Genomic DNA, 57,671 nt, shown 5'->3' on the forward strand with positions numbered 1-57,671 from the left:
GCATCGACGTTCTCGTCAACGCTGACACGCTTGCCGCCACCGAGTTCGATCTCGATCAGGCCCCGGCGCCTCCGGGGCGAAATCACCGCTGGGGCCTCAATCGATGGAACGCTTTCGGTCGCACCCGGGGTGAGCTGAACAGGGACAAGCTTCGGTCCCGCCGAAACGACACTCGCCAGGCGCGCCCGCCGCCGCCACGTGAACACCAAACTCGTCGAAATGCCGTGCCGCCGCGCGATCTCCGTCACAACCGCGCCGGGCGCCAGCGTCTCTTCGATGATCCGCATCTTATCGTCGCGAGACCAGCGACGACGACGCTCAACCCCGCCCAGGACCTCTACCCGCATCTACCGACCTTAAGGCTAGCCTTAAAGCTAGATCCTCGTCGGATACCTGCAACTCAACAAGGCGGCCCACCCCGGAGGAATACCCATAGACGTCGGAAGCCTTGGCAAGCGTCAGCCCAGCGCCGCGATGTGCATGGCGGCCTCATCGGAAACAAGAACGGAAAAACAGGCCTGGGGAGTGTCTCGAAGGACTCCGTGCACTGCTGTTCGACCCATCAAGATCGCCATGGCGTCAGGCTGTCCGGTAGCCCAAGCCTGGGGAACTGCTGCCGCTCCTCTCAACGCATCCGCACGCGCACGAGGCTCGCCAGCCTCACACGCAGCGCCCCGGCGCGTCACCACGCGGCACCATTCAAAGGCCCACTGGAGACCCTTTTTTGCTGCCTGAAATCCCCGACTCGTCTCGCGCTTCTCGGCGCCACGGCAGCGTGCGTCCGTTGCAACGCAGGAAAAATGTCGGCTCAATTGAGCGCTTGTGCCAAGATAGTGCGAGATATCCCAGGTAGAGGCGATTCTCCCGGGAGAGCGCGGCAAGCGCGGCCACGGCATTCACTTTTTCCATATTTCGACGATTATTGAATTTGCCGCCGATGCCACCCGGCACGATCATGTGGATGTGGGGATGGTGGGTCATCGCCGAACCTGACGTATGCTGCACTGCAGTGACGCGGATACGTGTGCCGAGACGTCCGGGATTTGCGGCAATGATCGTCATCGCCTCGGAAGCCGCGTGGAACAGCAGGCCATAAGTACCGATCACGGCAACACTAGCGCGGTAACCGCGCCGCAGGCAAGCGGACGACGATCTGGCTGTCCCTGATGTCGACGACTTCCTTGCGCTTCCTCCCGTCATCGCACCGCAATTCGAACGTCACTCCCGATGCAGACGGAGCAAAGGGTTCAGGCGTAAGGCTGATCCATCCCTCCCCCAAATTCAGAATGATCGGTCCATCCGCCCGGAATCGGGCGTCAAGCAGCACCAGGTCCAATCGGAGAGACTGGAGCCGCACGTTGAGCCGTCGCCGCACGCCATCACGTGGCCAGATACGCAGGGTGTGAGCGAACGTCTCCACGATGCCACCGTGACAAACCTGCCCAAAGATGGGATCGTCGGCAACGATCGTCGCAGCAGCGCGGACGGCCCCACAAAATCCCAGGTCGATCTCGCACGAGTAATACCACGTTCCACGGTGATGGGGCTGACCGAGCCACGTGGTCCCGCTCGGCGCCGGCTCGAAGCCGCCACCAGCCGCGCCGTCATTCTCCTCGCCCGGATACCAATAACCATGACCGGCCGACGCAGGGCCGCTGTTGAGCAAGGCCCACGCGCTGAGTTGTGACGCATAGCCCAGACGAAGGAGCGGATGCGGGTCGTCTGCATCGTTCAGCGCATAATCAAGCAGCGCCCAGCCGCCCATCTGCGCCATGTAGGTCAGCGTATAGGCGTCGCCCGCAGTGCAGCGATAATCGCTGCCCAGGTAGTAATAAGCAGGTTCCAGCCAGCCACGGCAGAACAGGTTTGCAGCGATCTGACGCTCCGCGAAGGCAAGGGCTGCCGCTTTCGAAATCCCCATGGTGACAGGGTCGTCAAGGGCCGAGCGCGCCAGTGCCTGCGTTGATTCGAAGCCTGTGGAATCGAACGGATATTCCGACCCGAACAGGTCCGCCTTCGGATTGACGAAGGCTCGCACCTTACGCGCCCAGTGCGCCTCCAGCGTCGCCGCCTCGCGCATCAAGCCCGCCGTCGTGAGCGCCGAAAGAAGTTCGGGGATCACACATTCGTTGTAGAAGCCGGTGCGGTAGGCAGACCACATCACCACGCGCATCGGCACCGTGAACATGGCTAGCGCGGTACCGTAGGCGCGTACCAAATAATCTCGTGCGCTCTGGCGGGTGGGGATCGCGGGATGGTCACGCGCGATGCGGTGCATGGCCAAATACATCGCGAAGATGTGCGGATAGTCATAAGGCCGCCAGATGTGCAGGCGGCCCTTTGGGCCGGGATCGCTGCTTTCCCGGTTCTGCTTCCAATCGGGTATGCCGTAGAGGCCGTAGGCGTATGCCTCCTGTGTGGTACGTTGCAGCCCGCCCCAGACGAACGCATCGATATACCGGTCCAGCGCCGCCACTTCCGCCGCATCAGGATGCTCGGCATTCTTGGTCGCAAGGTAAGCGGGCTTGCTCAGCCCGGGATCGTCGCACGTCACCTCGTAGATGCGCCCGCCCTTGATCCGGTCGTAATTGTCCGGGCCAAGCAGAACCTGCGTCTCCATGTTCCACTCGCCGAACAAACCGTCGTACCATTTGGACGAGTCACGATGCTGCCGCTTCACGATGAAGGCTGCGCGCTTCTTCATCATCGTCTCGACAGGTTCGGTAGCGAAGAATTCAAGAAAGGTCTGGCGCGCACCCGGCTGGTGCAGGGTCAGTCGGTTCTCGCCCAATCGCGAAAACCGGACCCGCCATAGTCGCCTGCCGGCCCGATCCGGCAATCGTTGCGCCACCGTGTCGCGGGTAAATTCCGCTTCGATTCGCTCCACCGGAATGGAGGACGCGAGCGCGATGTCGACATGCAGGTCGTTGGGAACCGTCATGCCCGGCATTACCTCCACATCCACCAGACCGGCGTCCGCGATAGCCCTGCGCGCCGCCTCATAATCAGCAACCCACTGGAAGCGGAGACGGTAACGCCGTTCCTCGGCCGGCGACAGAGACAGGGAATGGGTCGGCTGTCGCCAGCGAGTCCCGCCCGCCACTGCCTCGCCGGCGGCCGCCCCGCCCAAGATGTAGGCGCACCACGTCCCTCTGGCTTCGGCCGAATCCTTGTGGACATTCCAATATTCCAGTGACGTGTCCGCTTCCGGTAAGAGCATGAGGAAGGGACCGGTGCTGTTGCCGCGAATCCAGAAGATGTGCGATCCATGCCCCGAGACGAAGCTGTGCTTCAAAACAGCCACCGACACCGGTTGCCCTGCCGGAAATTCGGTGTTCATCGGCATGGGCAAATAGAGGTCGCCAACCTCCACGCTCGCCATGCCGTCGTTCCGCAGCATGATCTCCCAGGTCAATCCGGCCTCGTCGACTGCGAGCCGGGTCGTGAGAAGGACGCCGGCATCGCGGGCTGCTAGTTCAAGAGCCGCGCTATGCATCGGCTTCGTTGCATCAACGCCAGTTCGAAGCGTATGCCACTCGGATCCGGCACGCCGAACTCTAGCGTGAGCCGTCCCCAGCACGGCTCCAGGCAGGACATAATCCGTGTCATACGTATCGTTACGATAACGCAACGAGGTAATGCCATCTTGTGTGCACCCAACGACGAAGGATGAGTCGGCCGCCTTCAACACCATGGTAACCTTGCGCTGCGGCCGATTGGGTGTAGGCAGCGTAACGCCCCCGAACAACGTGCTACCCAAGAAGCTACTGCCCAACAGCATCGTACGACGCGTATACATCCAGGCTTTAGACATGCCTTTGCTCTTCGTCATCAACCGTATCCGGTATTGCCACATGCGGATGATCAAGGCGTGCCGTTTCCCGCCGTAAACGTCAACACGACAAAAGCGACATACGTTCTCAAAGTACCGAGTGTTCGGTCGGCAGCGCTTCGTCACCATCGGTCCTCACGGCGCCCCCTGGACACCAGAGCTTGCACGCAAGGAAGCCAAGCGGCTTTTGGGCCTGGTTGCCAATGGCAAAGACTCGGTCGACGAGAAAGCCAAGGCGCGCCTACAGGCGGCCGACCCACTCCGGCAATCGCGGATCAATATCTCCGGAGCTCCAAAAAACGGCTGAAGCCCCGACCAATTCGGAAATAGAACGCTACTTGTTGGCCAGTCGGAGACCCTGCATCCGTGTCAGTTTTCCAGATCACTCGCCGCCATCTCTCGGCTCGTATCGCTGATCTCGCATCAGCTAATGGAGCGATCTCAGCAGCCCGCTGCCCGTACAGCCCCATCCTCAATGCTCAAGTGGGCAATGCGGGAGAGCCTCGACATTGCTGCGAATCTGGTTCTCAGCGCTAATTAGCATGTGACAGGTGAGGAAGCGATCCTGACCGTTCCAGATATAACATAGAGCCCATATCGCAAGCCGAATAACACTGTATTTGTAGCGCAACACCTCCCCGGCTATGTAGGCCCTTTTGCTCTGAGCTCCGATGATGTCTCTTGTCAGGTCAACCCGCGATCTCGATCGCTCTTGAAATAGGATGCTGGAGCGCTCGTCTGAGCTCAGCGAATTGGTGGAACATGACAAACAGCGCGATCATTCCGGCGCTCAGCTCAGCGATTGCTTGACTGGCCAACAGTCCGTTGAAACCCGATATGATGGGGAATAACAGTACGGCTGGTATGAAGAGATAGCCCTGCCTTGCCAAGGACACAACCGCACTGAGGCGTGCTCTCCCGAACGACTGAAGCATCGTCGCCACAAAACTCCTAACACCAAACAGTCCAAAAAACAGATGGAAGACGATGCAGGTCGAGACGGCAATTTCCGTGACTTTATCGCTATTGCTGAACAGCCTGACCAAAGGTCGCGCAAAAATCACAACGGCCACAGAATACGCGACGGCAAGAGCGACAGTCATGGCGAGCATGAACTTCGCAGCCTTCAATACACGAGCAAAGTCGCGTGCGCCCCAACTGAAACCCAGAACAGCTTGAGAGCCTATGCAGAAGCCGGTGATAGGTAGTGCACCCATCGTCAAGATTCGCACAGCTATTCCCACGGCGGCGATCGAATCGTCGCCGAACGGCGCAGCAGCTCCGTACAAGAGCATAACGGCAACAGCAGATAAGATACTGGTGATCGTCGACGGCGCCCCTATGAACGCTAGCTGGCTGATGCGATCTACTCGCAATGATATGTGAGATATCCTGACGACAACTGTTCCGCCAAGCTTCGTAAAATACGCGATATAGAGGCTAATAGCAGCGATCTGAGATACCAGCGTCGCGAGGGCTGCGCCTCGCACACCCAAGTCCAGCAAGAATATGAAGACGGGATCAAGCACCGCGTTCAGTATGAAGGCGGTCATCATCGTCCACATGCTGAATCGTGTGTTGCCTTCGGCTCTGACGATGAAGCCGTTGACAATGTTTAGAAGCATCAGGGTGTACCCGAACAAAAGCGTCGCCGCGTAGTCGAGCGCCACGGGCATGATGGTTGGACTTGCCCCGAGCGTTACGAAGATCCCTCGCAGGTTTAGAAGCAGAGCGACGGTCACTATGATACCGATCGGGGCGGCGAGCGCGAGTGCAGTACTTGCGCCTCGACTCGCCTCCAGGTACTCACCGGCGCCAAGATGACGAGATATGAACGACGCTGCTCCAACACCGATCCCCTGTCCGACTGCCGCGAGCAGGACCACGATCGGCAAGGTCATGCTGACAGCTGCGAGCGCCTGCGCGCCAAGTGCGCCAACAAAGATCGCGTTGACGACCTGCTGTAACGCGTGGATAGATAAGCCAACAACAGACGGAATGGCGAGCCGCAGGATAAGGCTCGAGAGATTGGGATCCGATAGATCGATGTGCTGCTTTTTCTTTGGCATCACATTGCGATCGCTCTCGATGGCGAAATTGCATCCGGCTCATTCATGGATGAAGGTGCCCCCAGCTCTTCCGAATTCGCTGATCGTCTGCAACAGCTCCTGTTGCAACACCATGCAAAGATTACGGGTCACCTCATAACCGACTTGGGTTGGATCATACCTCGTTTCGATCTGTAGATGGCCGGCTTGATATCCGACATCGAGCCAGAAGAGGTGAATCACGGCCCCTTCATCCATGTCTTCGCCGATCCAAAGTGGAGAAGGTTCCTTGCCTAGGAAACGGCGTGGAAAATGGCGCTGCAAACCCGCCCGATAATTCACTCCAATTCTGGGCAAAGGCAGGCGATCGATCCGGCTCCGCACGGCTGGATCTCGGTTTACGAATTTCATGGCCCGAAAGCCTATTCCGCTGCGCGGCAGGGCATTGCGCTGGCGGTATATTGAACGAGCACGATCGGGACGGGGCTCCGTTCCGGTGAGACTCAAGGGAAGCGGAACGAGCTCGCTGATATGACCGATGATCTGAGATGGATCGAGATCGTCGAACAGCCGACCTCGGGTTGAGGTAAGGCTATCGATCCAGAGCGAATAATTGCCGAAAACGCGGCCAAAGGCGCCAGAAATGGCGGCAAGAAACACATCAAAGTCCTGACAGTGCGCCAATCTGGCTGAAATGTTGAGGAGATCAGCTGTCGCTTCTTCATCAATCTCAAGATGGTACTTGCCCTGATCTTCCCAAAGGGAGCGGCAATTCGCTTCATCCATGCGACCTTCAAGGCGTGCATAATGAAGCTCTCTCGCGGTCACTTTCGAAAAGCTCGCGCCGCCCAATGAGGTGGCGCTGACGTGCAAATTGAACTGATGGTAGTCAATCCTCTCCCAGTAGCTGAGTTCGGCTGGCGCTTCGCTGTTCGCGTAGTGTTCAAGGCGCTTCAACCATGCAGAGAGCAGTTGTATGTTCTCGGGGCCGCTCCGGGCGTGGCCCGAGGCCAGGGCGTACGCCGCATCCAATGCTTCCAGGAACAGTCGATAGCCTATCCCGTCCGCTACAAAATGGTGCATCAGGACCAGCAGATAGTAATCGCCGCTTTCCGATGTGCGGAACACCGTGGCGTTAACAAGAGGCGTCTGGCCGTCAAACCGAAACATGTTTTGACGTCTTGCTGAGATGCTCTCGATTGCCTTACGCTGCTCTGGGTCGGTCATTCCGACAAGATCGATCTCCTCCGCGAGGCGTTCGACCCCGGAAGGTCCAATTGTCAGACGTAGACCGTCGTCGGTTCGGGCAATACGGAGTCTGAGGCCTTCATGCCTATCCATGACATGGGCAAGGGCGCGCTCCAGCATTCGTATATTCAGGACGCCGCCGGGCAAGAAAAACAGATCGCCGATGTTGAAATGCTCATCGAAGCCGACAAGACGGTTCCAAGATGAGATTGCGGGGGTGACTGGCAATGAACCGTCGCCGGAAAGGAAGGTATCGAGTGTAATTGCCGCTCCGTCTGCTGCCAATTCCCTGATGGTCGGTGTTCGATAGAGTTGGTCGACAGTGAGATTCAGCCCCGCTTTGCGCGCCAGCGTGACGCAGCGCACGCTGAGAAGAGAGTCGCCGCCGATATCAAAGAAGCTTTGATCGAGTCCGACCCACTTGGCGCCTAATAGATCCTGCCAGATCCCAACAAGAATGCTCTCCTTCCTCGTACAGAGCTCAGCAGATGGAACAGGCCCGACCTCGCGGTAAGGACCGGACGACAGGCGAGCACGATCTATCTTTCCGTTCGCCGTAAGTGGAATACTGGCGACCAAACGGAAGGAGGCGGGAATCATGTAGGACGGCAATGTTTGGCGCAAGTGGGTGACAATATCTGCAGAGCTTAGACCGTCCCGAGCCGGAACCATGCTAGCCGTCAACCGACGATGGTCATCCATGTCTTCTGCGACGACCGCGGCCTTTGCGATTGCCGGATGAGACTCAAGGGCTGATTCGACCTCCTCCAGTTCGATGCGAAAGCCCCGTACTTTGATCTGGTTGTCCGATCGGCCGCAAATCTCGAGAAGGCCGCTTGTTGAGATGCGCGCGATATCGCCACTTCGATAAAGAACGCTGTATTGCCCGCCGTCATACGGATTCGGCACGAAACAGCGGTTGGTCCGATCTTGATCCCGCCAGTACCCAGCGCTCACGCAGCGTCCCGCGATGCAGAGTTCGCCGGCGGCTCCGACCGGGACTCTCTTCAACCGGGCATCGAGCACGTAGAGTTTGACGTTATCGATTGGGCGTCCAACGGGGACGCGCGACAAGCCGTCGCAGGCATCCGATGTTTCGTAGACTGCCGCATTGGATGCACATTCCGTAGCACCATAGAAGTTCCACAACGGCACGTCCGGGAAATACTCACGCCAGCGAACAGGGAGCCAGGAAGGCATCGGTTCGGCGCTGCTTGTGACCAAGCGCAAGGCGGTCGGTCGCGAGTGCCGTTCTTGGGAAGCAATGAGGCCGGACAGGAGTGGCGGCGAGGCAAACAAGTGTGTCACGCGATGTCTCGCCAAGGTGCACAGCAACAGATCTGGATCCAGCAACTGCTCTTGGGTTAGGATCAGGGCGGGCACGCCTCTCAGAAGCCCCCCAAAGTACTCCCAAGCGGACGCAACAATTGATGCGGACTTCTGAACAACCATCACGTCTGTGCTATCGAACGGAAAGCGCCGCCACATCCAGTTCAGTCGATTGAGAATTGCCGATTCCGGTATAAGAACTCCCTTCGCCTTCCCGGTTGAGGACGAGGTGTATATAAGGCTCGCAATTCCCTGATCTGGTGGCTTGTCGCTGCACTCAGAATCGCGCGCGGGCGCGCCGCACGCTTCTAGCGTCAATAAACATCTCGAGGGCACTTCAAAAGCAGGTTCAGAGCTATCTGCGTGAACCAAAAGCTTTGCTTGACTATCTCGCAGGATATGTTCGATCCGATCACGCGGATAATCCGGCGATATAGGGACAACAATGGACTGCAAATCTCGTGCGGCAAGAATGACAGCAGCAACGTCAGGCGACCGGTCGACCAGCATGGCGACCATGTCGCCAGCCCTCACGTCAGAAGTCCGCAGTAACGACCTGATGGCTGTTACGCGCTCACGCAACTGGCCGAATGTGATCTGACCGAAATCGCCATAATATGCCACCTGGCTGCGATTAGAGACGCTGATTTGCTCGAACGCTTGGACAAGCGGACATTCGGTATCATATGACTGCGCCGAGCCCTCTAGCGCGTCCAGCATCGCGACGTCTGACTCGCTGAGGCAGCTCAGATCTTCAATCGGCGTAAGCGGCTTCTCAATGCAGGCTGCAATCAGGCGGCGCAGATTGTCGGCCATGCGGATAATCAGATCGCTGGAAAATAGGTCTTCCGCGTACGCTAGCTGGAGGGCAATTTCCTCGCCCTGATCTTGTGCGTACAATGTCAGATCGAATTTTGCGTAGCCGGTCTCGTATTCGCGGAATGTCAGATCCAACTCATGTTCGCCAAGTGGCTCCGCGGCCTCGGAGTACATGTTGAACATAACTTGGAAGATCGGTGAACGTCCCGCTTCGCGATGTAGCCTGGTATCCCTTACCATCCAGCCGAACGGATATGCCGAATTTGCGATGGCATCGCTGACCAGTGCCTGGATGCGCAAGGCATGAACCGCAAAGGACTGGCCCACATCGATCGCGGTGCGGATTGGCAGCATGTTCAGGAAGAAACCAACAAGTTCGGCACTGCCAGGTTGATCCCGTACGACGTGCGGTATGCCGACGATGATATCATCCTGACCGCTATACATCCGCAGCAGAAGCTTGAAACATGCGAGGAGTGCTGTCGACGTGGTGAACCTATGTCGGCGCGCAAACTCCCTTATCTGATGGGATAGCTCGCTGCCAAGTGGGACCGCATGCGATGCGCCGCGATACGAATTTGTCTGCGGCCGCGCTCGTCCCGTTACAAGCGAAAGCACCGGCGGATCATCACCAATCTGGCGACGCCAATAGCTACATTGGTTGGCAAGCGCCTCCGGAGTAGCGTGTTGTGTTTCCCAGACCGCGTAGGTCGAGAGTGACACTCGGTTCTCTGGCAGAAACGCCGCGGCATCCACGTACCTTTGTCGGAGGTCCCTGAGCAGAACAGAGATCGACCAGGCATCGATGATGATTTCGTGAGCGGTGATCAGTATGAGATGGTTGTCAGGGCCAAAACTGATCATGCGCGCGCGAAACAGATGACCCTGGCTGAGATCAAAGCGGCCGTTCAGCTCTGTTCGCCGTAGCTCTGCGATCAGCTTCTCAGCCTCCTGCGACGTGAGTTGAGATGCATCAGTCAATTGGAGACTTGCGCAGTCCGGAGCATCAAAAAGCTGAACCGGACCGTCCTCGTCGATAATGCGTGCCGAAAGTGCCTGATGGGAATGAACTACATCGGTCCAGGCGCGATTGAACGCGGCCAGATCGATGATGCCCCGCATTCGCAGGCCGCCCTGAATGATGTAGTTCTTGGCAGACGGATCGAGCTGCGAAAGAAACCACAGGTGCTCTTGAACTCGCGTCAGAGGCGATCGTGTAAGCAGCTTTCCGCAAGCGGCTGCTGTGTACTGTCTAGATTCGGCTAGCGCCGAGATCGAAGCCGCAAGAGATCGGATCGTTCCATTCAGGACCAGCCTGAAATCCGTTCTCACTCCGAGCTCGGTCTGCAAACGGCCCAATATGAGCATTGCCCGGAGCGAGTCTCCGCCGAGGCTTATGAACTGGTCATTCACACCAATGTTCTCAAGGCGCAGAACACCGGACCAAATCTGGCGCAGCTGGGCTTCGAGGTCGGTTTGCGGTTCCTCGAATGGCGTCGGCAATGGAGGGCGAAGACTGGTCGGGTCGGGCAATGCTCCAAAATCGACCTTTCCATTACTGGTCAGTGGAATACCGTCGACGTGGATGATTCTTTCTGGGAGCATGTAGATGGGCAGAGCTTCAGCAAGGAAGTCCTGAAGCTCGCCTTCCGTTACCTCAGCTGAAGCGGACACATACGAGATGAGTCGTCTCGTCCCGCTTTCCCCCTCGGCCCTGGTTATGTCTCTCGCCATAAGCTTTACGCCTGCGCAGACGGAGGCGACCGCGACGGCGCCACGCACCGAATGATGAGCGGAGAGGCGAGCCTCGATTTCTCCTAGCTCAATTCTGTGCCCGCGGATTTTGACCTGACGGTCCCGTCGACCGAGACATTCCAAAAGACCATCGGAACGAAAGCGCCCGAGATCGCCTGTCCTGTATAGGCGCTGCAAGGACGGAACGTTTGAGAACGGGTTTGGCCCAAAGGCATCCTTAGTGCGGACGTCGTCATTGACGTAACCAGCCGCGACGCCAACGCCGCTAACGCAGATTTCGCCGACCTCTCCCGCCTTGCACAGCCGCTGCCCGTCGGCGATATAAACCTCAAGATTAGAAATCGGTTTGCCGATCGGCACATAAGCGTCAGCCAGCGCAGGCGGCGCGGAAACCAGATGATGCGTGACGCCGTCCGCGCACTCGGTCGGCCCGTAGTGGTTGAGAATGGGGACGCGCGGATATAAGGCAAGCCACGCGCGCGCCAGTGCGGGTGTCAAAGGTTCTCCGACCGTCGAAATAATCCGCAAACCGTCCAGAGCTCGATCAGCCGCCGCAAGCGGCTGCAAATATTCAACAAATACTGCAAGCATCGAGGGAACGAGTTGAACTACCGTCACGCCTTGTCCCTGAATCGCTTTGAGAAGCGATATTGGCGATTTCAGTGTCGCATCATCAATGAGCGCGGTACAGCCTCCGACGCAAAGCCCCGCCAAAAGCTGCCACAACGAGATGTCAAAGCAGTGCGATGCCGTCTGCGCAATGCAATCCGTCCGAGTGAGGGTTAGGGCATCAATCTTTGCCGCCAGATGATTGTTTAGGGCTGCACGGTCGATCATTGCCCCCTTAGGACGGCCCGTTGAACCAGAGGTAAACAGAATGTAAGCAAGTCCATCCTCGCTCCATGATGGCACAACAGACGAAGTCTGGCCCTTGCACAGCGCCGCCTCTATCGTCATGAATTGCGTGGCGCCTTCGCTGCTCGCCCGGATTGGCCTGACCGAATCTAGCTGGGCTGGCCCTATAATCAGAGCACAGCGACTCTGCTCGATCATGAATGATGTACGCGGAGCCGGTAACGATGGATCGAGCGGCAGGTACGTTGATCCAGCCTTCAAAATTGCGACTACTGCCGTCGCCCAGTCGAGGTCCCGCTCACCCCAATAGCCAATCACTGTGCCGCGAGCGCACCGCTCTCGTAACGTCCTCGCGAGGCATTCCGATCTTACTCGCAGCGCCTTGTACGTAAGTTCGTCTGCGCCGTACCTCAGCGCAACCCTCTCCGGATCCGATCTTGCAAGGCGATCGACCGCCGTGATCGCATCGACCGGCTGACGTTCCACAAGCTGATTTTTTCCTGATCGATTTTCGGTAGGCATACGTGTCTCGCCATTCATCGCCTTCTGCGGCCCTCAAATCAGAACACCGAGGATCCTGATTGAGGTGTGCATTGCGTAGCCGCTCTGGTTCTGCCAGTCATATTGTGCCGTTTTGCCCGTTCTTAACTTCTCGTCTTTTGCGTTCACTTCGATTTCCTCGATGATCGGCAGGGGAACGCGGCCGGACGCTAGGGCCTCAAGTTGGCGTTGGCATCTACCGGATCTTGTAGTAGACACGCGATAGTCTGCATGGCACCCGCAACCAACGCGCTCAGAGACTCGTTCGGGCTTGTGGTTTCTTGCATTTGGGCTCTCCTCATGGAAGCGGACTTGGCGTTCGCCGGGCTGCAGGCCACCTGCGGCGCCCAAGCGATGACATCGATTGTGCAAGAACCAGCACAAAGGTGTGTTACCGTTTTCCACGAGGCCGGCGTTGTTTGCCATAGCCGTTGAAGGACAGTCGTTAAGCGTTCAAACATTTGGTGCTCGTGGCTATCACGAGATAGCTAGGGGGCAGCCTAACGCCTCGTAGGCGTGCAGAACCATCCGCCGCGAGCTCCTTAATCCGCTGATTGTTCGCAGTCGTCCGCCTTGGTGCAAACGAAAATTCAGTCAAAAACGTTTGCTGCGGACCCGCAGGCGACGTCCAGTCTAGGCCAAAGGGCGCTCCGATACGGCTTTCCGAACCGGAATCGAATTGCGCGTAGCGCCTTCGCTTACCCTCCACGACATGCATGCTCGGCAGTTCTCTTCGCGCGTCACAGAAGCTTCGTCTCGGCGCCTACAGCAGAACCGATACGAATAATGTTGCGACCAAGCCGCTTAGCACTACGGCGAAGCCGGAGCCAGACTGTTATTGCCGCCCTCATATTCGTGGTAAGCTGGAAGACGCTGATGATGAGCCTTTCCTGCGACTGCCGCGTTGCGTGATGATCCCTCGTGACGATCTTTCGCACGAGCCGGATTCGATGACCGCGGCGTAGCCGTGCGATCCCTGTGTGGGTGGAACTGTCCAGCTCCAAACCGGCTCCGCTCGCCGACGATATCCATTGGCTTCGCCGTTACGGCATGTGTCTCGATTGATCGAAAATCTGTCCAGGGCAACAAAAGTGTCCTTCTGCTGCCGCAGCGGGAAAGGGGCTTCCTGCTGCGCAGCATGCTGTCGGACGGTCAGCTTTAAGACCATTGTCCACAACGTGACGTACCCACCCGGTACGAAGCAACTTGAGACCGCACACTTCCAAGCGGCACGCTGCTTGCTTCATTCGTGGTGCCATCACGATGCCAGCTCGATCGGTAGTGGATCGGGAAAGCGCCGCGGAGTGTTTGATGCGATCTGGAGTTCGTTTTTGGGAAGCGACAACGATCACCGCAAGCGGCACAGCCAATTCGGCGGACGTACAACTGCCATCGGCTCTGTGGAGCTGGTCCGGAGAACACATTGGCGGGCACGCCGGCCGTGCTGCTTACGGCCAAAAATCCTTCAGTAATCCCTGCGGTCCGCCAGTCTATGGCGGCCGCGGCGATACTCCTGTGTTTCTGGCAGGCGACCAGATCGGCTACGACTGGCAGAAGAATAGCTGGGTACTTGGCCTCAAACTCGAAGCCAGCAGTGCTATCTCCGACGGCACAAATACCCGCCTCGCCGCCTCCGGCATAATGCTGAGCCCAAGGCGAGTCCAAACGTCTTTGTCACCGGAGCCGGTCGCCTCGGTTACGCCTTTGTCGCGCAGCGCCACACGCCCTGAAGGGAGGCGTGGCTTGGCAAAACAATTGGGGGCGCCGTCATCAATGACAACGAGTTTGGCCAATGTCGGCGACGCCGCGGCTGGGTGCACAAGACCGTGAACGTCCTGGACAAGCTCTCCGTCTCGGTGCAGGCCACCATGAGGAAGGATTTGCCCGAGGTCTATTTGGCGCGAACCGAGCGTCCGCCGAAGCGGCGACCGACGTTTTCGCCGATTGCGCCAAGTACGGCCGGGCGGTCGAATGCCTGGTCAAGGATCGCGAAGCGCCGCCGGCCTTCTACGATTTTCTTGCCGAACACTGGGATCACTTGCGCACCACCAAACCCATCGAGCGCGTGTTCGCCACCGGGCGATACAGGACCGTGCGGCCGAAGGCCTCCTTGTCGCCAACCACAGCCAAGCTGATGGTATTCAAGCTGGTGATCGCCGCATCAAGGACCTGGCGGCGGCTCAAAGGCACAAATCGGTTGCCCAAGGTCGTCGCAATTCGCGATTGAACGCGTCATTGAGAGCATGCAAGTGCCGGCAAGCCAAGCGCCTGATCACCTCGTCACCTAAATCCCGAATAGCTCAGCTTATTGGGCCGATAATTCAATGGAGATTTCTTAATGACTATTGATGACGGGAAGGACGCCCCACCGGCTCTGTCTACCGGTGCGACGCATATACTCATCGAACTATGGGGAGCGAAGAACCTCGACGACCCGGCCATTGCGGAAGACGCAATTCGAAAAGCCATCCGTGCGGCGAGTGCGACATTACTCCACCTTCATGTTCATAAGTTTTGTCCGGGTCACGGCGTCTCCGCAATAGCCTTGTTGGCTGAATCGCACATTACCTTGCATACTTGGCCTGAGAGGTCCTACGCGGCCGCTGATGTTTTCGTATGTGGCGACAGCGATCCTGCGGGCGCCGTGCCAATTCTAGTTGAGGCCTTTCAGCCCGAACGGTCGGACGTTCGCAGCTTCCGGAGAGGTGCGTCGATCATGCCAACGCATTGAAGCAGATGATCGATCTCGTTGGAATAGCCGGTCATGTTTCCGCCCGCGAGCTATCGCCCAAAGTTGGTGACGGGAGAATCGGGAAGGTCGGCATATCGTGGGGGTGCTTGACGCCTGCACTTCTCCACCGAAGGAGCGATATGCCATGTCCAACGATAACAACATCAAGCTGGGTCAGCCAGGAAACGTCGAGGATCGACTCACCGAAATCTTGCGCAATGCCGCTCGAGCGCGTCCGGATCCATACCGCCGAGCTGGATGCGATTGAAGTAGTTCAGGCATGCCACATCCTCGGTGTTGTTCTTGTAGCTCTGGGCCTTCTTGCGATCGAAGACGTGGTGAGCCTTCCCATGCTTATTGGCGAACTGGCGCAGGTAGACACGTAGTGCTGGTTTACAGGCTCTTTCGAGTTTTCCCCAGGCATGGTCCCCCGGCGAGTGGCCATCTTGTTTCCAGGCCTGGCCTGTTTGGACAAAGGCAACGCGCGATATCCACATACTCGGCCAGGAGCGACATACCTACCTGCGCCGTTGCATGTCCGCTGGTGTCCGTCCTGCGATGTGGCAGTCCATCGAGCAGGTCCGAACCTAATTTTCCGTCGACGGTTTAGGCCAACCCGATGTAGGAATATCAGGTCAAGTCGGGAATCTAGAGCTGGTCATTCGGCACTCGCAACAATAAGCGGACCAGCAACCCACACCGCGGATGGCGGCTAGGATTGCTCCGCGAGACCGTGTTCGCGACAGTTAGCAAGTTGTCGAGCCACGGAATTCCGATACCGCCGCTCGACTTTGATGAAGCAGGGCGAACGACCAAGGTCTCGACCGAGGATCCCAACATCGAAGGCCGGGGCTCTGTATGGCTTGCTATCCCAAGCATCGGTGGTTGCGGGAATTGGACTCTGCGCGGAAGCCATGTGTGAGCAGTGCATCCCTTACGGCGCCAAGATCGCTCGCTATCAACGGCTGTCACGCCAAATCAATGTCCGGCAAACGCTGGATGGAATTGCGCGGCTTATTGCACAGGCGACGGACGCGAAAAGCCGTTTTCCAGCTGGCTGCGCCGATCCTTGGGGGCGTCTTACCACTGCCAAAAATCAGCCTGCCTGAGAAGCACCCTTAACGCTCGCTTCCGTGGCATCCCTCGAGCTGTTGGGGATGCGTTGAGCTTTGCCAGCCGAGACGAAGGCCACACGCACACGCGTCTCGACTAGCAAGTCGGCTCCACGCCTGCACTGTTGGTGCAGCGCGATCGAAGCCCGCTTCACCTCCTCATGAGCCGCGATCACATCAATCACGTCATCCATATAACCAGGTTTGAAGAAGTCCAGTTTCATAGAACGCACCACGAAGGCGAAGCCGCTCAGCGTCCTGGCCGCTAGTCTCGAACAATCTGCGATGATCTGTCCCCAGAAGCCGAAGGTAGTTCGTTCGGCTGCGCTCCATGAAGCGTAGATAGTTCGCGTGATATACGATCTGGCTGAAATCTGTTTCCTCAAAATAAAACGCGGACTTGCATGTGGTGCCCGCCGTCCCGGATTTCGCCGTCAAGGTCGGGCAAATCGGTCCCTCCAGAGTCGCATTGGTAGGCCCACAATGGCGCGGCCTTGCGACCAAACGTACTACGGTCACGCGCCATGCAACTCTGAGAGGCAAGTTAGACACTGAGGCATCAATCACCAATAAGCTGGCCCGGCATAGTCCCGACGTCCCGACTGCTTTGTGGTACCCTGTTTGCCACTGGATTGGAGGGCGTGGCCCTGGCGCTCCCAAGGCGAAGTCCGCTGGGGACCACGTGGCCGTTTCCATTCACATAGATAAGTGCAGTTGGCGGTATTGTTCTTGGCGGAGAGCAACGCTCGCTGCTGGCGCATCCAGATTTCAAGCTCGGCAATGAGCGGCCGCGATTGTTTACGGCGCGCGGCAAGCCGTTGCCCGGCGTTTGGCCGTTAATGCGCTTGATCTCGAAGGTAAGCGCAGCTCTGCGGCCCTTTTGAATGGCGTTTGACGTCTATTTTGTTCGCGTAGCGCGTCGCCGCGGTTTCCATGTGTCGGACAACGCGTTTACGGCGGCCTCGAGGGCATTCCGGTCGATCACGTTGGGATCGAACCGCTCCGGACCCCAGCGGCGCATATGTTCGTGCTCCGGATGAGCAGGGTCGCTGATGGCGTCGAGGTATTCGGCATAGCCTGGCGCACCGCCGACGTCTTCCGGAGGGCAACGACCGGCGGCCTCGAGCAGGAAGGGCATGCCCTCCGTCGTGGTGTTGTCGAACCTTTTTTCGAGCTTGATCACATGGTCCCAGCTGTCGCCGAAGTCATAGAGATAGTGGATGGTCTTGGCGCCGGTCTCTCGAACGATATCGCAAAGCCGCGCTTTACGAGCATCCATGGGCTGGTGGCCGTAATCATTGTCGGGGTCGGGAATCCCCCAATGTGCCTCACCAGCGAAGAACTCGAAGAGGTGGCTGTTCGTCCAGCCAAACGCCTCCTGAAGCGTCAAATGCAGCCGGTCTAGGCGCAGGGTGACGGGTACGACAAGGCGACGCACGACCTCCGGTTTTACGTCCTTGAGGGTCACCTTGATCCGGACCGCGGTCCTGTTCAGGCTCATGCCGCCAGCCTCGGAACGTGTGCATGCATCGTGTAGATCGATGCCCAAGGGAGCAGTTCGTCCAGTCGCGCCGCAGGCCAACCCTTGACGAGCTTCGCGAGAACATCAGCGAGCCAGTGCTCGGCACTGACGCCATTGAGCTTACAGGTCTCGATCAACGAAGCGAGAACTGCCCAATTCTCGGCGCCCTCGTCGCAACCGGCAAACAGGGAGTTTTTGGCGTTGAGCTTGATCGGCCGTATCGCACGCTCGACAGCATTCGTGTCCATCTCGATGCGCCCGTCATCAAGATAGAGCGTCAAACCGTCCCAATGACGCAGCGCGTAGCGCAGGGCCTTCGCCGTGTCGCTCTTCTGTGCAAGGTGATCAAGCTTGGCCTCAAACCACTGCTTCAAGGCTGTAGCCAGAGATCGGGCATGCGCCTGCCTGCCAGCACGGCGCTCGGCATCTGATCGGCCGCGGAGCGCTTTCTCGACCGCGTAAAGCTGGGCGATGCGCTCAAGAGCCTCGCGCGCAACCGGAGCTGGCGCCGGAGCGGCCTCGCGCTCGATCTTCACAAACTGGCGCCTCAGATGCGACCAGCAGAAGGCGAGCGTCCCGGACAAGGCGTCCGCACGCGTCTCTCGGGTCATGGTCTTGTAGGCCTGATAGCCGTCGCAATGGATGATGCCGCGATAGCCTTCGAGCAGCCTCAAGCCATGGACGGCCCCACGGCCCCGTGCATAGGCGTAAACCACGCCAGGTGGGTCAGGTCCGGCCCAGGGCCTGTCATCGCGTGACAGCGCCCAGAAGTAGCCGGTTTTGGTCCTGCCGCGCCCCGGATCCAGCACCGGCGCCGGGGTCTCATCGACACAGAGCTTCGAAGAGGCGAGCAGAAGCTGGCGCAGACGATGCCACAAAGGGCTTCAATTCCTGGGCGGCATAGCCGACCCAGAAGGCGAGCGTGGAACGGTCCAGCGCTATTCCGCGTCGCCAGCATCTGCGCCTGGCGGTAAAGCGGCAAATGCCAATGATACTTGGCGTCGATCACATGCGCGACCAGCCGCTCAGTGGGCAATCCACCTCTGATCAGTCGCTCGGGAGCGGCGTGCTGGAGGACGACGCCCTGACAGGCGCGGCAGGCCAGCTTGGGTCGGCGGGTGACGATAACGCGATACTGCGCCGGTACGACGTCCAGCCTCTGGCTCTCATCGTGACCAATCTCAAAGAGGTCGCCCTCACAAGACGGGCAACAAGTCTCCGCTGGCATCAGGGTTTCGACGATGCGCGGCAAATGCTCCGGCAACTGACCACGGTTGGCCCTGCGCGCGGCCGTCCTCTTCTCGCAAACTCTGGGATTGGCGCGATCCTCGGCCGCTTCGAGGGCTGCGACGGCCTGATCGATATCCTCCAGAACAAGGTGAAGCTGATCAGCGTCCAGCTTTTCCGAGGACCGACCGAACCGCGCATCTTTCGCAAGCTTGAGCAACCGCTCGAGCCTGGCGCAGCGATCCAGCAGAGCCGCGGCAAAGACGCGCAACTCGGCTGGATCGCTCGGCAGCTCATCAGGCAAATCGCTCATTAGCCCGAGTTTGCCATGCTTTGCGCGCCGATGCAGCGAAGATTTTATGTCCTACGCAAGCGCTTTCGGCTGCGGGATTCGAGGCGCGTGCATGCGCGTCCAATCCATGCCGGCCAGAAGCGCCGACAGCTGGGCGGCATTCATCCGCATCACGCCGGCCACGATGGGAGGCCATTTGAAGCCGCTGCCATCGAGCCGCTTCCAGTACATCACAAGGCCATCCCAGACGACGATCTTCACCCGGTCAGCGCGCTTCGCACGGAAGACCACGGCCACGCCCTTCATCGGATCATGGCCCAGCGTCGCCTTCGCCAACAGCGCCAAGCCCTCCGCACCTTTTCTGAAGTCCACAGGTTGCGTCGCTACGTAAATCGTAAGGCTCGCAGGCGGCGTCAGCATGAACGTGTCCGTCGAAGCGCTAAGAACACATCGCTCAACACAGCAAGGCCAGGCGCCCCCCGCACCTCCACGCGTGCTCCCTGGAGCTCAACCGTCACAATGGCTGCTTCCGGCGACCCGGTAGGCTCTGCGGCCGCCGGTAACGCCGATTCCGACACTACCGGCACGAACGACAGCGTATCCGCCGAAGCCGGCAGCACCAACTGGCCCAAACGCGCCCGGCGCCGCCAGTCATGCACCTGCTGGGGCCGGCAGCCATGGCGACGTGCGACATCTGTTACGATCGCGCCCGGCTCGAGACTGTCCGCGACAATCTGCGCCTTCAAATCATCTGGCCACTGTTTCCGGCCGCCGCCGGCGTACACTTCTATGCGCGATGACAACGGTCGTCTTATGTCGTCCGAATGGTCGTCCATTGTGAGCACCCTTCCAGAAGATGACTCTTCTAACGGCGCTCACAGGTCTACGCACAAACAATCTGATGGGCCTCGCAGCCCCGCTTACTCTCGAAGAGCATTTCGATACGACGTACCGCTTCGCTGGCGATCGGCGCCTCTATTCGGCTTCGCGCCGAATTGGTCGGTGAGCGTCGAATACGACCACTTGTTTATGCGGGATGCCGACGTGAACTTCACCGTTGCTGGTGGTTCACTGGGCGGCGATCGCATCCGCCAGGATTTCGATGTTATGACTGCGCGGCTCAACTATAAGTTCGGCGGTCCGATTCTTCTCAAATACTGATCTATCGTTCAAACGGCGGATCGAAAGCCCCGGCCATTTTTTTGACCTGTTGGTCTCATGTGCACATGCACAGGAGCCATAAACGGTCTTATGCATGCGGCAGACCGCAAAGCCGGGCATGCTGGCCATCCTCGGGATTTGCCCAGCTCCTTGGACAGACCTTGCGTTCGCCCCCGGGGTCGTGGGGTGTTACTTCGAGGCCATCTGGGCAGCCAACCGAAGAAAGATCGGAGCGGTAGTTGCTGACAGCTACGTTACGGCGCAGGCCTGGAATGCCGAAGGCCACCAGATCGTGGGCACTATTGCGGACGCGATGCTGCTGACTAACGCCAAAGCTCAGGTCGCCTCGATCTTGGGCGCTGACCTGCGGACGGCAGGCCCTGGCTAGATTGCGTGAAGAGCGTCCACAAATCCACAAACAGGCGGACATTAGTTTTAAATACATTGTCGAGGACGCGTTTGAGGCGCTTGCAAAGCCTTCGCGGACCATCATGGCCTGATGGAAGCGTACGTTTCGCGGAATTTCGTGCAGTGCAGCTATACGACGCACCGCAACGATCACGGTCATGACTTGATGAAGAGATGGGATGTCACAACCACCTATCATTTTGATGACGTCGCGATCCAGCGCGGCCGTTTCGATCGTAACTATCAAGGCACCAACGAGCATGACATCGTAGCCGCAAATAATGCTGCGGTCGCCGTGCTGTTAAACCGCCCCTCCCCGTCGGCCTTCAATGTCGCTACCAAAGCTGAAACGGTATTCTTCCTGGCGCATCTGATTGGCGATCTACACCACGCGGCCTTCTGGTTGCAGGTTCGCGTCAGCCTGGCCCACGGATCTATCATCGGCTTAGTGCAGTTCTGGCTTTGGTGAGAAACATGCCGCAACAACTACCGCGCGCAGATGCCGACCAGTGTTCTGAACGCCCGCTTCATTGGGAACGCTGCATTAAGTTCCGCCCCAGAGATCAGCGAGGCCTCGAATAATGGCAATCAAGAAGCTTATGAACATTAGCACTAGCCCAAGTGTGGTCCACACTATGTCGGCCAGCTTGGGGGATTCAATTTTCTGACGGATTGAACCTTCAACAGACGCCTTCAGCCTGCCAAGCCGTCCTGTTGCCTCGACTCGCTCGAGTTTCGATCTGCGAGCGCGCAGCCAAAAATCTCTGAACCACGGCACGGCGATACATACAGGACTCGCGGCGCCGAGCACGTCTTTGAGAGCGTCCCACCAAGAGTACGCCATGTATCTCAGGCTCTCATCGACGGATCAGACTACACAGCCATTGGCATGTGTGCCGCGAGTTCTAGGTCATCGCTAGAGGCAGCAACGCCAAGCGTCTTGCCGCATGCAACCGAAATTCGTTCCATCAGATCCCAAGTTGGCCCCTGGGTCCCGACTCCCGATTCGATTTCGCTAATTCGAGCCTGGCTAATACCCAACTTATCCGCCAATTGTGACTGAGAGAATCTGGCATCCTTGCGCATGGCCCGAACTAGTTCGCCAGCACGCATTGCCGCACTCGACAGTTCCTTTTCAGCTGCAAGGCTTGCATCAGCTCTTTCGATTCTTTCGACCAGATCAGCAAGCGAACGACCACGCCCGTTACTGCTAACCTCAGCAACGGCTCGCACTCTACGTTTGTGACTTTTGTCGACTTTGAGTTTGACCATTGCAGCCTCCACTCTTCATACGAACCAAACTGAAGCTCGCGCATTCAGTATTCCGGTCTTCAAAGCGTTATAATCGCCGCCATTCCAGGAAGACCCTCCAGCGTACATCGGCACGCCATGCTCAGCTGCGAGCATTAGCGTTACCGTCACATCGCCGTCATCATCAATTTCGACAGCAAAGATCGCAAACTTAGCCGCCGCGGAAGCATGGAACATCTCCACGCCCCTATACGTATAGAAGGGCAACAGATCCCTGCTATCCACCGATCCGCTGTGGACTTTCTGCAGGTAGAGCAGGATCTCGCCAGCGAAATCGTGCCCAAGCTGCTCCAACTCATCAGCCGCGTCTCCCAATCCGGGATCCTCGAATGAAACAAACGTATAGGGAATTCCTTATATCCTGTCAACCCCGAATCAACGGCGAATGTTGGAAAAAGAAGCTATAAATGTAGTCGACGAGATGATGCAACTGTAACGCGCAAACTGGAACTGTGAAGACCGGGGAAGCCCTCAAAATAAGCGATTTTACCAGGCGAACGAAGATACTTTCCGGGGCTCATGACCGTTGGGTCGCAGTCCTGCCGGGACTTACCAATGGTGTCATATATTTACAACGGAATCGGAATCCTAACTAACGTTCGCTTCGCTTCTAACACCGGACCTTCAAGAGCCGGCGCGGCATGATCAAAAAGACCAAGAACGGGACAAAAGAGAGCCCGTGAATTGAGAGGACCTGTAGAAGAAGATCATGCGTCGCTTCTCGGCACTGCAGACACAATCGGCGGAGCCAATACCGACTCGCTTGCCCTGGCGGGCGCGGCGGCGGCTTGATCGGATGCATTTTTGCTGCTCAGAGGATTCGCCGAGGCAGCCGATGACGGCCGAACCGTTACGGCGGGATACCCGCATCGATCTTGAGACGATCGTGCTGAGCCATTTCGGCTCCCTGATCCCAGGTTAGCGAGCGACGCAGCTCTTCGGGCAAAGTGACGACGGTGCGCGTGATAGCGTCGCGCACGGCTTCGGCCCCGCGTCCCGCGTCCCGCGAGCGCAGGTCCGTTTTTCACGCGCGGAGCTTCGCCATACCCCGCCAACCGGGGAAGGTGCAATAGCATCGTGAAGCGCGTCGTACGCTCGACTAGCATGCCGATTGCTGAGCTGCCAACACCGAGGATGAGGTCTCCCTCCCAATGTCCCGGACTGCTCGATCGGCAGCTTCAGCAGGGCGCTCACTGATCATGATCTCCGGTCAGACAAAGCCCTTGCCTCGCCTGCCTACGCGTGCCCTGGGCATCCGTTGTCAATCGGCCCTTTAATTGCGGTTTGTTGTCAAGCTTACATTTCTAACTCGCCCACGGCACGGTGGTAGCGCTCGCGCCGTCGGAGCTGGTCCGGATTGCGGAGACGGAGCGGGCGCGGCTGATACGTGCTTTGCCGGCCAGGCACTGGATCGCGGAGCTGGTTGATGTCTTCGCTGGGATCATGGTCCTTTCCGAGGTCGCGCAGCGCCTCACGATGATTCCGGGTCGGGGCGCCTCAACGTTTGCAGCGGAATGCGGACGAGCCGCCACCAGCCGATTGACCGAGGTGCCACAACACCGTCCCAGCGGGACATCGCCAGTCCGGCAGACCGGACCAGGAACTTTACAAGATCGGATCAGGCTTCCTTCGCCTGGCCCCAGTCGAACGATCTGCCGTCGACCCAGATACAGTGAAGAACGATGGCGATTTTACGCGCGATGGCGACCTTTGCCTTTCGCATGCCCATCCGCTTGGCGAGCTTCATGCCCCAAGCCTTGAGAGAGGACCATTTCTTCGTTCTATAAAGCAGGACGGTCGCCGCCTCGTACAGGTAAGTTCGAAGAAGACGGTCGCCCCATCGTGATATCTTGCCATTGATATCAGTTTCGCCAGACTGGTTGCGTCGAGGCGTAAGACCCAGATAGGCGCCGACGCTGGATGCCGATCGGAAGCGCGATGGGTCGTCGATCGTATGGCGGAAGGTCAAGGCGGTCACCACGCCGACACCAAGAACCGTCATCAGGCGGCGCGTTGTCTCATCCGACTTCGCCAACTGGCGGACTTCGTCGTCGAACTTGCTTTGCTGCTTGCAGATCTGCTCATGGATCGACAGAAGCGGCGCGATCACACCGAGGAGCTGATGATCTTCGCCCAATAGCTCGCAGACCTGATTGCGGAACTGCAGTCCGATCGCGCGTGGGAAAGAGCAAGCCGTATTCTTTGATTAAACTGCGGACTTGGTTCTCGATATCTCGACGAATGGCCACGAGCCGAGATCTCGCGACGAGTATCGCGCGTATCTTCTGACTTTCCTCGCTCTTGACTTTGACTTCTCGGTACCAGCCGACCCGCACCAGTTCGGCCAAACCTCGAGCATCATTCTGATCGCTCTTGTTCATGCGTACGGACAAAGCCGCGTGGGCATGACGCGCGTCGATGCAGACCACCGGAAGATCAACCCTACGAAGTTCATGCCATAGCCAACTCGCCATCGCCCCGGTCTCAATCCGATGCGCTCCGCCTGTGGCGCTCGCTTGCGAAGCAGTGCCCTCAGCGCCCCCGGGTCGGACTTGGCCTTTCCCTCGAACATGACCTGACCCACTTCGTCGACCACACACACTGATGTTTCTTTTTGCGAGCATCCAACCCAACATACTGCTTCATAGCCCCTCCGATTCGCGGGATTGCGGGAAGGCTTGAAGATAGCGGACATTTCGAGCCGCGGGCGCCGACCGCAATTACGTCATCGTTTGCAAATTTTTGCAAGCCGATTGACATCCCAGCGCTTTCGCCCCCAGGGGCGACAAAGCGCCGGAGGCTCTGTTCATTCAGAACAGGGGCCATCTCCTGATAGCGCTTCCGCGCGGTGCGCGCCTGAGCGGCTCGAATCATCCCACGACGCTACGTCGCGCGACTCATCATTGTGAATCCTGCGCAAACAATCCTCGCGATCTGTGGCAACTGTGACTCAGTTGTTTATGGCGGGCTCTTATTGTCGACGACGAACACCTTGACGCCGTCGCGCTCTGTCACGGTGTCGTCAGGCTTAGCCTCGTCGGCCAGGCTCATCCGGTATTTGAACCCGTCGCAGCCACCGGTCTCGATGCGCAGGCCGCTCGTCGGCTGCGCCGAACCCGAGATCACGCTCTTGAGCGCATTCACTGCGCTATCCGTCAGATTGATCATGGCTATCCTTTTTGCCTGGGTCGTTTGGATAGGAATTGGCAAGTCGCATGCCAGCGCGCCCGAGCTTGACATTGTCCGAGATCGCGCCTGTTGGCTTTGCGGCGCGTGTAGGGTTGCTGACAAAGGTCTTCGAGGGATTGCGGCGGCCTTGCGTGTCTTCTTTATGTATTCCGCCGATGAAGCGTAAGGAACGCGGCGGCAAGCAATTTGCATAACGTGTCTAAGCCGGTCGAAGTGTCCGGTGATGAGCTTAGATTGGAACCACATGGCGAACACTGCCGAACAACTAGAACACGCACCGGGGGTCTTTGTGGACAAGATCTGCGCAGGCGGGGCGCCCATTCAGCTTCTTTTGCACAATGACGGCAAGACGACCCTCGGTCTCGTGGTACGGCTGCTGCGCGAGGTATTCGACAAACAAGAGCGGGATGCCATTGCGCTCGCCAAACTCGTCTTGCAGCATGGCAAGGCCGTCTGCGGACGCTATCCACCCTCAGTCGCAAAGGCGCTCCTCGAGGCGGCGCAAGAGCGCATCCGAGCTGAAGGATGTCCCCTGCTGATCACGGACGAAGCCGCGGACGAAGCGGACAGCCCCGACCTGTCCGACGTGCAATTCGAATATGCCTACGAAGCCCTTGAGTGGCACTTCACCAATATACCGCCGAGCGAACTCGCCACTACTGTGAGGCAATTCCCGGGCCACATGCAGGCCGATGTTCAGGTCGCGGTCGATAAACTATTCGCCGATCCTGTCCGCTTCTTCGGCGCCTATGCAGAACATAGGTACGAGACGCTTTCATTCGCTCGGATGAAAAAGCGTGGACAGAATGCGATTTCGCTGGTGCCGCCGCAATATCACCAGGTCGATACTGGCGAGACGGCGCCGGTCAAATGCCTGTACAATGGACTGTGGCTCTGCCGAGCGAGCGAATTTTTCTTTGCCGTCGTGCTCTCTACTGAATTCGAGTTCGACCAAGAGCCGAGGATCCGGATTGAAATCGTTGCCCCTGCGGGGACTGGCGGCGAAGCCTTTGTTCAGCGGAGCTTTGACGAACTGGAACGGGCGGTACACGCGGCACGTTCTTATCGCGGCAAGATTCTCTCATTCGAGAAAGCTGCGAATTACAGCGGCCGCTCAAGAGGCATCATGGTGCATCGACTGGCACCAGTTAGGCGCGAGGACGTGATCCTGCGGGAACAGGCTATCAAATTGCTCGATCGCAACGTGTTGAGTTTTGTCGCCACGCGTGACGCACTCCGCCGATTCGGCCAGTCGACCCGCAAGGGCATCCTGCTCTATGGCCCGCCCGGCACCGGTAAGACCCACACCATCCGCTATCTCGCCACCAACCTACCGGGACACACTACGCTAATAATCACCGCCGAAGAGGTCGGTCAGCTGAGCGCCTATATGGCGCTCGCGCGCCTGCTGCAGCCTACCATGGTGGTGATCGAGGATGTCGATCTGATCGCCAGCAAGCGCGACGACTTGACAACATGTGAGGAGGTCGCGCTGAACAAACTTCTGAATGAAATGGACGGCTTGAAGGAAGACGCTGACATCCTCTTCGTGCTCACCACCAACCGCCCCGAGCAACTCGAGGGCGCCCTGGCCGGTCGCCCCGGCCGCATCGACCAGGCGATCGAGATGCCGCTGCCTGATACGACCGGGCGCGACAAGCTGATCCGACTTTACGGCACGGGCCTACCGCTTGAGGCGCAGATCGTAGCCGAGACGGTGCGCCGCACTGAGGGCGTCAGCGCCGCTTTCATTAAGGAGCTGATGCGACGCATTGCGCAATCATGCATCGCTCGTGACGGCGGAAACTCAGTGACCACAGCTGACATCGAGGAAGCGCTCGAAGACATGCTGTTCGCCGGCGGCCGCCTCAACGTGAAGCTCTTGGGTGGGGCCGGACCGATGGCTGCGGGGTCTGAATGAAGGCGAAGGGAGGAAGATCACCCGCCAAGGGCTGTGCCAACTCCCGCATGCGCCGGGTGTCGACGACGCGTCTATGATTGATGAGCAGCGAGGCGGTTCGTAAACGCGAACCGCCGCGACAACTCGCCCGCTCAACCGTCGCTCGCTGTTCCATGCCGGCCTGCCCCTACAGGCGGGCTTCGATATCAACGCCTCGCCACAGCCGACAAGCAATGAGCAGCTTCGCCATCCGTCAAGGAACGAGAACGGCTGCGGGATTGCCGGCGAAAAGTCCCCCTGCGAAAGCGGCCACCTGGGTAGTACATGCGCATGCAGTTTTGTCCGGCCGATGCATCGGCTGACTCATACCTCATGATGGGTCCGACGAGCCGACAAGACACGACACCAACTCCTTAGGAGAAGCGCTATGACGATTTCGCGGGCGGAAGTTATCACATCGATCGAGCGGCGGCGCCGGTGGTCACCGAACGAGAAGGAACGGCTTGTTGCAGCATCGCTCGAGCCGGAGCCAGTGTTTCCGAGATGGCTCGCATGGCTGGCCTTCATGTAAGCCAGCTGTTCAGCTGGCGCTAAGAGCTTTGCAAGAACGGCGAAGCGAGTATAGCGCCGTTCGTGCCGGTCGAGATTGGGCCATCTGTGCCGCTGCGGGAGTTGGCCGTGCGCCATTGACGACGAGGCCGGCGCGTCGACGGAAGAGCCTGGGCATCATCGAGATAGATCTTGGTAGCGGGCACCGCATCCGTGTGGATGGCGACGTAGATGGAGACGCGGAGCATACAAACTGGTGGAGATCGAGATTTACGGCCAGCTGGCCGCCCTGCTCAGAATTTCTGAGAGGGCGGTGGCCGATCCCCTAGAGTCTAGGGGTATACTGGTTGCGGGGATAGGATTTGAACCTATGATCTTCAGGTTATGAGGCTCGAAGGCCGGAATGAAGCGAAAAGGGCCGCCGGGCACGTCCCAAATGAATCGAAACGGTTCGTCCTTTTTGTACGCCACACCAACCCGGCAGCCATACCTGCGCACTTGATTTCTTTCTTGCCAGAGCAGCCTCCGATCTTATCGCCTCAGACCGATCGTGGTTCGGGACCGAGGCATGAGCGGCAAGGACGAAAAGAGTCGGATCGAGACGTTAGGGTCGCCAAGCAGTCGGAAAATGCCGCCTGCTACGAAGCGCCATCGTAAGAACCGTGGCATGCCGCCGCCGGCGACGTTCGATATCGAAACGTTGCCGGGCAGCTCTAATTTAACGGCATTAGAGGCGGCGGCGGTTATCCGCCGCACGCCCGGAGCGCTGGAGCAGTGGCGGCGCAATCCGAACCACCCGCTCAAATGGCGCTACGTCGATGGCCGGCCCCTCTATCGTGTCGATTCAGTGCGTGACTATCTGGCCAAGTGACGACAAAACCACTAAGATCCCTCAGCCGCATAATGCTCACGCAGACGCCCGAGGAGTTCGGCCTTGATCGGGTCAAGCGGATTCGTCCGCTGCAGGCGCACGATTTTCCCGACCCTTTTCGCGCCGACCAACTGCGCAATGTAGTCGTGAGCCGCTTCAAATGCCATCTTGCGGATGATCCACTGTTCGTCGTGATTGTAGACCTGATCGATTCCGCTAGGCTTTTGCCCAACACACAGCCGCTGGATTTCGTTGTCGTAGCCACAGCGCGACATGATGGTGCGCAAGCTGCGCCTTAAGTCATGCATGGTGAACTTGGCGACGCTCGCTTCCTTGACCAAACGGTTGACCATCTTGGTGAAGCCGGACATTAGGCCGCCGGTCTTTGGTGACGGGAAGACATAGTCGGAAGTTGCCCGCTGGAAATATTTCGCGGCCGCGAGCACCTCGTCAACGAGATGGGTGCGCGGCAGGTCGTGGTGCAGGCCCATCTTGGTCCATGTGGCATCGAAGGTGATGCGGTCGTCCATGACGTGCTTCGACCACTCGATCATGGTTGGCTCGCTGCGGCGCGGGCCGCCTAGTAGACACATCCGTACCAGAAGCCCGAAAGTCCCGAGCTTGCCGGATGCCTGCCAGACCTTGATGATCTCGTCATCGCTCAGCGCGCGTCCTTTGGTGCGGCGCAAGATCCGCTGCGCCCGGGTTTCCTTCGGCTCGCGATAACCAGCGAGCACATTGTGGTCGAGATAACCCTCGCCGACGCACCATTCGAGGAAAGTGTGGGTGTGCTTGCGCAGGTCCTTGGCCGCCCCACGCTTGCCGGTCTTGGCAATCTTGTCGACGGCCGCCATGATCTGTCGCCGCGTCAGGTCTCCGACGGCGCTCTCGGAGTGTTCCTTGAGCCCGCGCCGCAGCGCCGACAGTGCTGGCTTCCAGTTGACGACTTGGCGTCCGGTCAAGGACCCCTGGTAGGGACCATCTTCAACAATGAGGGTGGTTAGCGTGGTGCGCTGCTTCTCGGTTGCCTGTTGCCGCCTCGCCTCGCGCTTGGCGTCGTTCGGATCCACGCCCTTGAAGACCTCGCCCGCGGCGATGGTGGCGGCCTTGCGCGCTGCCTTCTCATTATATTTGGGCCAGGCGCCTAGGGTCTTGCGCTGGGTTCCCCTCACCCCCGGTTTGGTGAAAAGATAGACCCATGTCCGGCCACCGGTCGCGCGCATGCGCAGCGCGAGGCCGGGCAACTTGTCGTCGTGGAGATAATGCTGCGCCTTACTTGGCGGCAACGTCGCGTTGCGAATCACGGCATCGGTAAGTGTCAGCTGGTTGGTCGGCTCCGGCATGGTCCCTGTGCTCCCAGTCGCGGTGTGCCCCGCAGCCGCCGGGACCATCGAAGCGAAGGGAAAGTGATCATTGACTTTCCTTCGCTTTTTCCGCCTCGGGGCACACCAGCGTGGAAGGACGGCCCTTGAAGAACAGAGGGGCACAGACCCTCCCCGATTTGTGTGCCCCAAGGGAAGATGGCACGGGGGCACAGCGGGGGCATACAAAATGTAGCTTGGTCAGTTGTGGCCTGTTATGGCCGCATATGGCAAAATCCCGTACAATGCAGAGACTTATCTACTTTTTACTATGGCTGTCTCGGGTTGGCTAGGGACTACGAATTGTGGTTCACACGGGAGAGGTCCAAGGTTCGATCCCTTGTGCGCCCACCATTCACCTTCCTGAACCCTGCTGATCGCGGACCCATCGCCGACGCCTGGCGATGTGTCGGGACCGCCTCAATCAAAAATGTCGAAAACAACCCCATGCACAGTAGCCGACCTCAGTCGGATCAAGGGGTTACCACTATGCTATTTTTCCGAAATCGGATTTGACTCGCCGGGCAAAACACCGGCATGATGGCATCGTCGCGGTGGCCTGAGCGGGAAGTATTGGTCATCGCCCTTGGGGCACTAGCTCTTTGCTTTGCGCATGATGTCACGTCGTCATTGCGAGCGCAGCGAAGCAATCCAGAGTCTTTCCGCGGAGACAGACTGGATTGCTTCGCTGCGCTCGCAATGACGGAGCAAGGGGTGAGACCGCGCCGATCGACGCCCACGCCATCTCAAGCGTCAAGCAACCCGCGCCGGCCGCCAGGCCGCGTACAGACCGACGAAGGTCCCGATGGCGACCAGTGCTGCGGCCAGCAGCAGCTGCAATTCCCCGTCGTCGGTGGTGCCTACGGACGACACGAGTCTGCTCACGACGACGAACAGAACGCCCACGGAAGCTGCTGCACCCACGCCGAGATAGGCGAGTTCGCGCGTCAGGTTGCGGCCGAGGAGGCCGAGTGCCGTGAAATACATCGCGCAGGCGTTGGGATGAACGAACAGGGCAATTCGCGCGTAAGGGCCGTAGGCATCGAGCAAGGACTCACACCGGTTCAGCGCCGCCTTTGAGGCGACCCGCTGCAACAGCGGTCGGAAAAAGCGAGCCTGCCCGTAGCTCAGGACGGCGCCCACGATGATGGCCAGCCACGCCACGATGAAAACGGAGACGTCCGCGGGCTTCGGATTGAGCGCCACGGACATCAGGATGAGAGCGGTTCCGGGAAAATAGCCAAAATACGGGAAGACCGACTCCAGCAGCACGCAGACGAAAATGAAGACCAGAAACCACGACGAACCGGTCGCATCCTGGACGATGGCGTTCAAGTCGAAGAGATCAGTCTTGTACAGGACGAGGTACATGCACATGGCCAATCCGGCCAGCGCGTAGAACGGCAATGCTCCCGACAGAAACCGCCTCATCCAGCTATCGCGCCTTGTTGCGCGGACACAGCGGAAACCATCGATAAACGTCCCCTACCCAATCGACAAAATCTCGATCTCCTGCGCACCCGCCCCCACGACATCCCCGACCGCCTTCCCCATCAACGACTTCGCCACCGGCGCCACGAACGAGATCGAGCCGGCCTTGGGGTCGGCTTCGTCCTCGCCGACGATGCGATAGGTTTGCACGCGGCCATCGGCGCGGCTGAAGGTCACCGTGCTGCCGAAGGCCACGATATCGGTCGAGGCCGGGGCGGGAACGACCTGCGCCGTGCGCAGCCGTTCGGTGAGATAGCGGGCGTCACGCAAGGGCACCGCCGATTGCCGGCGCTTTTCGTTGACGTCCTCGATGGCTTGCGCGGCTTCATAGGCCTCGCGTGCGTCCTGAAGCTGTCTTTGCAGCGCCTGCAAGCCCGCTTCCGTCACGAGGTTCGGATGCGGCGAGATCGGCCGATCCGGCAGCAGCGTCTCGGCGGCGGTTTCCGCGCTCTCTTCTTTGGTAAAGGCAACGCTCAAGTCGAAAATCCTGTCGAACTGTTCGGGCTCACGGCCGGCACCGTCGCGCCGCGAGGAATTGCGGCGGGCCGAAGCTGGCGATCTCCCGGATCATATCTCAAGTTCGACGAAACGGCGCAGCTTGAAGACGATGTCCGGCATGGCCTGGCGGAACCGCGTGGCATCCCGGAACGTGGCCGAGAACGGCGCGAAGGTGATCATCGCGTTCCAGTGCCTGTACCCGTAGACCGTGACGGAGGCGCCGGTCGCCGGAAAATTCTCCAGCTTGCGCAGCTCGCCCAGGACGAGATCCGCGATTGCTTCAGCAGGCAGCAACTGCTTGCCATCAGGCGTCGTGGCGATCTTCGCCGGCGGCTCGACCGGCTTCGCGGCAGCCGGCGCCGCATTGGGCGCGCTCTCGGAATCGTTCTCTGAGTTGTTCTCGGGCTTGGCCGGCGGCGTATCGGGGACGGGCTCGACCAGCTCAAAAAATCCGTTCGTGGGCGCAGTCGGCGGCGGAACCTCGATGAGCGGCGGTGGCGCGACACTTTGTGCGGCGCGCTTGTTGCCTCCCAGGATGCTGCTGATCATGGCCACAAGGCCAGCATCCCTCACGTCGTCACTCATAACTCCCCCCAGGCTTCGACCTACTCTAGCACCGCTCGCGCGGACCGCCACTGGGGATGTATGGCCGGATTCCGCCCGGCCAAGATCCTGTTTCACGACCGTCTCGCGATGGCACCGGCGGCGCGATGCCCGATCATTTCGCGCCGCCGTGGATCCGTCACTGCTTATCGAACGGAACGTATTGCTGGTACTGCTTCGGCACCGAGCTGCGGTAGCGCGCGGGCACCGTGCCGCTGTCGACCGAGTGATCGATCTCCTGCTGCCGCGTCATCTTCTTCTTCGCCGGCTTCTTCGACGCACTCTTCTTGGAGTCGGTCGGCTGGCTGGAAGCGTCATTGGTGGCGCCCGGCGCTGTCGTCGTCGCTGCCGGCGCGGCGGTTGTCGCCGCAGGCGCCGCCGTTCCTGCGGCGGTTGGTGCGCCCTGTGCCAGCGCAAGCGGTGTCTGCATGAGAAGCGCCAGCGCTGCTGTCGCAGCCAGCAAGTATGATTTTTGCATTAGAACCTCCAAAATTCCTGATCCGAACAAGGCAAGCGTAGTTCTCCGGGATCGACGCGTGCAAGTCCGTTCACGATAGGCCGGAACCCCGTCGTGAACTGTGGCCGAGATCACATTGCCGGCGGCAGGCTGCGTCATGATGTGCCTTGTCGCGAACGCAAAAGCCGTTCGCCGACACCAACACAGGCATGACTTTGCAACAGACGAGCCAGGCCCGCTGACATTCCTATCCACTCGCTCTCGAAGGAGACTGAAATGCGTCGCACCATCCTCACACTCGCATCGCTCGCGGCCCTGATGGCCGTAGCAGCCCCGGCCGCCCAGGCACATCCTGCGAACGATCGATATTGCATCCAGGGCCGCTCGTGGGGTTACCCCGGCAATTGCCAGTTCGCCAGCTATCAGCAGTGCCTCGCCAGCGCGTCCGGCACGTCGTCTTATTGCGGCATCAACCCGCGCTACGCGTTCTCGCAGCAGCGCGACTACTGACGAATTCGCGGCGTGCGCGCATGACGCGCGCGCCGCCACAATTTTTGCGTGAAAACGATCCGCGTCGCCGATACCTCGGCGAATTGAAACTGTGCGAAGCCGCCTGCGTCCGTCGATGACGAGAATGTTATCCGTCTTCGCCACGGAGAATATTCACGATGCGCCGCCGTGGCTTGCAGGCGGGCGTCTCCTTCCGAAAATTTTGATGACGGGCAATTGTGATCCATCTCGCTCGTGGCAGGCGTGATCGCGCCTAGGCTGCAAACTCCAGCGCGAGGAACTTGAGCCCGAACTGTTTCATCCGACTTTTCAGGAAGGTGTTTCAATGAGCAGCCGCCACGCAATTGTTCCGCGCGGTCTGAACGCAACGCGTTCGCCGCTTTCGCAAGGCCGCTTCGGCCGCATGTTCCGCAAGCTCGCACCGGCCAAATTCGGCCCGAACGATTCCGACAATGTTGCAAACCTGTCGGCGCTCGCCGACAAGATGGTCGCCGGCTTCGACGGACCGAAGGACGGGCCGGACGCCGAAGAGAGCGGCATTCCCTCGCTCTACACTTATTTCGGCCAGTTCATCGACCACGACATCACCTTCGATCCGGTCAGCTCGCTGACCAAGCAGCAGGATCCCGACGGGCTCGTCGACTTCCGCACACCGTCGCTCGACATGGACAATCTCTACGGCCGCGGCCCGAACGACCAGCCCTACATGTATGACGGCATCAAGTTCCGCCTCGGCGAGAAGGTCACCGGCGCCGGCGTGCCCGATGCAGTCGATTTGCCGCGGTTCAAGGGCCGCGCGCTGATCGGCGATCCCCGCAACGACGAGAACAGCATCGTCTCGCAATTCCAGGCCTTGATGCTGCGCTTTCACAACCGCATGGTCGACGACAATGACAGCCTGTCGTTCGAAGACGTGCAGCAGCGCGTTCGATTCCACTATCAGTATGTGGTGCTGAACGACTTCCTGCCGCGCATTGTCCACGCCAGCGTGCTGGACGAGCTGAAGACCGCAGGTCAATACGACCGCAGCAAGCTCGCTTACTACCATTGGAAGACCTATCCGTTCATGCCGGTCGAGTTCTCGGTCGCGGCCTATCGGCTCGGGCACTCCATGATCCGCCCCGGCTACCGGCTGAACGACGCCGCCAACATGCTGCTGCAGATCTTCCCCGATCCCAACAATCCCGACCACAACGCACTGACCGGCTTCCGCGCGATGGGACCGGGACGCGCCATGGATTGGGGCCGCTTCATCGATCTCGACACCCGCCCCTACGGCGTCGAGGACGACGATACCAATCCCGACAACAAGAGACGGCTGCAGTTCGCCTATCGCATCGATGCCTCGCTGGTGGACCCGCTGCGCAAGCTGCCGCCGGAAGTCGCCTCTAATCCGGCGTCGCTGGCGCTACGCAATCTCGAGCGCAGCTGGCGGCTCGGACTGCCGTCGGGCCAGGCCGTCGCCAGGGCGATGAACCTGACGCCGCTGACCGACGACGAGATCATCATCGGCAAGGCCGTCGACGAGCCGGGACCGGGCGATCCGCAAGTCAAGATCGCGACCATCGCGAACGGCGTGTTCGCCGGCAACTGCCCGCTGTGGGCCTACATCCTGGCCGAGGCGCGGCAAAACGCGACGGACATGGCAATCCCCGCCACCGGTGGGCCCGCCACCGTCAAGACCCCGCAGCTCGGGCCGGTCGGCGGCCGCATCGTCGCCGAGGTCTTCCTCGGCATGATGTTCGGAGACAATTCCTCCGTGCTGTCGCTCGATCCGCAATGGACGCCGGTGACCGGCTCCAGCTTCGCGCTGAAGGACCTCGTCGCCTACGCGCTCGGCCAGGGCGATCCGCTGCATTGAGCGGGTAACGGACGATGGTGCAAGGCCGGTCGTCGTGCGAGCTGCCTTGTGGCCCACTCGCACGACGGGCGGGCGGATGGCTCCTGACAGGCGTGCTTCCCTAACGCGAATCCGTCCGCTTCCTGTTGACTCGCATCGCGAATGGAGAAATCCTTCAAAAACGCAATTGCCATTGCCAATTCTCAGCAGTACGAACTTCGGCGCCCTCGGTTTTATCGGCGCCATCTGACCAGATTTATTCTGAACAGAAAACGGAGGGGCCGATGCGCGCGCTCGCCTTGAGAACCGTCTCTCTTCTCGCCCTCGCTACCCTGAGCTCGATTTCCGGCACGCCCGCCGCACGCGCGGAGGACGGGGCCGATGAGCAATTTGGCAAGGTGCACTTCCAGACCTCCTGCAACGAGGTGGCGCAGCGCCGCTTCGATCGCGGGATGCGTTATCAGCACTCGTTCTGGTACCGGCCCGCAAAGGAAATTTTCGAGGAGACGCTGCAGGCCGATCCGGAATGCGCGATCGCCTATTAGGGCATTGCGCTGAGCCTGCTGTACAATCCGCATTTTCCCGCGCCTAAGGAAAACCTCACCGGAGGTATCGCCGCGCTGCAGAAGGCCAAGGCACTCGGCGCCAAGAGCGAACGCGAACGCGACTATATCGACGCGCTGCTGGCCTTCTATTCGGGCGACGAAAAGACGACGTTTGGCCAGCGCGCACAGGCCTATCTCAAGGCAACCGAAGCCGTCGCCGCGCGCTATCCCGATGATGACGAGGCGCAGATCGCCTACGCCATTACGCTGAATGTCACGGCGTCACCAAACGACAAGACCTATGCCAACCAGCTCAAGGGCGCTGCTATCCTGGAGCCGATCTTCAAGCGCCAGCCGCGGCATCCCGGCGTCGCGCATTATCTGATCCACCTCTATGACTATCCGGCGATCGCAGAGCAAGGACTCGACGCTGCCAAGCGCTATTCCGAGATCGCGCCGGCGGCACCGCACGCCTTGCATATGCCGTCGCACATCTTCACGCGCGTCGGCTACTGGAACGAATCCATCGACGCCAATAGCCGTTCCGCCAAGGCTGCCAAGGAGGGCAAGGACCCAAGCGAGCAGCTGCATGCCGACGACTATATGGTCTACGCCCTGCTCCAGCTTGCGCAGGACAGCCGAGCCAGCGAGGTCATCGCGGACATGGTTGCGACCACGGGCTATGCGCCGGCTGTCCGCGCCGGTCCCTACGCGATAGCAGCCAGCCAGGCGCGCTATATGGTCGAGCGTGGTGATTGGCAGGGCGCTGCTGCGCTGAAGGTCGAGCCGAGCCGGTTTGCCTATGTCGATGCGATCAGAGTTGCGGGACAAGCTGCAGCAGGACAAGGACGCCTATTGGACCGAAATCGTGGACATTCAGCGGCAGGTCGCTACAGCCTGGCAGCTCAACGCCCTGGGGAAACAGGCGGATGCGCTGGAAGCGATGCGCCTTGCCGCCGATGCCGAAGACAAGACCGAGAAATCCATCGTGACGCCGGGTCCGCTTGCCCCCGCACGCGAGCTTTACGGGACCATGCTGCTCGAACGTGGCATGGCGACGGAAGCATTGGCCGCGTTCGAAAGCACCATGCGCAAGGAGCCGAACCGCTTTGGCGCGACCATCGGCGCCGCTCGCGCGGCCGAGAAAGCGGGGGATGCTGTGAAGGCCCGCCAGTACTACGCGAAAGTCGTCGAAACGGCGAGAAATGGCGACTCGTCTCGGGAAGACCTCGCGGCCGCACGAAAGTTGATGGCTCAGAATTAGCAAAGGGGCCGCGGCAACGTCCATGCGCCTGACCAGCAAATTCGTTGCAATCAGCGCAGCCAGTGCGCTGCTCTGCGCAGCCGCTGCGGTCTGGATATTGCGATCCGGTGAACCGGCACGCGCAACATCGGCCTCCGGCGAGGTCCGCCCGGTGTGGACGGAAATCGACTGGCCTTTCGGCGCGGACCCCTGGGGGAAAGGAAAAGCGTTCCGCTGCAAGGCCGAAGATTGCGGCGGCGAGGTCCAGCTCTACGTTCGCCCCAAGCTCGGCTTTTGCAACTGCGCTACCGGAGTCGCCGACGACGGCGACCTCGAACAGATGGGCGACCTGGCGCTGATTGGGAGGGCAACGCCGACGGCTGCCGGCCGAGAGATCGTCGTCGGTCCGATGCGCGGCCGCAGCCGGGCATATCGCGTCGAAGGGAACCCCAAGGCCGCGCTCTCACTCGCCTTCAATCAACGCTGCGACATGGTAGCCGCGACGGCTTTGCTCGCACCGGGCGCGACCGCGTCACTGGAGCCGGCGGTGCTGTCATTCCTCAATAGCGACCGCATGTTGAAATGGGCCGAGATCGCCCTTGGATTATGACTCAAAGCAATAGCTGAATTAAACGCGACAATCTCGGCACTCGCCTTAACGCGCAGCCCTCAGGCCGATCTCCTCCAGCCGGGTCGCGAACCAGCGCGACAGCGGTTGCTCAAGGACGCCGCTGACATAGACTTCCGAGATCGTCACGTTGTTCTTGTCCAGCACCAGCAGCACGCCGATCCAGAAGGCGAACCAGACATGCGCATCGGTCAGCGCCATCAGCTTATGCTGGTCGTGATCAAGCGCGGTGTGATTGCTCGCCTTGCGGATCTCCACGGTCAGCAGATTGTTCGGGATCTCGCGCTGATGCACGACGACGTCAGGATAGATCGACTTGCCCAGGTGATCGTCGGTCGAGATGATGGTGCCGTGCGGCAGATGCAGCGTACGTTCGCCGAGCCGGTCGTAGTTGCAATCGACCGACCAGCCGGAGAATTGCTTCTCCAGATATACAGCGAAGCGGTGCGTGATGGCACGCTCGCCGATGTCCTTCTCGAACAGGAATGCTTCGTGGGCGTAGAAGTCCCGGAGCGCCGCGATCACCTTGTTCAGCTCGGTCTGCATCTTGCCCCCCGGCCACTCGGCGCTCCATTTCAAAGCCGTGAGTAGCCCGGATGGAACGTAGCGCAATCCGGGTTCTCGCAAAACGCACAATGTCCCGGATTACGCTGTGCTCCATCCGGGCTACATGAGGGCCGGAATTCGCGGCGCGATCGAGCAGTTCTTACATCTGGACTTCGATAAGCCGCGGACCGGGCTCGGCGACGGCTTCGGCCAGCGCCTTGTTGAACTCGTCCGCGTTGGTAACGGCGCGGCCGGGCACGCCCATGCCCTTGGCCAGCGCCACGAAATCCAGCGTCGGCCGGTCGAGGCGAAGCATGTCGTTGGCGCGCTGGCCGGGCTCGCCGGCGCCGACATTGTCGAACTCGCCGCGCAGGATCTGGTAGATGCGATTGGCGAACACGATGGTGACGATGTTGAGGTTTTCACGAGCCTGGGTCCACAGCGACTGGATCGTGTACATCGCGCTGCCGTCGCCGACCATGCAGATCACCTTGCGGTCCGGGCAGGCGATCGCGGCACCAATCGAGAGCGGCGTCGAGAAGCCGATCGAGCCGCCCATGTTCTGGAGCCAGTCGTGCGGAGCAGCCGCCGCCGTCGGCGGGAAGAAGGCGCGGCCGGTGGTGAGGGATTCGTCGACCAGGATCGCATTCTCGGGGATCGCATAGGCGATCGACTGCGCGATCGAGGCGTGGGTCAGTGCGCCGGTCGGCTTGAGCAGCTCGGCCGAGGCCTGCGGCTTGACGTCCTTCGCGCTGGCCTTCACCGCGCCGGCGAGCGCTTCCAGCGCTGCCACCGAATTCTCACCCCAAGAGGTCATGCGATGCACGTCGCAGCCTTCCGGCTTGAGGATGCTCGGTTTGTTCGGATAGGCGAAGAAGGCCACGGGATCGTCGGACTCGACCAGCACGATATGGCGGAACCTCGCCAGCATCTGCAGCGCGTTGTCGATCACGTAATGGATGCGATCGATCGAGAAGCGGCCGCGGCCGCGCGCCATCCTGGGACGGAAGGTCGGGCCCATCACGGTGCAGCCGGTCTTGGCGGCGATGCGCTCGGCCAGCGCCAGCCCCTGCTCGCTCAGCGCACTGCCGGTCATCAGCAGCAGCGTGCCCTCGCCATCGCCGTGCAGGATTTTTGCGGCCTGCTCGACCGCCTGCGGCGAATAGCTCGCGCGCTGCTGATCGGCCGGAACCTCGGCGATGCCATCCGCTTCGTTCCAGGCGGTGTCGGCGGGCAGGATCAGGGTCGCGATCTGCGGCGGCGCGCTCTTGGCGGCGGCGATCGCCGCGGCACCGTCGGCGGCGACTGATTTGGAGTCCGGCGAGGTCCGGACCCAGGAGGACATCGGCCGGGCCAGACCCTCGATGTCGGAGGTCAGCGGCGCGTTGTAGCCGATGTGGTAGACGGCGTGCTGGCCGACGATGTTGACGATGCCGGAATTCGCCTTCTTGGCGTTGTGCAGATTGGCAAGGCCGTTGGCGAGACCGGGGCCGAGATGCAGCAGCGTCGAGGCCGGCGTGCCCTTCATGCGGAAATAGCCGTCGGCGGCGCCGGTCACCACGCCTTCGAACAGGCCGAGCACGCAACGCATGCCGGGCACGCGGTCCAGCGCTGCGACAAAATGCATCTCGGAGGTGCCGGGGTTGGAGAAGCAGACGTCGACCCCGCCCTTGACCATCGTCCGCACCAGACTTTCCGCACCGTTCATCCGTCAGCTCCTGCAACCGGCAATGTTCCAACAATCCGTCCGATCAATCATTGTTCGCTCGTCTCGTCAAAGCAATAGCCGGCATCGCCGCCCTGCGATGCGCCCGTTTGGCTAATGCTTTCCGGCAAATTGGCATGGTTGCCGATTTGGTAACGCCATTCATTAAGGATGCCTCCCTCACGGTGGCGTGGCTTGCGGAAAGCTCGCAAATATGGCCTGTGACTGCAGTTGGATCGATTTTTTGCTGGGGGAACTATGATCCGGTATTTTGCCGCGCCGCTTGCCGCCATCGCACTGCTGTCGGCTACCGCCGGCGGTGCCTTCGCCGAGGAGTTCGACTCGCGCGACATCATGGGCGGCGGCCCGAACTTCTTCCGCGGCGGCTCGAGCCCGGTCCCCCGCACCACCGTCATGTATAACGGCAATTACGCCCCCGGCACGATCGTGGTGAACACCTCGGAGCGCCGGCTCTACCTGGTGCTCCAGAACGGCCAGGCCCTGCGCTACGGCATCGGCGTCGGCCGCGATGGCTTCCGCTGGGGCGGCGTGCACAGGATCACCGCCAAGAAGGAATGGCCGGATTGGACGCCGCCGTCGCAGATGCTGGCCCGCCGGCCGGACCTGCCGCGTCACATGAAGGGCGGCGTCGAGAATCCGCTCGGCGCGCGCGCGATGTATCTGGGCTCGACGCTCTACCGCATCCACGGCTCCAACGAGCCGGAGACGATCGGCCAGGCGGTGTCCTCGGGCTGCTTCCGCATGACCAACGACGACGTCAGCGACCTCTACGGCCGCGTCGGGGTCGGCACCACCGTGGTCGTGCTGAACAACTAGCGCCGCGCAGGATTCCGTAGGGTGGGCAAAGGCGCACTTGCGCCGTGCCCACCACGTGTCGGCAAACTGGATTACTATGGTGGGCACGCTTCGCTTTGCCCACCCCACGCAGAGGCGCTCGAATTCCGGCAGGAACCCGCAGGGCTGGTAAATATGCGGCCTTGTGCGTCGCTTCCGAATACGGCAGCGTCACCCGGCAATGAGCGCATCGGCCCCTTCTTCGTCCGGCTATCGCATCGCCCTGCTGGCGCTCGCGACCGTCGCGTTTGCCCCTGACACCGCTACCATCGCCGTCGCGGGCGAATTGCCTGCGATCGCCTCGCGCCAGCGCGCCGAGAAGAAGAGCTTTACCGACGGCGAGATCGTCGATGGCTTTCTCAAGACGGCGTTCGGCGCCGAATACCACCTCGCCGGCCGTGTCGACCGCATCCGCAAGTTCGACGGACCGGTGCGCGTGTTCGCCGAGAGCGACCGCGCCGACCGCAAGGCGCAGCTCGCAAAGGTCGTGGCCGACATCGGCAAGCGCGTGCAGCATCTCGACATCGCCATGATCGACAGCAGCGAGGCTGCAAATGTGCGGGTGAAGCTCGTGCGCGACCGCGATCTGTTCCGCACCATCTCGAGCTTTTACGGTGCGGAGAAGGCCCGCGAGATCCGCACCTCGCTCGATCCGCAATGCCTGTCCGGCTTTCGCAAGAACGACAATTTCGAGATCGAGCATTCCGACGTCATCCTCACCGTGGACAACGGCGATTTCACCTTTCTCGACTGCGCCTATGAGGAGCTGCTGCAATCGCTCGGCCCGATCAACGACACCGCGAGCGTGCCCTGGACCATGTTCAACGACAACGTCTCGATGGGCTATTTCGACGTCTACGACCAGTACATCCTCAACCTGCTCTACGATCCCCGCATCAAGGCCGGCATGACCATACATGAGGTCAAGGCGGTGCTGCCCGACGTGCTCACAGATGTGCGCATCTGGGTGAAGCGGGTGAACGAACTGAAGGAGTAGAGAACTTCCACCTTCTCCCGCAAGAGGAGAAGGGAAGTCACTGTCAACGCCGCCTCACACCTTCCTCGCCTTCGACATCAGGAATTGCTGGCGCATCACGTTGTTGCTTCCATCGAAATATTCGGAGATCAGCGCCTCGAACTCACTGCGAAAACTCCGCAGCTTGTCCGGCTCGTCCTTGTACTGGGCGACGAGCTTGATCAAAGGCCCGATCGTCGTTTCCATGGTGCGGCGGAAATGCTGCGGGCTGAGTGCGGACGGTGTCATGATGTCCATGTCGAAGGCGATGTCCTTCACTTTCCCCGCGAGACGTTCGGCGACGATCTTCGGATCGCCCCACGACACCGGTGATGCCACGCCCTCGGGCGGCGGCAGATGGCGGCCGATCAACGCGAACATCCGCCCGACATAGAGATGCGGCGGCCAGGTGGAGAAGGCGATGGTGCCGCCGGGCTTCAGCACGCGCAGCATCTCGCCGATGGCGACCTCGGGGCGCGGCGCGAACATGTGGCCGAACTGGCTGAGCACGACGTCGAACTCGTTGTCGCCGTAGGGCAGGCTTTCGGCGTCACCTTCGGTGAAGTCGAGATCGAGGTTCGCCAGCTGCGCGTGCTCGCGGGCGCGCTCGACCAGGACAGGCGATAGGTCGAGACCCCTGACCTTCGCTCCGCGGCGCGCCGCCGTGATCGCGGCGACGCCGGTGCCGCAGCCGACGTCGAGCAGCCTTTGGCCGGTCGCGACCCCGGCGAAACTCACGAGCTTGGCGGCCGAGGGCGTCGTGAACACCTCCATCGGCGTGAACAGCGACCAGGCTTCCTTCTGGACTGCCTTGAAACCAGCAAACGGGTCTTGCGCGGTCATGGAACTCTCCCTTCGCTCGAGGTCAGTTTCCATGAGGCTGACGACGGATACCAAAGGTTCAACGCGGGCCCATGACGGCGACGGCTTCGCCTCCTCGCGGTCCTATTGCACCAGATCGGCAACGATGGTCGCGGCCTTGAGGCCGGTGCCGGTGAGGACCGCAACCGTGGTCTCGTTCGCCCTGATGGCACCGGTGGCGGATAGTTTGTCCAGCGCGGCGGCAGCACTTGCGCTGGTCGGCTCGGCGAACAGGCCCTGCCGCGCCAGACGCCGCAGCGCGGCGACGATCTCATCCTCGGTGAGCGCGATGGTGCCGCCGCCGCTCTCACGCAACGCGCCGATGATCTCGCGCAGGCGCAGCGGATGCTTGATCGCAGTGCCTTCGGCGATGGTCTTGTTGACCTCGCGGACGACAGGCGTGTCGACGCCCGCCTTGAAGCTTGCATCGATCGGCGAGCAATTGAGCGGCTGCGCCGCAAACAGGCGCGGCAGCTTGGTGATCTGGCCGGCTTTCAACAGCTCACGGAAACCAAAGGCGCAACCGAGCAGAGAGCTTCCGGCGCCGACGGGGACGATGACGTTGTCGGGGGCGCGAAAGCCGAGATCTTCCCAGATCTCGTAGGCGAGCGACTTGGTGCCTTCGAGAAAAAACGGCTGCCAGTTGTGGCTGGCGTAGAAGGTCTGGCTGGACTGCCGGATGGCCTCGGCCTCCGATTCCTCGCGCGGGCCCTCGACCAGCTGCACCGCCGCGCCATAGGCGCGGACCTGCGCGATCTTGGCCGGCGACGTCGATGCAGGCGCGAGAATCTTCACGCGCATGCCGCCGGCGGCGCCTAACCCCGCCATCGACGAGCCGCCATTGCCCGACGAGTCCTCCAGAATGGCCTCGACGCCGATCTGCCGAAGAAAGGACAGCATCACGGCGGAGCCGCGGTCCTTGAAGCTGCCGGTGGGGTTGAACCATTCAAGCTTGAAGAACGGGCGCAGCTCGCCCCAGGCCTGCTGGACCAGCGGCGTGCAGCCTTCGCCGAGCGTGATCGGAGTCTTGATCTCGACCGGCAGCGCCGCCCGGTAGCGCCAGAGCGATCGCGTGCGCGGCTCGATCTCCTCCCGCGACATCCCTTCCCCCGGCGTCACCAGCAGCGGCGTGCGCTCGTCCGAGCACCAGCGCGGCTGGTCGAGCGGATAGAGCTGTCCGTTGCGGGGATCGATGTAGGCGGCGGCGGGCATGGCGGTCTCCAGGGAAGACGATGAGGCAGGCGATCGGGCAAAGGCGATCTGTACGTTTGGTTTGATGACACGTTTTGTCCGGAAACTCGACGCCCGCCACGCAAGCCGTGCACCGCCCCTTGAAAGCACGAAAAACATAATTACTTCATCGCCTTACAGCGATTTCATCGAGGTCGGCCAGTGTGGTGGCGTGGCTCTCACGCAGCCCCTGCCGGCTCGGTGATGACGGGGATTTGGCCGCGAGCCGCCTGCCCTGTGCAGCACGATTAACTTGTCTGTCGTGGCTGGCCGCTACAATATGTTGGATTGCGTCGCCGGTGACCGCACCGGCAACGCCGCAGAGCCAGGCCCGTCCGAGCGGCGGGCCGTTGGCTTTTTGGGAGTTTGGTCATGAGCCGAGCGAACCGTACCGACCACATCCGCCTCACCTCCCATCCGGAGCCGGGCCGGAAGGCGGCCTTCCCGATCCACTGGGGCGCCGCCGACGCACGGGCCCGCGGGCCGATCATCGGCACGGTGTCGCGCGCCGGGGATCGCAACGTGATCGGCAGCCATGGCGGGTCCTATGCGATGTACCGCGCGCTCGCGGTGTCCGCCGGCGCGCTCGATCCGATCCGTAGGCCCGATCTCACCAACACCTTTCCGGCCGCGACCATCGGGCCGTTCCCGCAATGGAGCGATCCCGCAAAAATCGTCGCACTCGATCCCTGGGGGCATCTCGTCGCCGAGAATTTCGGCAAGGAGATCGCCGAGGGTTCCGACATCAGGCCGAGCATCGCGGTGACGCGTGCGCGACTGGACCTGCCGGAGATCCGCGAGGCGCTCGCCGCCAAGCGCCTACGCGCCGACGGCGACGTCGTGCATGCCAATGGCAGCGTGTCGGTGGTGAAGATCGCGATCGATCCGGTCTGGTATCTGCCGGGCCTTGCGGAACGCTTCGCGACCAACGAGACCGAGCTGCGGCGCACGCTGTTCGAGCAGACCGCCGGCATGTTCCCCGAACTGGTGACCCGGCCGGACATGAAGGTGTTCCTGCCGCCGATCGGCGGCACCACCGTGTATATGTTCGGCGATGTGACAAAACTGCCGGACCATCGCACCAAGATCACCTGCCGCGTGCATGACGAGTGCAACGGCTCCGACGTGTTCGGCTCCGACATCTGCACCTGCCGGCCCTACCTCATTCACGGCATCGAGGAGTCCGCGCGCGGCGCGCAGGAGGGCGGGCTCGGGCTCGTGATCTACAATCGCAAAGAAGGCCGCGCGCTCGGCGAGGTCACGAAATTCCTGGTCTACAACGCGCGCAAGCGCCAGGAGGACGGCGACGCGGCCGCCGCCTATTTCGAGCGCACCGAATGCGTCGCCGGCGTCCAGGACGCGCGCTTCCAGCAATTGATGCCCGATACCATCCACTGGCTCGGCCTGAAGCGCATCGACCGCTTCCTCTCGATGAGCGACATGAAGCATGACGCGTTGACCTCGCAGGGCATCGACATCGTCGAGCGCGTGCCGATCCCGCCCGAGCTCATTCCCGCCGACGCCTATGTCGAGATCGCCGCGAAGAAGGCCGCCGGCTATTACTCCACCGACATCGCGCCGGAGAAGGACGTCGACGGCGTGGTCGGGCGTTCGCTGGAAAAATACTGATCGATTGATGGCAGAGGCTTTGGAATTGCAGGCCCGTTCGCTGCTCAGCGCAGCAGCGGTTCGCGCGCGTGCCGGCGAGATGTTCGAGATCGGCTTGAACGGCGGGCTGACGCATTTCACGATCGATCTCGATCGCATGGACACCGTTGCCGATGCCGTGTTGGCTGTCACGCGAAAAGCCTATCCGACGCTGGAGATTCCCTTCCATGCGCGCTGGCGCCATTTCGTGCTTGGCGGCGTCGACCGCTGGGCGCGGCTCGCGGACGCGGCCCCGTGGCCGGATCGCGCCGCGCGGGCGCGCGCGGAGTTCGACCTTGCCATTGTCAGCGTGCTGCTCGATGCCGGCGCGGGTGCGTCGTGGCGATACCGCGACGCCGTGACGGGACAAAGCATCGGCCGATCCGAGGGACTCGCGATTGCAAGTCTCGACATGTTCGCGACCGGTCTTTTTTCCCGCGATGCCGGCGCGCCGTTCAGGGCCGATGCGGACATCCTTGCTAAACTGCCCCTCGCCTCCCTCACCTCCGCCTTTCAGGTGAGCGATACCAATCCGCTGCTCGGGCTCGAGGGGCGGACCGATCTGCTGCGGCGCTTGGGCAAGCTGGTGGCGGAGCGCGGGGACGTGTTCGGCGCGCACGACACGCCGCGGCCGGGCGGGCTGTTCGATTACATTGCGGCGCAGGCGAAGGGCGGCGCGGTTCCCGCGCCCGCAATCCTCTCGGCGGTGCTGAACCAGCTCGGACCAATCTGGCCGTCGCGGCTTGAGCTTGCCGGGATTCCGCTCGGCGATTGCTGGCGCCATCCGGCGATCAAGGCCGACGACGCGACCGCGGGCCTCGTGCCCCTGCACAAGCTGTCGCAATGGCTGAGCTATTCGCTGATCGAGCCGCTGCAGCGCGCCGGAATTGACGTCACCGACATCGATGGCCTGACCGGGCTTGCCGAATATCGCAATGGCGGCCTGTTCGTCGATCACGAGGTGTTGCGCCTGCGCGACGCCGCCGACGCCGAATGTGCGCATCCGGTGGACTCACTGCTCGTCGTCGAGTGGCGCGCGCTGACGGTGGCGCTGCTGGACCAGCTGGCCGAACTGGTCCGTGCAAAGCTCGGCCGCACGCCTGAGACATTGCCGCTCGCCAGCATTCTCGAAGGCGGCACCTGGGCCGCGGGCCGCGCCATCGCCTTCGCGCGCCGCCCCGATGGTTCGCCGCCGCTCAAGGTGATCAGCGACGGCACGGTTTTCTAACGCGTAATCCAAACGCGTCGCATTGCGCATCGATCAATTTCAGGAGCATCCCGTCATGCAAGGCGTCACGATCGTCGATCATCCGCTGGTGCAGCACAAGCTGACCCTGGTGCGGGACAAATCGATCTCGACCAAATCGTTTCGGGAGCTGATCAAGGAGATCGGCATGCTGCTGTGCTACGAGGTGACGCGCGACCTGCCACTCGCCGATACCGTTATCGAAACGCCGCTGGCGACGATGCATTCGGCCAAGATCGCGGGCAAGAAGCTGGTCTTCGTACCGATGCTGCGCGCGGGCACGACCTTCGTCGACGGCATGATGGACCTGGTGCCGACAGCGCGCGTCGCGCATATCGGGCTCTATCGTGAGCCGCACAGCTTTGCAGCGGTCGAGTATTTCTTCAAATCGCCGTCCGACCTCGGCGAACGCCTGGCCATCGTGGTGACGCCGGTGGTTGCGACCGCCAACACCGCCGTGGCCGCGATCGACCGGCTGAAGGAGCGCGGCGCCAAGGATATTCGCCTCGCCTGCCTGATCGCTGCCCCCGAAGGACTCGAACGGCTGCGCGGACTGCATCCGGACGTCCCGATCTGGACGGCCGCGGTCGACGAAGGTCTCGACGAGAACGGTTTCATTTTGCCGGGCCTCGGCGACGCGGGCGACCGCGCCTACGGGACGAGATAGGCGCCGGCCTGCAAACCGCGTCACATTAGGAACAGCTTCGCTCGCACAAGGTTTTCCTGCTCTACGATGGAGAGCATGATGACCTATCAGGATGACCAGCGCAGGGCAGACAGAGCACGCCGCAACAGCCCGGTGGGCTGGGCGATCGGCGCGATCTTCGTGATCGCCGTGGTCGCAGCCGTCTTCTTCTACAATGGACGCGATGTCGGTCCCCAGACGACCACCACCAGCCCGACCAACGCGCCGAGCGTCACCACGGGCTCGACCAATCCGGCCGCCCCGGCAAAGTGATACGAGGGCCGCTTCAGGTCGGCGGCCGCGGCGGCAGATCCTTCGCGTCCGCGGGCGCGGGCTTCTCCTTGAGGTCGGCGATCAACCGTTCCATCTCGCCGATCTCGCGCACCTGGGCTTCGATGATGTCGTCGGCCAGCTTGCGGACGCGGGGATCTCTGATGTGCGCGCGCTCGCTGGTGAGAACCGCGATGGAATGATGCGGGATCATCGCCTCCATATAGGCAACATCGGTCACGGTCTGTTGGCTTCGAACGAGCCAGAGCGAAACCGCAAACACGACGGCGCTGGCGGCCAGAATGGCGAGGTTCGCCGTACGGTTCCTGTACATGCCCCACATGAAAGCGAGCATCACAGCGGCCATGACCGCGCCCATCAGCAACGCCATCCACGTCCGGGTCTGGCTGTACCAGACGTGATCCAGAGCGAAGGTGTTGAGATACATCAGACCGAACATGATCACGGTGGAAACCGCGATCATCGTGACGAAACGACCGTAAGCCATGAGGAACATTCCCGCTGTCTATCGGGGGATAACCACACTCCGACGGATCGTTCCTCGCCGTCGGATGATTTGGCGCGGGGCCAACGCGGGGCGGCGAGAGATTCAGATCTTGCCGCTGCCGCAGATCCCCTTCAGTGACCGCCACTCCGCATCGGTCAGCAGCGGCGGGCCGCTGGCGGGGCGGTCTTCTTTCGTCATGCGGGCGAGGCGGTCCTCGGTTAGCGGATGGCTCGCCAGGATCGACGTGAGGCCGCCGCCTTCCTTGCCGGTGATGCGGAACATCAGCTCGGCCGCGGGCTTCGGCGAACGGCCGAGCTTATGCATGATCTCGATGGCGAACGTATCCGCAGCGGTCTCGGCTTCGCGGGAATAGGAGGCCTCGACCACGCTGCGCGAGGCGAAGATCACGGCGCTCGACCCGGTGACGTCGCCGAACAACAGGCCGATCAGGAACGAGGTGCCGCCGTTGTAGATCAGGCCGCGCATGTTGTCGTAATGCTTGAGATGACCGAGCTCGTGGGCGAGGATGCCGGCGAGCTCGTCCGCGCTTTCGGCCTTGTCGATCAGACCCTTGAGCACGAAGACCTTGCCGCCCGGCAGCGCGAACGCGTTCGGCACCGGGGTCGGCAGCACGCCGGCGGTCATGGAATCGTCGTCGAGGCCGGCAGCATCGCGCAGCCGATTGACGAGTTTGATGAACGCCGCCTTCCCCGCCGCGTCCTCGCACACATTGCGGCCGAAGATCGTCTTCACCTGAACCTCCGACGCATCGCCGATGCGCCGCTCGATCGGTTTCGGCACTAGCGGCGCGAGGCGGTCGGCAGCGAGCGGCACGCCGAACAGCACGACGCAGACGATGGAGACGGCGGCAGCCATCGACCAGCCGACGATTTTTGCGACGCCGCGGCGCGAAGTCTGGTGCTCGTCGAGCCGCATGCAGCGGGCGGTCACGTCTGAGGCGAGCAGAGCGTCGCGGATTTCCAGCCGCGCCAGCGGCGGCGCGGAAGCGCAGGCGAGCCGCAAAATGCCGGGCGGGCTGTCGGCGCGGCGGATGTCGGCATAGGCCCAGCGAACGGACGTCCCGCCCTCTTCGACGATCTCGAGCGCGTCGCTGAGCGTCAGCGTCACCTGCCGTCTGCGGCTCGACACGCCATCGAAGAAGATCGTCGGCTTCGCGGACTGCGCCGGGGCCTCGGCGAATACGTCACTCACAGCTCAGAATCCCGCGACATCGAGTCCATCGGCAAAGCCTTCGCCCAGCGCGCTGGCAAGCTCGGCGCTGCCGCGCACATCCGCGGCGGCGGCAATGTTGTGCACCTCGACGGTTTCCAGCACCTTGGCCCAGAGATCGCGCTGAAGATAGACCCGCATGACGATGTTGACCGCAAGGGCGACGGCGAAGTAGCCGATGACCATCATCACCAGCATCGGGATGCTTCTGGAGGCATTTCCGGGGCCGAAGACTTCGTCGGCCGGAACGCCGCTCAGCTGGACGACGAGCATGGTGGCACCGCCAATATAGAAGCCGAAAATGGTCGAGAGCAGCAGCCACCAGCCGACCACCTTCCAGTACAGGCCGTAAAATGCGTTGTGCGGCAACTCCGAGGACAGGCTGACGCCGCCGATGCGAATGCCGTCGAGCCACCAGCGCCATTCGCGCGCCTTGAACTCGGCGTAGACGAACGGAGCGAGGGGGAAAATGACGAGCGCGATCGGGCTCAGCAGCCACAGCCACCAGCCCCGCTTGAAGAACGTCCAGCCGTCGGCTTCGAAATCGCCGCGCAAATCGCCGTAATGGGTGTGCCGCATCTTGTAGCGTTCGAGCGAAGCCTCGCGCCACGGCAATGCGAGCCCAAGCGTCAGAAACACCAGCAAGCCCCACAGCATGGCGCGGAACGAATAGGCCCAGCCCGATCCGTCCATCCAGAACCGCACGCCGCGCCAGACCGTGCGCGTCAGGCGATAGCGCCGCGCGCGAAAGATCGCGAACTGACCGAAGGCGTAGAAGCTGATGAACAGCGGCGTGGAGGCAAAGCCCTGCCAGCGCTCGAACTCGATGCCGACAAGGAAGTAAGCGAGGTAGATCGGCACCAGGATCGCGAGCGCGAACAGGAAGCCGACCAGAAGCTCCCTGGCCCGCCCGGTATATTCGGCGGCATCGCCGTCGACCGCAGTGTTCGCCCAGAGATGACGGCGGATGTCGGTGACGAGCCAGAACCGGTAGAAGCCGAAGGTGACGAGTTCGAGCAGGGCACCCTTGGTGACCAATTTGCGAAACTCGGTGCGGTTGCCGGTGAAATCGACCCGCGTGGGCGGCAGCGGCGGAGGTAAGGGTTCGGAGCCGATGGGGGCCCATTGCATGTCGTTCACGGCGGCAACCTCGGGATGCGGATCTGGTTCGATCAAACTATAGATCAGAGATTAGTCGATGCCCAAGATGGGCGGGTTCGATTTGGCTCGATTCGGGTCGATTTCTGGCACGATTCCGCGGCCGAGGGCGTGCGCGAGATCACGTTCGCGAATGTCGCGTAGCCCGGATGGAGCGAAGCGCAATCCGGGACAGCGGCAGTGGCCGCCCGAATCCCGAATTACGCTTACGCTCCATCCGGGCTACCGGCGAGATCTTGGCAAAACTCGCCCTTGCTCCGGCGCAGACAACGGGTTGTAATTGCAAACCAAATACCGCGGCGCAGAATTCAACGAGAACGCGCGGTTCATGTCAGGGAGAGCGGTCATGCATGGGACCATCGAAAGCGCGGCGAAGCTCGACGCGTTACGCGCACGCGCAACGTCACTGCCGCTGGAGCAGTTCGATCCAGGCGACCCCGAGCTGTTCAGGACCGATACGTTCTGGCCCTATTTCGATCGCCTGCGCCGCGAAGATCCCGTGCACTATTGCAAGGACTCGATGTTCGGGCCGTATTGGTCGGTGACGCGCTACAACGACATCATGGAGATCGAGACCAATCATTCGGTGTTCTCCTCGGCCTCCTCGCTCGGCGGCATCACCATCCGCGACATCGATCCGGATCTGCGCCGCGAGAGCTTTATCTCGATGGACCCGCCGCGCCACGCGGCGCAGCGCAAGACCGTGGCGCCGATGTTCACGCCGACGCATCTGGACAATCTCGCGCTGAGCATCCGCCAGCGCTCGGCGGAGTGCCTGGACAATCTGCCGCGTGGCGAGGTGTTCGACTGGGTCGACCGCGTCTCGATCGAGCTCACCACGCAGATGCTCGCCGTGCTGTTCGACTTCCCCTGGGAGGACCGCCGCAAGTTGACGCGCTGGTCGGACATCGCGACCACCATTCCCGGACCCGACGGCCTCGTCGCCACCGAAGACGAGCGTCAGGCCGAGCTGACGGAATGCGCGGGCTATTTCACGCGGCTGTGGAAGGAGCGCATCGCGCAGCCGCCGAAGAGCGACCTGTTGTCGATGATGGCACATGGTGCCGCGACGCGCGACATGGACGCGAAGAACTTCCTCGGCAATCTGATCCTTCTGATCGTCGGCGGCAACGACACCACCCGCAACACCATGTCCGGCTCGCTCGACGCACTGAGCCAGCATCCGGAGCAATATCGCAAGCTGCGCGACAACCCCGCGCTGCTCGACAGCTTCGTGCCGGAAGTGATCCGCTGGCAGACGCCGCTGGCCCATATGCGGCGCACCGCGCTTGCGGACTTCGAGTTCCGCGGCAAGCAGATCAAGAAAGGTGACAAGGTCGTGATGTGGTACGTTTCGGGCAACCGCGACGCCGACGCGATCGAAAAGCCCTACGAATTCATCATTGACCGCGCGCGGCCGCGCACGCATCTCTCATTCGGCTTCGGCATCCACCGCTGCGTCGGCCTGCGGCTTGCCGAACTCCAGCTCAAGATTATCTGGGAAGAGATCCTCAAGCGATTCGACCATATCGAGGTGGTCGGCGAACCCAAGCGGGTCTATTCGAGTTTCGTGAAGGGTCTTGAAACCTTGCCGGTGAAGATTGCGGCTTAGATTCGCAAAGATGAGTTCGACACGTCCACAAGGAAGCTGCGCCCCCTCTCCTGTACGCGGGAGAGGTTAAGCAAGCAACTGGAGCAACCACCATGAACATTCAAGCGCCGGTTAAAGTGGACAAGGCCGAACGCATGCGCAGGGCTCGCGAAGAGGCCTATGCGACACCGCTGGCGCAGTTCCACCCGGGCGCGCCGAGACTGTTCCAGGACGACACCCTGTGGCCGTGGTTCGAACGGCTGCGCAAGGAAGAGCCGGTCCATTACTGCACCAACGCGCCGATCGAGCCGTATTGGTCGGTGGTGAAGTACAACGACATCATGCATGTCGACACCAACCACGGCCTGTTCTCCTCCGACTCGACGCTCGGCGGCATCGGAATCCGCGACGTGCCGGAAGGCTATGATTGGCCGAGCTTCATCGCCATGGACCAGCCGCGTCATTCGTCGCAGCGCAAGACGGTGTCGCCGATGTTCACGCCGACGCATCTGGACGAGCTGGCAAAACTGATCCGCCAGCGCTCGCAGACCGTGCTCGACAATCTGCCGCGCAACGAGACCTTCAATTTCGTCGAGCGCGTCTCGATCGAGTTGACGACGCAGATGCTGGCCACCCTGTTCGACTTCCCCTGGGAGGAACGACGCAAGTTGACGCGCTGGTCCGATGTCGCGACCGCGCTGCCCAAGAGCGGCATCGTTGCTTCCGCCGAAGAGCGCCGCCGCGAGATGGACGAATGCTACGCTTACATGTCCAAGCTCTGGAACGAGCGCGTCAATTCCGCGCCACGCAACGATCTGCTGTCGCTGATGGCGCACAACGACGCCACGCGGTTCATGGATCCCGACAATCTCATGGGCAACATCATCCTGCTCATCGTCGGCGGCAACGACACCACGCGCAACACCATGACCGGCTCGGTGCTGGCATTGAACGAGAACCCGGAGCAGTACGACAGGCTGCGCGCCAACCCGGAACTGATCGATTCCATGGTGCCCGAAGTGATCCGCTGGCAGACCCCGCTCGCGCATATGCGGCGCACCGCGCTGCAGGACACTGAAGTTGGCGGCAAACACATCAAGAAGGGCGACCGCGTCGTGATGTGGTACGTCTCCGGCAATCGCGACGAGGAGATGTTCGAGAGGCCGAACGAGTTCGTCATCGACCGCCCGCGGCCGCGCACCCACCTCTCCTTCGGCTTCGGCATCCACCGCTGCGTCGGCATGCGCCTCGCCGAGCTCCAGCTCAAGATCGTCTGGGAAGAGATGCTGAAACGCTTCGACCGCATCGAGGTGGTCGGCGAGCCCAAGCGGATCTATTCGAGCTTCATCAAGGGATACGAGTCGCTGCCGGTGAGGATTCCGGGGTAGACTCATCCTCCGTCATTGCGAGGAGCTCTTGCGACGAAGCAATCCAGACTGTCACCGCGGAGGGATTCCTGGATTGCTTCGCTGCGCTCGCAATGACGAGGTTTTGGGTGCACTTGCGCGCCAAACTCGGTGAGATCACCCCAGCTATAAAATTCCGGCATGACAGGTCGCGCCAGATGCGAAGGCGAGATCGCGCGCGACTGTTCTACGACACCGGCACATCTAACTCAACTTGATGTCCCACACGCCGTCCTTGCGGCAGGCGGCGACCTCCTCGCGCAGGAGGGCGGTGACGGCAACCGAGGCCGTCGAGACCGGGCGGTCGATCGGAGAGGCGAATATGAGCTCGCGCGTCATGGGCTTCGAGACGACGGCCGTTTCCAGCCGCCTGTCCGCGACCTCGCCGTGGACCGACGAGGGCGGCAGCAGCGCGAAGCCGAGGCCCTCCTCGACGAGGCTCGTGAGCACGCGGAACGAATCCGCCTCGAGCTGGACGTTGAGCTTGATCTTGCGTTGCGCCGCCGCGTGCTCAATCAGCGCACGGAGGCCGTGGGAATGACTGGGCAGCACCAGCCGTTGCCGCAGCAGCCAGCCGACATCGACGCTCTTCTTGCGCGCCAAGCCACAACCGCGTGGACCCACCGCGACGATGTTGTCGCGACCGAGGCTCTCCACGTTGAGATGCAGATCGGCGGAGCGGCCGTAGAGGATGGCGAGATCCATCTCGCCGCGATGCAGCCATTCGACGAGATGACCGCTGTAGCTCTCGACGATGCGCAGCGAAATGCCGGGAAACTTTTCGACGCAGCGCCGCGCGAAGCGCGCCGACAGCACGCAGCTCACGGTCGGGACCAGGCCAAGCACGACCTGGCCGGACGGCGGCCCCTTGGACGACTGGATGTCGTCCCGGATCTGGTCGATCTGCCGCACGATGCCGGAGGTGCGCGCCAGCAAGAGGCGGCCGGCATCCGTGAGCACCATGCCGCGGCCGTTGCGAGTGAACAATTCGGTGCGCAGCTCGTGTTCCAGCAGCTTGATCTGCCTGGAGAGCGCCGGCTGCGCCACACGCAACGTATCGGACGCCTTGGAAAGGCTGCCGAGCTCCGCCACGCAACTGAAGGTCCTGAGCTGACGGAAATCCATGCTTGCCAATCCTGGAAGGCTACTCCATACGCTATAGCAAATGAGCATAGGGGGCTGGCATTGTTTTCACAACGCCAGAGGATCGGCCGGCGTTATCCTAACTGCCGCACATACGGGAAACCCCATGAGTGAAGAACACCACACCGAAGATCACGCCGATATCCGCGAAGCCGTCGCAAAGCTCTGCGCGCAGTTTCCCGGCGAATACTGGCGCAAGCTCGACCGTGAGATGGCCTACCCCAAGGCCTTCGTCGACGCGCTGACCGAGGCAGGTTATCTCTCGGTGCTGATCCCCGAGGAGTATGGCGGCGCCGGCCTGAAGCTTTCTGCGGCCGCCGCGATCCTCGAAGAGATCCAGCGCGCGGGCTGCAACGGCGGCGGCTGCCACGCCCAGATGTACACGATGGGCACCGTGCTGCGGCACGGCAACGACGAGCAAAAGGCAAAATATCTGCCGAAGGTCGCGAGCGGCGAATTGCGGCTGCAGGCCTTCGGCGTCACCGAGCCGACCAGCGGCACCGACACCACCTCGCTGAAGACTTTTGCGCGCAAGGACGGCAACGCCGGCTACATCGTCAACGGCCAGAAGATCTGGACCAGCCGCGCCGAACATTCCGACCTGATGCTCCTGCTGGCGCGGACCACGCCGAAGGACCAGGTCAAGAAGCGCACGGATGGACTTTCGGTGTTCATCGTCGACATGCGCGAAGCCAAGGACAAGGGCCTCGAGATCCGCCCGATCCGCACCATGATGAACCACGCCACCACCGAAGTGTTCTTTACCGACATGAAGGTGCCGGCGGAAAATCTGATCGGCGAAGAGGGCAAGGGCTTTCGCTACATCCTCTCCGGCATGAATGCCGAACGGATCCTGATCGCGGCCGAATGCGTTGGCGACGCCAAATGGTTCATCGCGAAGGCCACCAATTACGCCAAGGAGCGCAGCGTTTTCGGCCGGCCGATCGGCCAGAATCAAGGCGTCCAGTTTCCGATCGCCAAGGCCTACGCTGCGATGCGCGCCGCCGAACTGATGGTGAAGGAAGCGACGCGCAAATACGAGGCCGGGCTCGACTGCGGCGCGGAGGCCAACATGGCCAAGATGCTGGCGGCCGATGCGTCGTGGGAAGCGGCCAACGCCTGCGTCCAGACCCATGGCGGCTTTGGATTTGCCGAGGAATACGACGTCGAGCGCAAATTCCGCGAGACGCGGCTCTATCAGGTGGCGCCGATCTCGACCAATCTCGTGCTGTCCTTCATCGCCGAGCATGTGCTCGGCATGCCCCGCTCGTACTGAGGCAGCCATCATGGGAGCTCTTGACGGGATCAGGGTGATTGCGGTCGAGCAGGCGGTGGCAGCACCGTTCTGCTCGTCGCGGCTGGCGGATGCCGGCGCGGAGGTCATCAAGATCGAGCGGCCGGAAGGCGATTTCGCCCGCGGCTATGACGCGGCAGCCAAGGGCCAGAGCAGCTACTTCGTGTGGCTGAACCGCGGCAAGCAATCGGCGGTGGTCGATCTCGCCACCAAGGAAGGCTGCGCCGAGCTCGAGAGACTGATCGCGAGCGCCGACGTGCTGATCCAGAACCTCAAGCCGGGCTCGATGGACAAGCTCGGCTTTTCGCGCGAGCGGCTGCTGAAGGATTATCCCAGGCTGATCTCGTGCACGATCACCGGCTATGGCGACGAGGGCCCCTATGCGCACCGCAAGGCCTATGATCTCTTGATCCAGGCCGAGAGCGGCCTGGCCTCGATCACCGGCAATCCCGACGGCGCCTCGCGGGTCGGCATGTCCATCGTCGACGTCGCGACCGGCGCCACCGCGCATGCAGCGATTTTGGAGGCGCTGATCGGGCGCGGACGCACCGGCAAGGGCGCTGACATCCGCATCTCCATGTTCGACGTGATGGCGGACTGGTGCACCGTGCCGCTGCTCAACTCGGAAGCCGGCAATCCGCCCAAACGCATGGGGCTGCGCCATCCCTCGATCGCGCCCTACGGCGTGTTCACGTCGAGCGACGGCAAGGACATTCTGATCTCGATCCAGAGCGAGCGCGAGTGGAAGACGCTTTGCGCAAAAGTGCTGGACCAGCCGGACCTGCCCGCCGATCCGCGCGTTGCGAACATGGTCGAGCGCGTGCGCAACCGCGACTTCACCGACAAGACGGTCGCGGATGCCTTCGGCAGGATGACGCGCGACGAGCTATTGAAGCGGCTGTCCGACGCCGACATCGCCTTTGCCGAGGTCAACACCATGGCCGATCTCACCAATCATCCGCACCTGCGCCGCATCGAGGTCGACACGCCGCAGGGGCCTGTCAGCTATCCCGCGCCGGCGCCGATCATCATCGGCGAGACGCGCAGCTATGGCGCGGTGCCAGGGATCGGCGAAAATCCCCAATCCAGGAAATAACAAGAGCGAGGCGTCATGACCGAGAAGCTCGACATCGATCATCTCAGGCAGTGGATCGGCCGCAGCGAAGAGGCAACCGACACCGTCACGGCGCAGCTCGTGAAGGGCCTGCGCGCGACGCTGTTCCAGGAGGTCGGCGCGCCCAAGGCGGGCGATGCGGCGCCGTTCACGGTGCATTGGTGCCTGGCGCAGCCGGTGTTTCCGATGTCGATGCTCGGCCCTGACGGCCACCCCACCCGCGGCGGCTTCCTGCCGCCGGTGCCGCTGCCGCGCCGGATGTGGGCCGGCGGCGAGATCGAGTTCCTGCAGC

The 57,671-nt window shown here is 61.3% G+C and carries 45 protein-coding genes and 8 pseudogenes (1 of these 53 running past the window's edge); 24 read left to right on the forward strand and 29 right to left on the reverse strand.

Annotated elements, in window-relative coordinates:
* The 3 genes and pseudogenes from tnpA (ABIB66_RS17435) to ABIB66_RS17445 all read right to left on the reverse strand — a co-directional run.
* Nucleotides 1-287, reverse strand: a 287-nt coding sequence (tnpA, locus tag ABIB66_RS17435) for an IS66-like element accessory protein TnpA (protein ID WP_354255085.1), incomplete at its 3' end; no start/stop codon positions are given.
* A 412-nt stretch (nt 288-699) separates the two neighbouring features.
* Nucleotides 700-1,095: pseudogene (locus tag ABIB66_RS17440) on the reverse strand (transposase); the annotation flags it as partial.
* A gap of 19 nt (nt 1,096-1,114) precedes the next feature.
* The gene (locus ABIB66_RS17445) at nt 1,115-3,868 is read right to left on the reverse strand and encodes a DUF5695 domain-containing protein (RefSeq protein WP_275169680.1); all 2,754 of its coding nucleotides are present in this window, start codon (nt 3,866-3,868) and stop codon (nt 1,115-1,117) included.
* 64 nt (nt 3,869-3,932) lie between these two features.
* Between ABIB66_RS17445 and ABIB66_RS17450 the strand changes: the two genes are divergently transcribed.
* Complete coding sequence (locus ABIB66_RS17450) at nt 3,933-4,139, forward strand: integrase arm-type DNA-binding domain-containing protein (RefSeq protein WP_275169681.1); 207 nt, start codon at nt 3,933-3,935, stop codon at nt 4,137-4,139.
* A gap of 382 nt (nt 4,140-4,521) precedes the next feature.
* Here the strand turns inward: ABIB66_RS17450 and ABIB66_RS17455 are convergent, their stop codons facing one another.
* Entirely contained in the window at nt 4,522-5,901 is a 1,380-nt protein-coding gene (locus tag ABIB66_RS17455) for an MATE family efflux transporter (RefSeq protein WP_354255086.1), read from the reverse strand.
* A 39-nt stretch (nt 5,902-5,940) separates the two neighbouring features.
* Nucleotides 5,941-12,408, reverse strand: a complete 6,468-nt coding sequence (locus ABIB66_RS17460) for a non-ribosomal peptide synthetase (protein ID WP_354255087.1) — start codon at nt 12,406-12,408, stop codon at nt 5,941-5,943.
* Between the two features lie 1,823 nt (nt 12,409-14,231).
* On the opposite strand from ABIB66_RS17460, the pseudogene ABIB66_RS17465 reads away from it, so the two are divergent.
* The 3 genes and pseudogenes from ABIB66_RS17465 to ABIB66_RS43565 form a co-directional block, all read left to right on the forward strand.
* Nucleotides 14,232-14,653 (forward strand): annotated as a pseudogene (locus ABIB66_RS17465) (transposase); the annotation flags it as partial.
* A gap of 111 nt (nt 14,654-14,764) precedes the next feature.
* On the forward strand, nt 14,765-15,157 hold the full coding sequence (gene speD / locus ABIB66_RS17470) for an adenosylmethionine decarboxylase (protein ID WP_275169684.1): 393 nt from the start codon (nt 14,765-14,767) through the stop codon (nt 15,155-15,157).
* Between the two features lie 218 nt (nt 15,158-15,375).
* Nucleotides 15,376-15,543 carry a hypothetical protein gene (locus tag ABIB66_RS43565; protein WP_275169707.1) on the forward strand — a complete coding sequence of 56 codons (168 nt, stop codon included), beginning with the start codon at nt 15,376-15,378 and terminating at the stop codon, nt 15,541-15,543.
* A gap of 710 nt (nt 15,544-16,253) precedes the next feature.
* On the opposite strand, the pseudogene ABIB66_RS17485 reads toward ABIB66_RS43565, so the two are convergent.
* From ABIB66_RS17485 to tnpA (ABIB66_RS17505), 5 genes and pseudogenes are all read right to left on the reverse strand, one after another.
* Nucleotides 16,254-16,675: pseudogene (locus ABIB66_RS17485) on the reverse strand (YbgC/FadM family acyl-CoA thioesterase).
* Nucleotides 16,676-17,167: 492 nt separating this feature from the next.
* Nucleotides 17,168-17,770: a plasmid pRiA4b ORF-3 family protein gene (locus ABIB66_RS17490; protein ID WP_275174891.1), complete on the reverse strand. Its 603-nt coding sequence runs from the start codon at nt 17,768-17,770 to the stop codon at nt 17,168-17,170.
* Nucleotides 17,767-19,331: pseudogene (gene tnpC / locus ABIB66_RS17495) on the reverse strand (IS66 family transposase). The gene ABIB66_RS17490 and the pseudogene tnpC overlap by 4 nt, the downstream one beginning before the upstream one ends.
* A 51-nt stretch (nt 19,332-19,382) precedes the next feature.
* A complete protein-coding gene (gene tnpB, locus ABIB66_RS17500; protein WP_275174650.1) occupies nt 19,383-19,730 on the reverse strand; it encodes an IS66 family insertion sequence element accessory protein TnpB in 348 nt (115 codons plus the stop codon).
* Complete coding sequence (gene tnpA, locus ABIB66_RS17505) at nt 19,724-20,146, reverse strand: IS66-like element accessory protein TnpA (protein WP_275174649.1); 423 nt, start codon at nt 20,144-20,146, stop codon at nt 19,724-19,726. The genes tnpB and tnpA (ABIB66_RS17505) overlap by 7 nt, the downstream gene beginning before the upstream one ends.
* 142 nt (nt 20,147-20,288) lie before the next feature.
* Here tnpA (ABIB66_RS17505) and ABIB66_RS17510 point away from each other — a divergent pair.
* Nucleotides 20,289-20,471: pseudogene (locus tag ABIB66_RS17510) on the forward strand (outer membrane protein); the annotation flags it as partial.
* A 499-nt stretch (nt 20,472-20,970) separates the two neighbouring features.
* Nucleotides 20,971-21,348, forward strand: coding sequence for a hypothetical protein (locus tag ABIB66_RS17515; protein WP_275174648.1), 378 nt, complete (start codon nt 20,971-20,973; stop codon nt 21,346-21,348).
* A 404-nt stretch (nt 21,349-21,752) separates the two neighbouring features.
* Here the strand turns inward: ABIB66_RS17515 and ABIB66_RS17520 are convergent, their stop codons facing one another.
* The 5 genes and pseudogenes from ABIB66_RS17520 to ABIB66_RS17545 form a co-directional block, all read right to left on the reverse strand.
* Nucleotides 21,753-22,151: a helix-turn-helix domain-containing protein gene (locus ABIB66_RS17520; protein WP_354211544.1), complete on the reverse strand. Its 399-nt coding sequence runs from the start codon at nt 22,149-22,151 to the stop codon at nt 21,753-21,755.
* A 15-nt stretch (nt 22,152-22,166) separates the two neighbouring features.
* The gene (locus tag ABIB66_RS17525) at nt 22,167-22,505 is read right to left on the reverse strand and encodes a hypothetical protein (protein ID WP_275174646.1); all 339 of its coding nucleotides are present in this window, start codon (nt 22,503-22,505) and stop codon (nt 22,167-22,169) included.
* Between the two features lie 544 nt (nt 22,506-23,049).
* Nucleotides 23,050-23,400: pseudogene (locus ABIB66_RS17530) on the reverse strand (transposase); the annotation flags it as partial.
* 408 nt (nt 23,401-23,808) lie between these two features.
* Nucleotides 23,809-24,836, reverse strand: a pseudogene (locus tag ABIB66_RS43570) (IS110 family RNA-guided transposase).
* Between the two features lie 321 nt (nt 24,837-25,157).
* Nucleotides 25,158-25,358 (reverse strand): annotated as a pseudogene (locus ABIB66_RS17545) (HesB/IscA family protein); the annotation flags it as partial.
* A 265-nt stretch (nt 25,359-25,623) separates the two neighbouring features.
* Between ABIB66_RS17545 and ABIB66_RS17550 the strand changes: the two are divergent.
* On the forward strand, nt 25,624-27,300 hold the full coding sequence (locus tag ABIB66_RS17550; RefSeq protein WP_354255089.1) for an ATP-dependent Clp protease adaptor ClpS: 1,677 nt from the start codon (nt 25,624-25,626) through the stop codon (nt 27,298-27,300).
* Between the two features lie 1,096 nt (nt 27,301-28,396).
* The gene (locus tag ABIB66_RS17555; RefSeq protein WP_275174642.1) at nt 28,397-28,699 is read left to right on the forward strand and encodes a hypothetical protein; all 303 of its coding nucleotides are present in this window, start codon (nt 28,397-28,399) and stop codon (nt 28,697-28,699) included.
* Between the two features lie 11 nt (nt 28,700-28,710).
* On the opposite strand, the gene ABIB66_RS17560 is transcribed toward ABIB66_RS17555, so the two are convergent.
* The 5 genes from ABIB66_RS17560 to ABIB66_RS17580 form a co-directional block, all read right to left on the reverse strand.
* Complete coding sequence (locus tag ABIB66_RS17560) at nt 28,711-30,042, reverse strand: tyrosine-type recombinase/integrase (protein WP_354207948.1); 1,332 nt, start codon at nt 30,040-30,042, stop codon at nt 28,711-28,713.
* 771 nt (nt 30,043-30,813) lie between these two features.
* Complete coding sequence (locus ABIB66_RS17565; protein ID WP_354061850.1) at nt 30,814-31,491, reverse strand: hypothetical protein; 678 nt, start codon at nt 31,489-31,491, stop codon at nt 30,814-30,816.
* A gap of 54 nt (nt 31,492-31,545) precedes the next feature.
* The gene (gene greA, locus ABIB66_RS17570; protein WP_275174635.1) at nt 31,546-32,028 is read right to left on the reverse strand and encodes a transcription elongation factor GreA; all 483 of its coding nucleotides are present in this window, start codon (nt 32,026-32,028) and stop codon (nt 31,546-31,548) included.
* 90 nt (nt 32,029-32,118) lie between these two features.
* The gene (locus ABIB66_RS17575; RefSeq protein ID WP_354207951.1) at nt 32,119-32,634 is read right to left on the reverse strand and encodes a hypothetical protein; all 516 of its coding nucleotides are present in this window, start codon (nt 32,632-32,634) and stop codon (nt 32,119-32,121) included.
* A 157-nt stretch (nt 32,635-32,791) separates the two neighbouring features.
* On the reverse strand, nt 32,792-33,130 hold the full coding sequence (locus ABIB66_RS17580) for a hypothetical protein (RefSeq protein WP_354207953.1): 339 nt from the start codon (nt 33,128-33,130) through the stop codon (nt 32,792-32,794).
* Nucleotides 33,131-33,385: 255 nt separating this feature from the next.
* On the opposite strand from ABIB66_RS17580, the gene ABIB66_RS17585 reads away from it, so the two are divergent.
* From ABIB66_RS17585 to ABIB66_RS17595, 3 genes are all read left to right on the forward strand, one after another.
* On the forward strand, nt 33,386-33,619 hold the full coding sequence (locus tag ABIB66_RS17585; protein WP_275174633.1) for a DUF3551 domain-containing protein: 234 nt from the start codon (nt 33,386-33,388) through the stop codon (nt 33,617-33,619).
* Nucleotides 33,620-33,944: 325 nt separating this feature from the next.
* Nucleotides 33,945-35,480, forward strand: a complete 1,536-nt coding sequence (locus ABIB66_RS17590) for a peroxidase family protein (RefSeq protein WP_275174632.1) — start codon at nt 33,945-33,947, stop codon at nt 35,478-35,480.
* Between the two features lie 263 nt (nt 35,481-35,743).
* A complete protein-coding gene (locus ABIB66_RS17595; protein ID WP_354207956.1) occupies nt 35,744-36,004 on the forward strand; it encodes a hypothetical protein in 261 nt (86 codons plus the stop codon).
* A gap of 282 nt (nt 36,005-36,286) precedes the next feature.
* On the opposite strand, the gene ABIB66_RS17600 is transcribed toward ABIB66_RS17595, so the two are convergent.
* Nucleotides 36,287-36,835, reverse strand: coding sequence for a hypothetical protein (locus ABIB66_RS17600; protein ID WP_354255090.1), 549 nt, complete (start codon nt 36,833-36,835; stop codon nt 36,287-36,289).
* Between the two features lie 37 nt (nt 36,836-36,872).
* Here ABIB66_RS17600 and ABIB66_RS17605 point away from each other — a divergent pair, with 37 nt between their 5' ends.
* Both ABIB66_RS17605 and ABIB66_RS17610 read left to right on the forward strand, forming a co-directional pair.
* Complete coding sequence (locus tag ABIB66_RS17605) at nt 36,873-37,268, forward strand: tetratricopeptide repeat protein (RefSeq protein WP_354255091.1); 396 nt, start codon at nt 36,873-36,875, stop codon at nt 37,266-37,268.
* A 22-nt stretch (nt 37,269-37,290) separates the two neighbouring features.
* Nucleotides 37,291-37,857: a hypothetical protein gene (locus tag ABIB66_RS17610; protein ID WP_354061842.1), complete on the forward strand. Its 567-nt coding sequence runs from the start codon at nt 37,291-37,293 to the stop codon at nt 37,855-37,857.
* A gap of 45 nt (nt 37,858-37,902) precedes the next feature.
* On the opposite strand, the gene ABIB66_RS17615 is transcribed toward ABIB66_RS17610, so the two are convergent.
* Nucleotides 37,903-38,421: a hypothetical protein gene (locus tag ABIB66_RS17615; protein ID WP_354207960.1), complete on the reverse strand. Its 519-nt coding sequence runs from the start codon at nt 38,419-38,421 to the stop codon at nt 37,903-37,905.
* A gap of 160 nt (nt 38,422-38,581) precedes the next feature.
* A complete protein-coding gene (locus ABIB66_RS17620) occupies nt 38,582-40,129 on the reverse strand; it encodes an acetolactate synthase large subunit (RefSeq protein WP_354207962.1) in 1,548 nt (515 codons plus the stop codon).
* 255 nt (nt 40,130-40,384) lie between these two features.
* Here ABIB66_RS17620 and ABIB66_RS17625 point away from each other — a divergent pair, with 255 nt between their 5' ends.
* Nucleotides 40,385-40,963 (forward strand): L,D-transpeptidase, encoded by a 579-nt coding sequence (locus tag ABIB66_RS17625; RefSeq protein ID WP_354207964.1) that lies wholly within the window; start codon nt 40,385-40,387, stop codon nt 40,961-40,963.
* 199 nt (nt 40,964-41,162) lie between these two features.
* On the forward strand, nt 41,163-41,978 hold the full coding sequence (locus ABIB66_RS17630) for a DUF2927 domain-containing protein (RefSeq protein WP_354207966.1): 816 nt from the start codon (nt 41,163-41,165) through the stop codon (nt 41,976-41,978).
* A gap of 54 nt (nt 41,979-42,032) precedes the next feature.
* Here the strand turns inward: ABIB66_RS17630 and ABIB66_RS17635 are convergent, their stop codons facing one another.
* Together ABIB66_RS17635 and ABIB66_RS17640 are read right to left on the reverse strand one after the other, a co-directional pair.
* Nucleotides 42,033-42,839, reverse strand: a complete 807-nt coding sequence (locus ABIB66_RS17635) for a class I SAM-dependent methyltransferase (RefSeq protein WP_354255092.1) — start codon at nt 42,837-42,839, stop codon at nt 42,033-42,035.
* Between the two features lie 102 nt (nt 42,840-42,941).
* A complete protein-coding gene (locus ABIB66_RS17640; protein ID WP_354207970.1) occupies nt 42,942-44,069 on the reverse strand; it encodes a threonine synthase in 1,128 nt (375 codons plus the stop codon).
* A gap of 390 nt (nt 44,070-44,459) precedes the next feature.
* Between ABIB66_RS17640 and ABIB66_RS17645 the strand changes: the two genes are divergently transcribed.
* The 4 genes from ABIB66_RS17645 (at nt 44,460) to ABIB66_RS17660 (ending at nt 47,938) form a co-directional block, all read left to right on the forward strand.
* Nucleotides 44,460-45,716, forward strand: a complete 1,257-nt coding sequence (locus tag ABIB66_RS17645) for a GTP cyclohydrolase II (protein ID WP_275173652.1) — start codon at nt 44,460-44,462, stop codon at nt 45,714-45,716.
* Nucleotides 45,717-45,723: 7 nt separating this feature from the next.
* Nucleotides 45,724-46,962, forward strand: coding sequence for a URC4/urg3 family protein (locus ABIB66_RS17650; RefSeq protein WP_354207973.1), 1,239 nt, complete (start codon nt 45,724-45,726; stop codon nt 46,960-46,962).
* 55 nt (nt 46,963-47,017) lie between these two features.
* Nucleotides 47,018-47,647 (forward strand): uracil phosphoribosyltransferase, encoded by a 630-nt coding sequence (gene upp, locus ABIB66_RS17655; protein ID WP_027520210.1) that lies wholly within the window; start codon nt 47,018-47,020, stop codon nt 47,645-47,647.
* Between the two features lie 78 nt (nt 47,648-47,725).
* On the forward strand, nt 47,726-47,938 hold the full coding sequence (locus tag ABIB66_RS17660) for a hypothetical protein (protein ID WP_354207975.1): 213 nt from the start codon (nt 47,726-47,728) through the stop codon (nt 47,936-47,938).
* Between the two features lie 13 nt (nt 47,939-47,951).
* On the opposite strand, the gene ABIB66_RS17665 is transcribed toward ABIB66_RS17660, so the two are convergent.
* The 3 genes from ABIB66_RS17665 to ABIB66_RS17675 form a co-directional block, all read right to left on the reverse strand.
* The gene (locus ABIB66_RS17665; protein ID WP_354207977.1) at nt 47,952-48,443 is read right to left on the reverse strand and encodes a DUF305 domain-containing protein; all 492 of its coding nucleotides are present in this window, start codon (nt 48,441-48,443) and stop codon (nt 47,952-47,954) included.
* A 102-nt stretch (nt 48,444-48,545) separates the two neighbouring features.
* On the reverse strand, nt 48,546-49,655 hold the full coding sequence (locus ABIB66_RS17670; RefSeq protein WP_354207979.1) for a M48 family metallopeptidase: 1,110 nt from the start codon (nt 49,653-49,655) through the stop codon (nt 48,546-48,548).
* Nucleotides 49,656-49,658: 3 nt separating this feature from the next.
* Nucleotides 49,659-50,813: a YjgN family protein gene (locus tag ABIB66_RS17675; RefSeq protein WP_354062028.1), complete on the reverse strand. Its 1,155-nt coding sequence runs from the start codon at nt 50,811-50,813 to the stop codon at nt 49,659-49,661.
* 364 nt (nt 50,814-51,177) lie between these two features.
* Here ABIB66_RS17675 and ABIB66_RS17680 point away from each other — a divergent pair, with 364 nt between their 5' ends.
* Together ABIB66_RS17680 and ABIB66_RS17685 are read left to right on the forward strand one after the other, a co-directional pair.
* On the forward strand, nt 51,178-52,443 hold the full coding sequence (locus tag ABIB66_RS17680; RefSeq protein WP_354207982.1) for a cytochrome P450: 1,266 nt from the start codon (nt 51,178-51,180) through the stop codon (nt 52,441-52,443).
* A 92-nt stretch (nt 52,444-52,535) separates the two neighbouring features.
* On the forward strand, nt 52,536-53,810 hold the full coding sequence (locus ABIB66_RS17685) for a cytochrome P450 (protein ID WP_354207984.1): 1,275 nt from the start codon (nt 52,536-52,538) through the stop codon (nt 53,808-53,810).
* Nucleotides 53,811-54,032: 222 nt separating this feature from the next.
* Here ABIB66_RS17685 and ABIB66_RS17690 read toward each other — a convergent pair whose 3' ends face one another.
* Nucleotides 54,033-54,953, reverse strand: a complete 921-nt coding sequence (locus ABIB66_RS17690) for a LysR substrate-binding domain-containing protein (RefSeq protein ID WP_354207986.1) — start codon at nt 54,951-54,953, stop codon at nt 54,033-54,035.
* 124 nt (nt 54,954-55,077) lie between these two features.
* Here ABIB66_RS17690 and ABIB66_RS17695 point away from each other — a divergent pair, with 124 nt between their 5' ends.
* The 3 genes in view from ABIB66_RS17695 to ABIB66_RS17705 are tightly spaced (at most 15 nt apart) and all read left to right on the forward strand, a layout consistent with a single transcriptional unit that may run on beyond the window.
* Nucleotides 55,078-56,247, forward strand: a complete 1,170-nt coding sequence (locus ABIB66_RS17695; RefSeq protein ID WP_354207988.1) for an acyl-CoA dehydrogenase family protein — start codon at nt 55,078-55,080, stop codon at nt 56,245-56,247.
* Between the two features lie 10 nt (nt 56,248-56,257).
* Nucleotides 56,258-57,361 carry a CaiB/BaiF CoA transferase family protein gene (locus ABIB66_RS17700; RefSeq protein WP_354061818.1) on the forward strand — a complete coding sequence of 368 codons (1,104 nt, stop codon included), beginning with the start codon at nt 56,258-56,260 and terminating at the stop codon, nt 57,359-57,361.
* A 15-nt stretch (nt 57,362-57,376) separates the two neighbouring features.
* Nucleotides 57,377-57,671, forward strand: partial view of an HTD2 family dehydratase gene (locus tag ABIB66_RS17705; RefSeq protein ID WP_354207990.1) — the beginning only. The gene runs 554 nt beyond the window's last position; only the first 295 of its 849 coding nucleotides appear in the window; the start codon lies at nt 57,377-57,379; its stop codon lies off the right edge, out of view.

The sequence above is a fragment of the Bradyrhizobium sp. F1.13.3 genome (assembly GCF_040548265.1).
Lineage (GTDB): Bacteria > Pseudomonadota > Alphaproteobacteria > Rhizobiales > Xanthobacteraceae > Bradyrhizobium.

Coding starts and splice junctions, on each gene's coding strand:
- ABIB66_RS17575 (WP_354207951.1), bottom strand. CDS start 32,634: ATGAGTGACGACGTGAGGGATGCTGGCCTTGTGGCCATGATCAGCAGC.
- ABIB66_RS17595 (WP_354207956.1), top strand. CDS start 35,744: ATGCGCGCGCTCGCCTTGAGAACCGTCTCTCTTCTCGCCCTCGCTACC.
- ABIB66_RS17610 (WP_354061842.1), top strand. CDS start 37,291: ATGCGCCTGACCAGCAAATTCGTTGCAATCAGCGCAGCCAGTGCGCTG.
- ABIB66_RS17560 (WP_354207948.1), bottom strand. CDS start 30,042: ATGCCGGAGCCGACCAACCAGCTGACACTTACCGATGCCGTGATTCGC.
- speD (WP_275169684.1), top strand. CDS start 14,765: ATGACTATTGATGACGGGAAGGACGCCCCACCGGCTCTGTCTACCGGT.
- ABIB66_RS17685 (WP_354207984.1), top strand. CDS start 52,536: ATGAACATTCAAGCGCCGGTTAAAGTGGACAAGGCCGAACGCATGCGC.
- ABIB66_RS17650 (WP_354207973.1), top strand. CDS start 45,724: ATGGCAGAGGCTTTGGAATTGCAGGCCCGTTCGCTGCTCAGCGCAGCA.
- ABIB66_RS17555 (WP_275174642.1), top strand. CDS start 28,397: ATGAGCGGCAAGGACGAAAAGAGTCGGATCGAGACGTTAGGGTCGCCA.
- ABIB66_RS17490 (WP_275174891.1), bottom strand. CDS start 17,770: ATGAGCCTGAACAGGACCGCGGTCCGGATCAAGGTGACCCTCAAGGAC.
- ABIB66_RS17520 (WP_354211544.1), bottom strand. CDS start 22,151: ATGGTCAAACTCAAAGTCGACAAAAGTCACAAACGTAGAGTGCGAGCC.
- ABIB66_RS17630 (WP_354207966.1), top strand. CDS start 41,163: ATGAGCGCATCGGCCCCTTCTTCGTCCGGCTATCGCATCGCCCTGCTG.
- ABIB66_RS17550 (WP_354255089.1), top strand. CDS start 25,624: ATGGCGAACACTGCCGAACAACTAGAACACGCACCGGGGGTCTTTGTG.
- ABIB66_RS17580 (WP_354207953.1), bottom strand. CDS start 33,130: ATGCAAAAATCATACTTGCTGGCTGCGACAGCAGCGCTGGCGCTTCTC.
- ABIB66_RS17645 (WP_275173652.1), top strand. CDS start 44,460: ATGAGCCGAGCGAACCGTACCGACCACATCCGCCTCACCTCCCATCCG.
- ABIB66_RS17615 (WP_354207960.1), bottom strand. CDS start 38,421: ATGCAGACCGAGCTGAACAAGGTGATCGCGGCGCTCCGGGACTTCTAC.
- ABIB66_RS17590 (WP_275174632.1), top strand. CDS start 33,945: ATGAGCAGCCGCCACGCAATTGTTCCGCGCGGTCTGAACGCAACGCGT.
- tnpB (WP_275174650.1), bottom strand. CDS start 19,730: ATGCTGACGCCGCCTGCGAGCCTTACGATTTACGTAGCGACGCAACCT.
- ABIB66_RS17690 (WP_354207986.1), bottom strand. CDS start 54,953: ATGGATTTCCGTCAGCTCAGGACCTTCAGTTGCGTGGCGGAGCTCGGC.
- upp (WP_027520210.1), top strand. CDS start 47,018: ATGCAAGGCGTCACGATCGTCGATCATCCGCTGGTGCAGCACAAGCTG.
- ABIB66_RS17620 (WP_354207962.1), bottom strand. CDS start 40,129: ATGAACGGTGCGGAAAGTCTGGTGCGGACGATGGTCAAGGGCGGGGTC.
- ABIB66_RS17640 (WP_354207970.1), bottom strand. CDS start 44,069: ATGCCCGCCGCCGCCTACATCGATCCCCGCAACGGACAGCTCTATCCG.
- ABIB66_RS17565 (WP_354061850.1), bottom strand. CDS start 31,491: ATGAGGCGGTTTCTGTCGGGAGCATTGCCGTTCTACGCGCTGGCCGGA.
- ABIB66_RS17695 (WP_354207988.1), top strand. CDS start 55,078: ATGAGTGAAGAACACCACACCGAAGATCACGCCGATATCCGCGAAGCC.
- ABIB66_RS17455 (WP_354255086.1), bottom strand. CDS start 5,901: ATGCCAAAGAAAAAGCAGCACATCGATCTATCGGATCCCAATCTCTCG.
- ABIB66_RS17635 (WP_354255092.1), bottom strand. CDS start 42,839: ATGACCGCGCAAGACCCGTTTGCTGGTTTCAAGGCAGTCCAGAAGGAA.
- ABIB66_RS17700 (WP_354061818.1), top strand. CDS start 56,258: ATGGGAGCTCTTGACGGGATCAGGGTGATTGCGGTCGAGCAGGCGGTG.
- tnpA (WP_275174649.1), bottom strand. CDS start 20,146: ATGGACGACCATTCGGACGACATAAGACGACCGTTGTCATCGCGCATA.
- ABIB66_RS17585 (WP_275174633.1), top strand. CDS start 33,386: ATGCGTCGCACCATCCTCACACTCGCATCGCTCGCGGCCCTGATGGCC.
- ABIB66_RS17515 (WP_275174648.1), top strand. CDS start 20,971: ATGGAAGCGTACGTTTCGCGGAATTTCGTGCAGTGCAGCTATACGACG.
- ABIB66_RS17660 (WP_354207975.1), top strand. CDS start 47,726: ATGACCTATCAGGATGACCAGCGCAGGGCAGACAGAGCACGCCGCAAC.
- ABIB66_RS43565 (WP_275169707.1), top strand. CDS start 15,376: ATGCCGCTCGAGCGCGTCCGGATCCATACCGCCGAGCTGGATGCGATT.
- ABIB66_RS17460 (WP_354255087.1), bottom strand. CDS start 12,408: ATGCCTACCGAAAATCGATCAGGAAAAAATCAGCTTGTGGAACGTCAG.
- ABIB66_RS17625 (WP_354207964.1), top strand. CDS start 40,385: ATGATCCGGTATTTTGCCGCGCCGCTTGCCGCCATCGCACTGCTGTCG.
- ABIB66_RS17680 (WP_354207982.1), top strand. CDS start 51,178: ATGCATGGGACCATCGAAAGCGCGGCGAAGCTCGACGCGTTACGCGCA.
- ABIB66_RS17665 (WP_354207977.1), bottom strand. CDS start 48,443: ATGGCTTACGGTCGTTTCGTCACGATGATCGCGGTTTCCACCGTGATC.